Genomic DNA, 54963 nt, shown 5'->3' with positions numbered 1-54963 from the left:
CAGCTGCCTGGCCCTGGGCAGCGCGGGATTGGGCGGCCTGTTTCTCGGCCTGGCCGGTTTCTACCTGGTGCGCGGCCGCATGAGCGAGGATGCGCGCAGCGGCGCCGGCTCGGTGCTGGCCGCCACGCAGGTGAGCAACGCGGCCTTCCTGTTCGGGCGCTGGCTGGGCGCGGCCGCCTACCTGTGCGGGCTGCTCGTCATTTTCCTGGCGACCATGCTGGTGCTGCACGCGGTGCGCGGCGAGGGGCCGATACAGCTGCTCGTCTATCTGCAAGCCTTCGCGCTGACATTGCTGCCGCTGGTGTTCTTTACGGCCGCCATGGCGGTGCTGTGCGACGCCTGGGCGCCGTTGATGGGCAAGCGCGGCGACGTGCTGTACTTCGTCTTCTATGTGGCGCAGATGGCGGTGCCCATCGTGGCGACGGCGGAGGGCGCCGGTTGGTCGCCGTTGTTATTGATCGACTTTTCAGGCCTGGGCGCGACAATGATGTCGGTGCGCTCGGTGATTCATAGCGATGGCCTGGTGCTGGGCGGCGGCGACTTCGATCCGGCGCTGCCCGCGCTGATGCTGCCGCAGTGGCTGTGGAGCGTGCGGCTGGGCGTCACGCGGCTGGGATGCGCGGTCTTCGCCATGCTGCCGCTGCTGCCCGCGCTGCTGCTGTTCCATCGCTTCGACCCGGAGCGCGTCAAGGCGCGCAGCGGCGGAGCGGGGCGCTGGTCGCGGCTGATGCCGATGCATCGTCTGTTCCGGCCGCTGGCAGGCCTGGTGCGGCCGCTGTTTCCGCTCGCCGCGCGTACGCCGGGTGTCGCCGGCTACGCGCTGGCCGTGCTGGCGCTGACGCTCGCCTCGAATCCGGCCGCCATCGTGGTGGCGCTGGGCCTGCTGTTGGCCGGTTGCCTGGTGCCGGCCGCCGCGCTGGGCGGGCTGGCGACGGGCGCCATCGCCATCTGGGGCATCCTGGCCAGCGACATCAGCGTGCGCGACCGCCAGCACGACGTGGACGCCATGAGCGCGGCCGCGCCCGGCGGCGGCGAACGGCGCTATGCGGCGCAGCTGCTGGCCTCCTGCCTGCTGGCGTTGCTGTTCACCGCGCCGGTGCTGCTGCGCTGGCTGCTGGTCGAGCCGGTCCGGGGCGCGGCGCTGCTGAGCGGCGTGCTGGCGCTGTCGGCAGCCGCCAGCCTGCTGGGCAGGCTGAGCCGGACCTCGCGCGTCTTCCTGGCGCTGTTCCTGTTCGGACTGTATGTGGCGACGCAGGTGGTCAAGGCGCCATCGTTGGATGTGGTCGGCTTCAACGGCGTGGCCGACGCGCAATCGGTGGCGATGCAGTCGCTGGTCGGAGCAATCCTGTTGGCGATAGGAGCATGGCACGAGAAATGTCGGGGTACAGGGAACTGAGGAAGAAAAGGTCTAGGAATAATCCGGTTTGAAAAGTTCCGTTTATTCGGAGTGCACACGTTTGATACAGATCAGACGTGCCCAGTCGGGCTAACGTAGCCTTGTCACTCGCGCTGCAGACGCGTCGTCGAAACCGGTTCGACACCACCCCCCCCAGGCCATCTTTCATTCTTTATTCGAGGAATTTTATGTACCCTTTTTCCCAAATCGTTACCCCAGCCGCCAAAACCCATCTGGAAGCGCAATTGTCGTTCTATAACGACGTGTCGAAATCCCTGTTCCGTACCGTGCAGCAGTACAGCGATCTGAACATCCAACTGGCGCAAACCCTGCTGGAAGAATCCACGTCGGCGGGGCAGCACGTCATCACGGCGCATCGGCCTACCGAAGCGATCGCCGCCGCCGCGTCGCATGCCCAGCCGACCGCGGAGAAACTGCGCGCTTACCAGCAGCACCTGTCGCGCATCGCCGCCGACACCCAGGTTGACCTGTCCAAAGTTGCCGAAGAGCACGTACAGGAAACCAGCCGCACCGCCAAGGCGCTGGCCGAAGAGGTGGCGCGCGTGACCTCCGAAGAAACGGAAAAAACCCTGCGCAGCCATCAGGACGCTGTGGAGAAGTTTACCGACCCATTCTTCTCCCAGGACGGCGCGCGCCAGTCGCGCGGCGAATTCCGCAGCGGCAGCCAGTCGCTGCAAAGCGGCCAGAATGGCGCTGAAGGCCGTGAAAGCGGCAACCTGCAAGGCGGGCAAGCCTCCCAGGCCCAAACCGCCGCTCAAGCCGCACAACAAAGCAGCGGCAAACAGACTGGCGCTCGTAAAGAGACCTGATTTCAACCAGAGTAGTCAGCCTTGATTTGGCCGCACACGCGATCTCCCTTCGCGTGGCGCGGCATTTTTTGCGTCCTTGCTTTATCATGGTCGGCTTGTTGCTGTCTGGAGATAAAGATGACGAATTCCGCCGCCGCGCAGCCCGAGTCGCTGCATATAGTCTGTCCGCATTGCGATGCGGTCAATCGCGTGCCTGCCGCCAAACTGGCGGAGCAACCGGTGTGCGGCAAGTGCCAGAAGGCGCTGTTCACCGGCCAGCCGCTGGACTTGTCGAGCGCGCGCTTCCTCAAGCATATCGAACGCAGCGATATTCCGGTGCTGGTCGATTTCTGGGCGCCGTGGTGCGGTCCCTGCAGGACCATGGCACCGTTTTACGCGCAGGCCACGCAGCGGCTGGAGCCGCGGTTCCGCGTGGTGAAGGTCAATACCGAGGAATCGCAGGATCTGGGCGCGCGCTTTGCGATCCGCAGCATTCCGACGCTGGCCCTGTTCAAGGGAGGGCGTGAAGTGGCGCGCCAGCCGGGGGCGATGGATGCGTCCAATATCGTCGCGTGGGCGACGCAGAACAATCGCTGATCAGTCTTCGGCGGCGCGCGCCAGCCATTTGCGGATGCCGTCCAGCGTGCGGAAGTCGGCCACCGAGCGGGTGTTGATGTGCGGATGGCGGCTTTGCAGCATGCGCGAGAGCGCGTTGCCGGGACCGAGTTCCAGCGCGTAGGTGATGCCCGCCTCGGCGGCGGCGTCCATGCAGGCCAGCCAGCGGATTTTTTCGGCCAGCTGGCGCGATAGCAGTTCGACCGCCTGCGCCTTGTCGCTGACGGCGGCCGCGCTGATGCCGGCCAGGACCGGCGCGTTCATGGCGCTGAAATCCGCCTGGCGCAGCGCTTCGGCAAACGGCGCGACCGCGCTTTCCATATAGTGTGTATGCGATGCGACTTCCACCGGCAGGCGGCGGCTGCGGCCTCCGGCCGCCACCACCGCTTGTTCCAGCGCTGGCGCGGCGGCGGCGGGGCCGCCGGCGACGCAGCTGTCGTCGCCGGTTTCTATGCTGATCCGGTAGCCGTGGCTGGCGGCGAGCGTTGCGGCGGCTTGCAGCGTCAGGCCGGTGATGGTCACCAGTGCCTGGCCGGGATGGCGGGCCAGGCTGTCGTCCATCAGTTGCGCGCGGCGGGCGGCGAGGGCTAGGGCGGCTTCGGCCCTTAGCGCGCCGGCGACGCCGTAGCCCGCCAGCTCGCCGATGCTGTAGCCGGCCACCAGCGCGGGCTGTGGCGTGAATTCGCGGATGGCTTCCCACATGCCGAGCGTGGCGGCGACGATCAGCGACTGCGCGCGGTGGTTGGCGAAGATGTCGCCCGTATCCGCGCCCGGGGCGGTGGACGGCGCCAGGCGGTCGAGCAGGGCGGCGGCGGCGGGGCTGGTGCGGGCCAGGTCGAACATGCCGGGATGCTGGCCACCCTGGCCGGGGCACAGCAGGAGCAGTCGGGCGCGGCTCATTTCAGTGCGGCGATGGCGTGCACCAGGCAACTGGCGGCCAGCAGGTCGGCGGCGCCGCCCGGCGACAGGCGTTGATCAACGAAGACGCGATGGCTTTCCAGCGCTTCGGCGCGCCAGCCGGCGTTGGCGGTGCCGCCAAGGTCGATGAAGCGCTGGGCGTGCGAGCGCACGGTCTGCGCGCCTTGCGGGCCGGCGCGGTGGTAGACGTTGCTGTCGCTGATATGGGCCATCAGGGCGAACAGCGTGTCGATGCGGGCATGCGTCATGCTGGCGCCGCGCGTGCGCGAGGCTAGCAGGGCGGGGACGCCGATTTCAAACACGGAGGGCAGGCCAAGCGCGCCTTCCTCACGCGCGCCGCTCGCCGCGTATTGCGCCGCGACGCGTAGCCCGTTGCTGAGCGGTGGCGCGTCCGGCATGGCCGTTGCGGCGGTCGGTGGGGCGGTGGTGGGGACGGCATGCATGGCGAGTTCCTCGCCCCAGCGTATCAACATCGCGGCACGCAGGGCGGCCGGCGTCATCGGCGTGCCTTGCGCGCGGGCGCGGCCGGCGGTGGCGCACAGCATGCCGAGGCTGAAGATCGCGCCGCGATGCGTGTTGATGCCGCGCGTCGCCTTCAGCATCGCCGCCTCCGCCGCGATGCCCAACAGCTTCAGTTGCGCGAACGGCGCATCGTCCCATCCCGCCAAACAGATTTTCTTGAAATAGTGCCGCAGCGAGAACAGGCTGCGCATGAAGGTGGCGGCGTCCATGTCGTCATGGCTGCCGTTATCGACCGGCGACACCAGACCGGGCTTGGGATACAGGCACAGCTCCTCGTGCAGGCTGCGCACGGCCAGCCGCGCCATGTCGCGGGCGAACGCGAGCCGCGCGGCGCGGGTGGCCCGCACCGGCGCGGTGGTGTGCTGAGCCGGCCGCGGCGAGGTGCGCGCGGCCGCAAGCGCGGCAGCCTGAGAGGCGCGCATCACACGTCCTCCAGCGTCGCCAGCAGCGACGCGATATCGGCCAGCCGCACCGACAACAGCTCCTTGACGATCACCTTGGCCGGATGCGCCATCGCCATGCGCCACTCCTTCCACGATACCGCCTGCCCGCCAGGGAAGACGATCTCGCCGTCGAGCGGCAGTTGCGCGGCATGCCGCGACAGCAGGGCGACGCCGTCATCGAGCTGCTTGCGGCTGGTCGGATGGAACAGCACATCCACGTCCGACGACGGCGACACGTACAGCAAGCCGGTCAGCGCCTGCATCGCCAGCGAACCATACACGCGCAGACCCATGCCGGCCGCGTCCTGCTCCAGCGCCGTCAAACGCTCGCGCCACGGCCCCGAAGACCGCAGCGCCGCACGCAGGTCGACCGCCGGAGCGGCCTTGCTGATATGCCCCACATGCGCGCGCAGCGAGATGCGCACCTTTTCGCCGCTATCCTCGTCCGGCGGCAGCGGCAGGCCGAGACAGATTTCGTCGTCCTGGGTGCCGATATCCATGCGCCGCACCACGGCCGGCCAATCCTGGCCTTCCCACAGCTTCAACGCCGGCCTGTGCTCCTTCCGGGCCGCGTGCTGCACCGCGCGCCAGCCGTCTTCTTCCAGCCAGACCAGCATGTGCCGCTCAAAGCCAGGCGCGCGCGACGCGGATTCGGATTTATGCGGTATGTACATGGCCGTCCGTCATGACCGCGTCGATCACCGGTTGCGCCAGGCGCCGTCCGCCGCGCTGCAGTCCGAGTGCGCTGCGCTGGTCGCCGTCGCTTTGCCGCGCCAGCGCCGCTTGCAGATGCGCGGCCAGGTCGCCTTCCCAGATCGACTCCAGCCCACCCATGCGCAGGTAGTTCTCAGGCCCAGGCGCAAACACCGGGTTGGCCTTGGCCAGTTCGGTCAGCAGTTCTTCCGGCACCTTGGTGATGCGCGCCATCGCCGGCAAGCCCATGACACGGATGGTCGCATCGGGCAGGGCGTAGCAGGCATCCGCCATCAGGCCGCTGGTGATGAAGCCTCCCGACAGCGCCTGGTCGTACACCAGGCCGATGATCTTGTGGCCATTGCGGCGCGCCAGGTCCACGCACTTGCCCAAGTGGGCCATGTAGCTGTTGATGCCCAACATTTCGTCGCGATGGCGCAGGCGCTGGCCTTGCGTATCGATCAGCATCAGGATCGGCATGCCGGGATAATCGCGCACCGTGCGCAAGATCGCCTTGGCCTGCGCCAGCGCGATCTCCACGCCGATCGGCGTATGGCCGGTGGTGCCGATCACCGCGACGGCCTGGCCGCCGACCTGCGCGCTGCCGCATAAAAAATCATCCTGCTCGACGATCGCATGCCCCTCGGGGAACAGCATGTCAGCCAGTTTTTTGCTATCCATCTCAGACTCCCTGGCGGTGCGTTGCGGCCGCCGCGATAAAACTGTCCACGTCCAGCATCGGAATGTTGGCCGCCTCCGGCATCCGCATCGCGCTCCAGATATCGATCGGATCGGACAGGGCGCCGAAGCGCGTCAGGCGCTCGTCCAGCATCCGCTGCTCGGCTTCCAGCGCCTCCAGCGTCAATGCGGCCGGCCGGCGCGCGTATTCAGCCACGGCTTCCTGCGCGGCGGCGCGGAAGGCCTGCATGTCGTCGGCGACGATGCGCTGGCAGTCGCCCATCAGGTAGCGGTGCTTGCCGCCGGTGCTGCGCCAGACCAGCGCTCGGTCGCGCGAATCGAATTCCTCGACGCCGTTGGCGGTCTCGATCACTTCCGGTCCGGACATCGCCAGCCGGCCTTCCTCCGACATCACGACCACGTTGGCGCAGCGCGTGACGATGCCCATGCCGCCGAACGCGCCGTTGGAGCCGCCCACCAGCGCGATCACCGGGATGCCGGCGGCGCGCGCGTCAAGCAGGGCGCGCATCACCTCGGACACCGCGATCAGGCCGGCATTGGCTTCATGCAGGCGTACGCCGCCCGATTCCACCAGCAGCACCACCGCCGCGATCTTGTCGACGACGGCGCGGCGCAGCAGGCCGACCAGCTTGGCGCCGTGGACCTCGCCCACCGCGCCACCCATGAAGCCGCCTTCCTGCGCGGCCGAATAGACGGCGACGCCGCCCAGCATGGCGCGGCCGATGGCGACGCCGTCGTCGAACGCCACCGGCGCGTTCAGCTGCGCCAGGTGCGGGCTGATGACGCGCGCCGACGGCGGGAGGATTTCTTCAAAACTGCCCGGATCGAACAGCTGCTGCAAACGCTCGCGCGCGTTCGCTTCCTGGTAACTGACGACGTGTTTCATCATGCGTCTCCCAGCATGGTCTGCACGGCCTGGTCGAGGCGCAGGCTGACCACGGCGGGCGTGGCGCCCATGTCGTTGATCGAGATGCGGGTGTCGGCCAGCAGCCAGCGCTGGTGGAAGTCGCGCATCACCGCAGCCCAGATCGGGCCGAAGCCGACGGCGGCGGTGGTGATCTCGATGGTGCAGGCGCCATCCAGCGCCGCCGGTTCGATCAGCACTTCCAGGTTGCCGGAGCCGACCACGCCCACCACTTCCGGTGGCGCCGTCAGGCGGCGCGTGCCTTGTTCAAATCTGTATTTCAGGGTTTCCATGCTCAGATTCCTTTACTTTGGCCTGTCATTCCCGCGCAGGCGGGAATCCATACTCAGCATGGATCCCCGCTTGCGCGAGGATGACGGCGCGGGGTTACCAGTTGCGGAAACGCTTGGGCGGCTGATACAGGCCGCCCGATGCGCGCACCAGGTCTTTCATGTTGCGCGCGGCCAGCAGGTCGCGCGTGGCCAGGCGCTTGTCGATGCCCAGGTCCTCGGCGCGCTGGATGATGCCGCGGTCGCGCAGGTTTTCCACCATGCGCGCGTCGCGTCCCAGGCCGACCGGCGTATAACCCGCCACGCCGCGTATGGCCTGCTCGCGCTCCTCGTCGCTGCGGCACAGCAGCAGGTTGGCGATGCCTTCCTCGGTCAGGATATGGGTGACGTCGTCGCCGTAGATCATCACCGGCGGAATCGCCATCTTGGCTTGTTCCATCAGCTCCCAGGCGTCGAGCTTCTCGACGAAGGCGGGCTGCATGTGCTCGCGGAAGGTCTCGACGATCTGCACCACCAGCTTCTGGCCGCGCGGGATGGTGTTGCGGCCTTCGCGGGCCTGCTGGCCGGCTTTCAGCCACGCCGGGCTGGCGTGGCGGCGGCCGCGCGCATCGGCGCCCATGTTGGAGGCGCCGCCGAAGCCGGCGATGCGGCCCGCCGTCGCGGTTGACGAATTGCCCTGCAAGTCGATCTGCAGGGTCGAGCCGATGAACATGTCGCAGGCATAGTGGCCGGCGGCCTGGCACAGGGCGCGGTTGCTGCGCATGGTGCCGTCCGGGCCGATGGCGAAGACGTCGGGCCGCGCGTGGATATACTCCTCCATGCCCAGCTCCGAGCCGAAGGAGTGCACCGACTGCACGAAGCCCGCCTCGATCGCCGGGATCAGCGCCGGGTGCGGGTTGAGCGCCCAGTGCTTGCCGATCTTGCCGCGCAGGCCGAGCGATTCCGCATAGGTCGGCAGCAGCAGTTCGATGGCGGCGGTGTCGAAGCCGATGCCGTGGTTCAGGCGTTGCACGCCGTATTCCGCGTAGATGCCCTTGATGGCCATCATGGCCATCAAAACCTGGATTTCCGAAATCTGCGCCGGATCGCGCGTGAACAGCGGTTCGATGTAGTACGGGCGCGGCGACTGCACGACGAAATCCACCCAGTCGCCCGGTATGTCGACGCGCGGCACCTTGTCGACGATCTGGTTGACCTGCACGATGACGATGCCCTGCTTGAAGGCGGTGGCTTCGACGATGGCCGGCGTGTCTTCCGTATTCGGGCCGGTGTACAGGTTGCCGTGGCGGTCGGCCGCTTCCGCCGCGACCAGGCAGACGCGCGGCGGCAGGTCGATGAAGTAGCGGCTGAACAGCTCCAGGTAGGTGTGGATGGCGCCGATATTCAGCTTGCCGGCCGACGCCAGCCGCGCCACCCGCGCCGCCTGCGGGCCGGAGAACGAAAAGTCCAGCCGCGAGGCGACGCCGCGCTCGAAGACATCCAGATGCTCCGGCAGCGCCAGCACCGACTGCAGCATGTGCAGCTGGTTGACGTGCGCCGGATCCAGGTTGGCCAGCGCGTGGCCGAGGAAGTCGGCCTGCTTCTGGTTGTTGCCTTCGAGGCAAACGCGGTCGCCGCATTCGATGACCGCGTGCAGCAGATCGGCGATGCGCGCCGCCGGCAGGCTCTTGCCGTCCAGCTGATTGCCCAGCGCCGCCTGGGCGCGCTGCAATCGCGCAGCGCGATTTTGCTGCAAGGTATTCCAGGACATTATTTTGCTCCCATGATCATGTCAGGCAGGCCGGTGGCGATGGACGGGATGAAGCACAGCAGCACGACCGCCACGAACATCAGCACCAGGAACGGGAACACCCCCCAGATCACATCCTTGAGCGGAATGTCCGGGGCGATGTTCTTTATCACGAATATGTTCAGTCCCACCGGCGGATGGATCAGGCCCATTTCCATCACCACGGTCATCACGATGCCGAACCAGATCAGGTCGAAACCCGCGTCCTTCAGCGGCGGCAGGATGATCGGCGCCGTCATCAGGATAATCGAAACCGGCGGCAGGAAGAAGCCGAAAACCACCACCATCAGCAAAATCACCGTCAGCAGCAGCCATTTCGACAGGTGCAGGCTGACCACCCAGGCGGCGGCGGACTGGCTGATGTGCAGGTAGCTCATCACGTAGGAATACAGCAGCGACATGCCGATGATCAGCAGCAGCATGGTCGATTCCTTGATCGAGGAGCTGAGGATGGGCGACAGGTCCTTCGGCTTCCAGACGCCGTAGATCGACGCCAGCAGCACCAGCGCCAGCAGCGCGCCCAGTCCGGCCGTTTCCGACGGCGTGGCGAAACCGCCATACAGCGCCACCATCACGCCGATCAGCAGCACGATGAAGGGCAGCACGCGCGGCAGCATTTCCACTTTTTGCTTCAGCGTGAAATGTTCGTCTTCCAGGTAGGCCGACTTCTCGCCGCCTTTTTCATAGATGACCAGCGCGGCCTTGTATTCCTTGTGCGCGCGGTAGACGGCATAGCCGGCGAACAGCACCACCAGCAGGACGCCGGGTCCGATCCCGGCCAGGAACAGGCGGCCCAGCGACTGCTCGGCGGCGACCGCGTACAGGATCATGGTGATCGACGGCGGCAGCAGGATGCCCAGCGTGCCGCCGGCGGCGATGATGCCGGCCGCGAAGCCCGGCGAGTAGCCGCGCTTGCGCATTTCCGGAATACCGGCCGAACCGATGGCCGAGCAGGTGGCCGGCGAGGAGCCGGCCATGGCCGCGAACAGCGCGCAGGCGAACACGTTGGCGATACCCAGGCCGCCCGGCACCTTGTGCAGCCAGGTGTGGATGGCCGAATACAGGTCCTTGCCGGCGGGCGACTTGCCGATGGCCGCGCCCTTCAGGATGAACAGCGGTATCGACAGCAGCGTGATCGACGCCATTTCCTCGTACACGTTCTGGGTGATCGTGTCGAGCGAGGAGGGCGGCATGCAGAAGTACATGAAGCCGGTGGCGACGACGCCGAGCGCGAAGGCGATCGGCATCCCGGAAAACATCACCACCAGGGTGACGGCGCCGTACAGGGCGCCAAGAGTGAGGTCGCTCATGCCGCGCGCTCCGATTCAGGTTTGTTGGTCATGCGCGCCAGCGTTTGCAGCACGATCTGCAGCGTCAGCAGCGTCATCCCGGCGGCCATCATGGAATACGGAATCCACAGCGGCGGCGCGAAGGTCGACGAGGTGGTCTGGCCATCGACCCAGGCTTCGTGGAACAGCAGCCAGGACTTCCATGTGAAGAAGGCGCAGAACAGGGCCGAGACCAGGTCGACCACGAACAGCCGCACAGCGTTGACGCGGCGCGGCAGCAGGCCCGCCACCGCTTCGATGCCGATATGGCCGCGATAGTACTGGACGTAGGCGGTGCTGAAGAAGGTCACGCCGACCAGCATGAACACCGACGCTTCATCCTGCCAGTCGGTGGGTGCATGGAAGAAGTAGCGCGACACCACCGAGTAGGTCAGCACGAAGGCGGTCAGCACCAGCGCGATCATGGACAGGAACAGCAGTCCGCGATTGATCCGGTCCAGCAGCGCGGTCGCGGCGGCGATAATGGCGTTGTCCGGCGGCGCGGGGCCGCGCGGCGGCGCCAGCTCTACGCCGTGGCTCATAGCGTTTTCTCCGCCAGCGCCAACAGCTTGGCGCAGTTGGCGTTCTTCTCGCCATAGTCTTTCCAGGCCGTGGTGCGGGCGATGGCCTGCCATTTTTTCAGCGCGGCCGGATTCAGGTCGGCCACCTTGGCGCCGACCTTCTGGTAGACGGCGGCCACGGCCTGGTCGTCTTCCTTGGCGGATTTGATCGCGAACGCTTCCATCTCGGCGCCGACGGCCATGATGGTGGCTTGCTGTTCCTTGTTCAGGCGGTCGAAGGCGGCCTTGGACATCATCAGCGGCTCGAACATGAACCAGTAGGCGCCGGCGCGGCCGGTGGTCAGCGCTTTCGACACTTCCTCAAGGCGGAACGAGATCAGCGAGGTGGAGGAGGTCAGCGCCGCTTCCATCGCGCCGGTCTGCATGGCGGCGTAGATCTCGTTGGACGGCAGCGACACCACGGCGGCGCCGGCGGCCTTGAGGATCAGGTCCATCTCGCGCGAGCCGCCGCGGATCTTCATGCCCTTGGCGTCTTCCGGATCGATGACCGGCTTGGTGCGCGATGCCACGCCGCCGGCCTGCCAGATCCAGCTCACCAGCACGATGCCTTTTTCAAGCAGGATGCGATTGAGTTCCTTGCCCACTTCCGCGTTCTTCCAGCCGTAGGCTTGTTCGTAGGAGGTCACCAGGCCGGGCATCAGGCCGATGTTCACCTCCGGCACCTCGCCGCCGGCGTACGACAGCGGCACCAGCGACATATCCAGCGCGCCCTTGCGCATGGAGGAGAACTGGGCATTGGTCTTCATCAGCGAAGAGCCGGGATAGATCTCGAACTTGAGCGATCCCTTGGAGCGTTTTTCCACCTCGGCGGCGAACATGCGGGTCAGGCGGTCGCGGAAGTCGCCATCCTTGACGGTGCCGCCGGGGAACTGGTGGGAGATCTTGAGCGTCGTATTTTGCGCCCAGGCTGGCAGCGACAGCAGCGGACTGGCGGCCAGCGCGGCCAAGGTGGTAACTACGGACCTGCGGGTGATAGCGGTCATACGTCCTCCAAGGGTTGATGTACAGAAATATTATCTTTGTTGCACTCGATATGCAATATTCTTTTTTGTGTATACAAGAATATCCCGCTTGAATACATTGTCAAGTGAAATATAATGAAGCCAGACAGACAGAAAGCACAAAACCGCTATGACGACCCATTCCGCCACCCTGCGCGAAGAAATAGAAGAAATGATTGCCGTCGGCAAACTCAAGCCTGGCCAGCATCTGGACGAGACCGAGCTGGCGGCGCGCTTCGGCGTCTCGCGCACGCCGGTCCGCGAAACGCTGATACAGCTGGCGTCCATGGGGCTGGTGGTGATACGGCCGCGGCGCGGCGCCATCGTCGCCGAGCTGGGGCCGCAGCAGCTGGTGGAGATGTTCGAGGTGATGTCGGAACTGGAGGCGACCTGCGGCCGGCTGGCGGCGCGGCGCATGACGACGGAAGAGCAGCAGTCCTTGCTGGCGGCGCACCAGGCCTGCCAGGAAGCGCTGGATGCGCAGGAGCCGGACGCCTACTACTACAAGAACGAAGTGTTCCATGAGGCGATCTACGCCGGCAGCCACAATCAGTTCCTGATCGAGCAGACCCGCAACCTGTACCGGCGCCTGCGGCCTTACCGCCGTCTGCAGCTACGCGTGCGCAACCGGCTGGCCAATTCGTACAACGAGCATGACGGGGTGGTGCAGGCGATCGTCGCCGGCGATGGCGAACTGGCGGCGCGCCTGCTGCGCGAGCACGTGATGATACAGGGGCAGCGCTTCTCGGATCTGATGGCGTCCCTGCCGCAGCTGACGCAGGACGCGGCCTAGGTTCTAGTTCTGCGCCGCGCTCTTGGCGGCGTTGCGCATGATGCGCACCGGCTTGCTGTCGGATGCGGCGCCGGCCGGCAGCATGTCTTCCAGCGTCTGCTGATCCAGCACGGCCAGGAAGGCGCGGGTGGCATCGTTCAGCGTGTGTTTGAGTTTGCAGTTGGGCGTCAGCGGACAGGTATCGCTGCTGCGGTCGAAGCACTCGGCCATGAAGAAATCCGTCTCGGTCAGGCGCACCAGCGCACCGATATTGATGTCCTTGGGCTCCTTGGCCAGGCGCAGGCCGCCATTGCGGCCGCGGACCGTCTCCACCATGCCGGACAGTCCGAGCTGGTACACCACCTTCATCAGGTGGTTCTTGGAAATCACATGCAGATCGGCGATGTCCTGGATGGTAACCAGTCGATCCCGATTGGCCGCCAGGTAGAGCAGCGTGCGCAACGAGTAGTCGGTAAATGAGGTGAGGCGCATTGGAGCGGATCTTTAGAGCGGTTTAATTCGTCATTCTACATGTTATGTTGCGTACCGACGATGCCACCGTTTTGCCGCAGAGTGGCGTCATATTGAGGAGGAAACATGGACAACGAAGACACGCGCCGCCAATTCATCAGCGAACTATGGCAGCGCTTCGAGCAGCTGCAGGCCTGGGCGGTGGAGAACTGGCCGGACCGGGAGCACCCGCTGTCGAGCGCCGATTTTGTCGAATCGCGCAAGGAGATACTGGGCTTGCGCAATCCGGCGCAATCGCCGGGCAAGCCGGCCGCGGACGGCCAGCCGGAGCCGGAGCAGGGCGGGCCGCAGTATGAAAACCTGAACCCGACACCCTGGCCCTGATTACCCGGAGATTAGTGTGTGACCGGCTTGCCGGTCTGAGCCAGCAGCCAGGCGATCACGCTCAGCACCAGGCTGGCCAGCACGCCCCAGGCCAGGTTCAGGGCGCTGTCGAACAGCAGCGGCGCCACCAGGCCGGACACCAGCGCGAACAGCAGCATCTGGATAAACGACTGCATCGACGCCGCCAGTCCGCTGTTGTTCGGGAAGTATTCCAGCGCGATCAGCGACAGCGGCGTCATGGCCAGCGCCAGGCCGAACGAGTAGATAAACAGCGGCATCACGGCCCAAGGCACGGCGGCCGCGAAGGCGTAGTTATAGGCGACGTTGATGGCACCGGCCGCGATCATGATCGCAAAGCCCATCCACACCTGCGCCGGGCGCGAGAACTTGTGCGCGAACTTGCCCGACAACGCCGAGCCGATCACCATGCCGCTGATCAGCGGCACGAACATCCACGCGAACGCGGTTTCCGGCAGGTGCAGGATGTTCATCACGAAGTAGGCGGCCGAGCCGATATACAGCGCCACGCCCGCGAAACACATGCCGACCGCGATCGACAGCAGCAGGAACTGGTGGTGGCCGAGCACCTTCCAGTAGTTCTTCGCGATGACGCCGAGGTGGAACGGATGGCGGTCCTTGACGGCCAGGCTTTCCGGCAGCGCGCGCTGCACGGCGACGAACATCAGGACGCCGAAGGCGCTGAGGAACCAGAAGATCGAGCGCCAGCCGAAGCTCACCTGCAGCCAGCCGCCCAGCACCGGTGCGATCGCCGGCGCCAGGCCGAACACCATCATGATATGCGACAGGATCTTCTGCGCGGCGGCGCCGGAGAAGCGGTCCTGCACGATCGCGCGTCCCACCACCGACCCGGCGCCGGCGGCCAGGCCCTGCACGATGCGGCAGGCCAGCAGCACGCCAATCGACGGCGCCATCGCGGCGACGACGGAGGCGGCGATGTACAGCACCAGCGACACCAGGATCACGGGGCGGCGGCCGAAGGAGTCGGACAGCGTCCCGTAGAACAGCATCATGAAGGCAAAGCAGAACAGGAACATGCTCAGGGTCTGCTGGATCAGCAGCGGGCTGGCGTCGAAGGTCTTGGCGATGGCCGGAAAGGACGGCAGATAGGTATCGATGGCCAGCGGACCGACCATCGACAGGCCGGCCAGGAGCAGTGTCAGCAAAATATTCATGAAAGGGGTATTGTTCGTTAGACCCGGCATTTTACGCGATATGCGGATTGCGCATATCGAAGGCCGAAATCATTCTTTCGTTTTGACGGAGCCGGTGATTAAGCTTCAGGATGGGCGATAACGCCCGCGTTTTTATTCGAGACACTATGACGATAGACACATTTGATGGAACCGGCGTCAAGCCGTCCCACTGGAACCTGGCCAGCGTGATCGAGCAGCTGCGGGTATCGCGCGAAGCGACGCACAACATCCGCCATCACGGCAAGGTGCGCGAGCTGCCGTCGCGCGAGGCGTTGACGATCATCGTCAACGGCCTGTCGGCGGCGCTGTTCCCGACCCATTACGGCCGGCCCAACCTGACCGACGAGAGCATCGACTACTTTGTCGGCGACACCTTGAACACCACCCTGAACCGGCTCACGGAGCAGGTGCGGCGCGGCCTGCAGTTCTCGGCCAAGGACGCCATCGTCGACGAAGAGGCGCTGACGCAGCAGGCGCACGCGATCACGCGCGAATTCGCGGCGGGCCTGCCGTCGATACGGGCCTTGCTGGTCTCGGACGTGCAGGCCGCGTTCTCGGGCGACCCGGCGGCGACCTCGGTGGCCGAGATCATGCTGTGCTATCCGGGCACCATCGCGATCCTGTACTACCGGCTGGCGCACCGGCTGCACCGGCTTGGATCGCCGTTCCTGGCGCGGCTGATCTCGGACATCGGCCACTCGCTGACGGGGATCGACATCCACCCGGGCGCGCAGATCGGCGGCAGCTTCTTCATCGACCACGGCACCGGCGTGGTGATCGGCGAGACCGCCATCATCGGCCAGGGCGTGCGGCTGTACCAGCACGTCACGCTGGGCGCCAAGCGCTTCCCGGCGGACGAAAAGGGGACGCTGATCAAGGGCGTGCCGCGCCATCCGGTGGTGGAGGACGACGTCGTCATCTACGCCGGCGCGACGATCCTGGGCCGCATCACCATCGGCGCCGGCTCCACCATCGGCGGCAACGTCTGGCTCACGCAAAGCGTCCCGCCCGGCAGCAACGTCTCGCAGGCGCAGATGCGCAACGACTGAAATCCGGGGTCCGGAATCCGACACGAGCTCATGTCGGATTCCGGACCTGACCCTGGATTTTGGCATAAGCATATCTATTTGATATGATGGGGTGTTCGCAAGGCTTTGACCAACCCCCCACTTTCAAAGGAGCATGCCATGTCACTCCGCATTAACGACCTCGCCCCCAACTTCACCGCCCAGACCACCCAGGGCAGCATCGATTTCCATAGCTGGATCGGCGACCAGTGGGCGATTTTGTTCTCGCACCCGAAAGACTTCACCCCGGTCTGCACCACCGAACTTGGCTACATGGCCAAGATCGAGCCGGAGTTCACCCGCCGCAACGCCAAGCTGATCGGCCTGTCGGTCGACCCCGTCGAAAACCATGAAAAATGGGCGGCCGACATCGAAGAGACCCAAGGCGCCGCAGTCAAGTACCCGATGATCGGCGATACCGACCTGGCGGTGGCCAAGCTGTACAATATGCTGCCGGCCGACGAAGCCGGCACGTCCGAAGGCCGCACGGCCGCGACCAACGCCACGGTGCGCTCGGTGTTCATCATCGGCCCGGACAAGCGCATCAAGCTGATGCTGACCTATCCGATGACGACCGGCCGCAACTTCGACGAGATCCTGCGCGTGCTGGACTCGATGCAGCTGACCGCCAAGCACAAGGTCGCCACGCCGGTGAACTGGAAGCCGGGCGACGACGTGATCATCACGCCGGCTGTCAGCAATGAGGAGGCTGAGGTATCCTTCCCGGGCTTCAAGATCATCAAACCCTATTTGCGTACAACCAAGCAGCCAGCATAATCATGATTTTTCGCCAGCTTTTCGACCCCACCTCATCCACCTACACCTATTTGTTGGGGGACGGCGGCGAAGCCCTGTTGATCGACCCTGTCTATGAACAGGTGCCGCGCGACATGGCCTTGCTGCAGGAGCTGGGCCTGCGCCTGAGCGCCACGCTGGACACCCATGTGCACGCCGACCACGTGACCGGCGCCTGGCGGCTGCAGCAGGGGTGCGGCAGCCGCATCGCGCTGGCCCGGGTGGTGGGCGCCGGGCTGGCGGACCGTCCCTTGCAGCACGGCGACCGCATCGACTTCGGCGGCCGCCATCTGACCGTGCGGGCGACGCCCGGCCACACCAACGGCTGCCTGACCTACGTGCTGGACGACCAGAGCATGGCGTTCACCGGCGACAGCCTGCTGATACGCGGCTGCGGCCGCACCGACTTCCAGGGTGGCAGTCCGCAGCAGCTGTTCGCCTCGGTGCGCGAGCAGATCCTGACGTTGCCCGACAGCTGCCTGCTGTACCCGGCGCACGACTATCGCGGCATCACGGTAACCAGCGTGGCCGAGGAGCGCCGCTTCAATCCGCGCCTTGGCGGCGACGTCGACGAGGGCGACTTCACCGGGCACATGAACAATCTCCATCTGCCGCATCCGAAGCTGATGGCGGTCGCGGTGCCGGCCAACCTGCGCTGCGGCAAGCCGGAAGGCGATGCGCCGCCGCCCGAAGTCCCATCCTGGGCGCCGCTGACGTTGCGTTTCAGCGGCGTATGGGAAATCGAACCGATGGCGTTGCTGGAACACGCCGCCAAGGTACAGATCGTCGATGTGCGCGAAGCGCCCGAATTCATCGACCGCCTGGGCCATTTGCCGGGCGCCAGGCTGGTGCCGTTGTCGCAGCTGATGGAGCGCATCGGCGAACTGGATCGCGAGCGGCCGGTCGTGGCCGTATGCCGCTCCGGCGTGCGCTCCGCCCAGGCCAGCGTGCTGCTGACAAAGGCCGGCTTCCCCCGCGTCGCCAACCTGGCCGGCGGCATGCTGCGCTGGAAGCTCGAATCGCTTCCCGTCGCCGCCGACTAAATCCGGGGTCAGGTCCGAAAACCGGACACGGGCGCTACCGTAGCGGCCGCTACGGTAGCGCCCGTGTCCGGTTTTCGGACCTGACCCCGGAGTTTTGACCCCGGAGTTTGTGGCCGAAGAGTTGTTCTCGCAGCGTGCCGGCGCTGTATTCCTTGCGGTAGCGGCCGCGCCGCTGCAGCTCGGGGACGATCAGTTGTACCACGTCGCGCATGCTTTCGTGAGCGACCGCGAACGCTAAGTTGAAGCCGTCGATGCCGGTTTCATCTTGCCAGGCTTCCAGTTGGTCCGCTACCTGGGACGGATCGCCCACCAATACCGGGCCGCGCCCTCCAAGGCCGATGAATTCGGCGGCTTCGCGTACCGTCCATTTGCGGTTCGGGTCGGCCTGGCTGAAGGAGGCCAGCGCGGAACGGCCGGCGTCGGAGTCGATATATTCGATCGTGGCGTCCAGCGCGAATTTGCTGAAATCGACGCCGGTCCAGCCGGAGAGCAAGGCCAGCGCCGCTTCGATGTCGATGTGGCGGCGGTATTCTTCGTGCTTGGCGCGCGCTTCGGCTTCCGTCGGCGCAGTGATGATCAGCGCCTGGGCGTAGATTTTCAGCTGCCCGCTGCCGGCCGCGCGCAGGTCGTCGACGTACTTCTTGACGACCTTTTTGCTTGGGCCGCTGACGAAGGTGCATTCCGCGTGCTTGGCCGCGAACGCCGTGCCGCGCGGCGAGGTGCCGGCCTGGTACAGCACCGGCGTGCGCTGCGGCGACGGTTCGCACAGGTGGAAACCAGGTACCTTGTAGTAGCGGCCTTCGTGATTGATCGGATGTACCTTGGCCGGATCGGCGTAGACGCCACGCTCCTTGTCGTTGACCACCGCGTCGTCTTCCCAGCTTTTCTCCCACAGCTTGTAGACTACTTCCATGTATTCGTCGGCGAGGTCGTAGCGTTCATCGTGGCTCAACTGCCGGTCCAGGCCGAGGTTGCGCGCGGCGCTGTCCAGGTATCCGGTGACGATGTTCCAGCCGATGCGCCCGCGCGTCAGATGGTCCAGCGTCGAGATGCGGCGCGCGAAGGTGTACGGATGCTCGTACGTCAGCGCGCACGTGACGCCGAAGCCCAGGTGCCTGGTGACCTGCGCCATCAACGGCACCAGCGCCAGCGGGTCGTTCAGCGGCGCTTGCACGGCGTGGCGCAGGGCCGCGTCGGCGCTGCCTTCGTAGACGTCGTAGGCGCCCAGCACGTCGGCCAGGAAGATGGCGTCGAAGCGGCCCGCCTCCAGCAGTTGCGCCAGCTCGGTCCAGTGATCAGGATCGGTGTAGCGGTGGCCGTTGTCGCGCGGGTGCGTCCACAATCCCGGCGACTGGTGGCTCACCGTGTTCATCTGGAAGGCGTTGAAGCGGATGATCTTGCTCATTATTTGGCGGCTGCCACTTTGCCGCCGGCTTCCAGCGCGAGCTGTTCGTCGGTCTTGGCGTAGTCGGCGAAGTGCTTGTTGGTCACGTCCAGGAATTCGCGCGAGCGGTAGGCGGCGGCGATGTCCTTGGCGAATGGCTTGTCCTTGTCGGCCGTGCGTACCGCTACCAGGTTGACGTAGTTGGGCGAGATTTTCTCGCGGATCAGCGCATCCTTGAGTTTCAGGCCCGAGGCCAGCGCATAGTTACCGTTGACGAAGGAGTAGTCGGTGTCCTGCAGGGAGCGCGGCAACTGCGCGGCTTCCAGCGGGATCAGCTTGATTTTCTTGACGTTGGCGGCGACATCTTTTTCCGACGCGCGCAGCGGGTCGACTTTGTCCTTCAGCTTGATCCAGCCCAGTTGATCGAGCAGCACCAGCGCGCGCGCCTGGTTGGTCGGGTCGTTCGGCAGCGCGACGGTGGTGCCTTCCTTGACGTCGTTGAGCGTCTTGTGCTTCTGGCTGTAGATGGCGATCGGCGCGGTTGGGATTTTCACCAGGTCGGTCAGCGCGAGCTTGTGGTCGGCCGAGAATTTTTTCAGGTAGATGATGTGCTGGAAGACGTTGGCGTCCAGCGAACCTTCGGCCAGCGCGAAGTTGGGCTGGATGTAGTCGTTGAATTCGACCAGCTTGACCTTGTAGCCCTGTTTTTCCAGGATAGGCTTGATGCCCAGTTTGATCTGGTCGGCGTACGGGCCGGCGCTGGTGCCGATCACCAGTTCCTTTGGATCCTTGGCGTGGGCGACGCCCAGGGCGAGGGTTAAAGCTGCGAGCAGCAGGTTGCGGCGTACGTTCATGATTTTTCCTTGTTAGCGTTTGTCTATGCGTTTGGCGATGCGGTTGCCGGTGAACTGGATCAGCTGCACCATGACGATCAGGACGGCGACCGTGGCGACCATGATGTCGGTTTCGAAGCGGTAGTAGCCGTAGCGGATGGCGAGGTCGCCGATACCGCCGCCGCCCACCACGCCGGCGACGGCCGAGTAGGACAGGAAGCTGATCGACAGCACCGTCAGCGCGAGCACGAGGCCGGAGCGCGCTTCCACCAGCAGCACGCGCAGCACGATCTGCAGTTCCGATGCGCCCATCGCGTGCGCCGCTTCGATGACGCCGCGCGGTACTTCACGCAGGTTCTGTTCGACCATGCGGGCGAAGTAGGGGATGGCGGCGAACGATAACGGCACGGCGGCGGCCAGCGGCCCGATCGAAGTGCCGGCGATGATGCGGGTGAACGGCACCAGCGCCACCAGCAAAATGATGAAGGGGAAGGAGCGTACGGTGTTGACGAACCAGCCCAGCACCAGCGAGGCGGGACGGTTTTGCAGCGATTGTCCGTCTGCGACCAGGAACAGCAGGATGCCGAGCGGGCCGCCGATCACTACCGCCGCGGTCAGGCCGATGCCGAGCATGGTCAGCGTCTGGCCCAGCGCGATCCACATTTCCGGCAGCATGGCACCGATGTTGGTGGCCGAAACAGCCAGCGAGGAGATGAGTTCAGACATGGCTGGCCTCCGGGGCGGCGGTGGCGGAAGTCGCCGAAGCGGCGCCGGCGCCGGCAGCGGCGGCCGGCGGAACGGACGGTGGAATGGCGGCAGCCATGCCAAGCGCCGCCGCGCCGTGCTGCGCCAGTTCGCGGCCCAGCGCGGTCTTGCGCGGCGCGGCCAGGCTGGCGCTGTCGTCGAGCGCGAATTGTTCGGCGATGGTGCCGTTTTCGATGACGGCGACATGGTCGCAGATCTCGCCGATCACCGAGAGCTCATGGCTGACGATGACGATGGTGACGCCCAGCCGGCGGTTGATGTCGCGCAGCGTGGCGAGCAGGGCGCGGGTGGTTTCCGCGTCGAGCGCCGATGTCGGCTCGTCGCACAGCAGCACGGCCGGGCGGCTGGCCAGCGCGCGGGCGATGGCGACGCGCTGTTTCTGGCCGCCGGACAGCTGCGCCGGGTAGCTGGCGCTCCTGCCGCCCAACTCCACCAGCTCCAGGCATTGGTTGACGCGCGCGGCGATCTGCTCCTTGCTCAAGCCGCCGTGTATGCGCAGCGGGAAGGCGACGTTGTCGAACACGCTGGCGTTCTGCAGCAGATTGAACTGCTGGAAGATCATGCCGATATTGCTGCGCGCATCGCGCAGGTCGCGTTTGGACAGCGACGTCAGTTCGCGGCCGTCGACGGTGACGGCGCCGCTGTCCGGCCGCTCCAGCAGGTTAATCAATCGCAGCAGCGTGGATTTTCCGGCGCCGCTCTTGCCGATCAGGCCGAAGATGTCGCCTTGGTTCACTTGCAGCGACACTGCACGCACCGCGTGAAAATCGCCGAAGGACTTGCTGGCGTTGTCGATTTTAATCAGGGGATTCGTCATCAGGAATATCAGGAGTAAGCGGTCGGTTCCGGCAAGGTGCCGTCGAGCGCGTAGCGGCCCAGGTCGCGGATCTTGTAGTCCACCGGATCGTGCAGCGTATGCACGCGCACATTGCGCCAGAAGCGGTCATAGCCGAATTTGGCGGAGGTCGAGCGGGCGCCGGTCAGTTCGAACATCTCGTTGCTGATGTCGACACCGGCCGTATGCGCCAACACCTTGGCCTCGGCCACGGCGACGGCCAGTTCGCCGCGCTGCTGCGCGGTGACGGCGGCGCCCAGGCGGAACAAGCGCTCCAGTTCCCCGGCCGCGTGGTCGGCCAGCACCACGGCGGGCCGCAGCTTGAGCCAGAGCTTGCCGAAGCGGTGCTGCACCAGCGGATCGGCGCCGGCCGACGCGGCGCCTGAGGCGAACCACGGCCGCGCCTCTTTGGCGACATACTCGCGTGCCGCCTCGAAGGCGCCTTCGCCGATGCCGAGATACAGATTGGCCATGATCAGCTGCGCGACCTGCGAGCGCAGCGTGGCCTGCGCCGTGGGCTGGTGCCCCGGCGCCTGCAGCACCTGCGTCGACGGCAGCGACACCTGGGTGAAGTGCACATTGCCGCTGTCGGTCTGGCGCTGGCCGAAGGCGTCCCAGTCGGCCTGCACCGCCACGCCGTGCTGGCGCGTCGGCACCACGCCGATCAGGGCGCTCTGCGTCTCCGCGTGCCAGGCCGAGATGGTCAGCCAGTCGGAGCCAACGGAGCCGGAGGAAAAACTCTTCACACCATCCAGCAGGAAGCCGTAGTCGGCATCGGCTGCCGTGGTGCGCTTGTCCAGCGGATTGAGCGCATTGCCCCAGAACAGATTCTGCTCGACGGTCTGCGTCAGGAAGCGGCGCTGCTGCTGCGTGGTGCCGTACAGCTGTATGCCCGCCAGTTGCAGGTGATGGAAGCCGAAGACATGCGCCAGCGCGCTGTCGGCGCGGGCCAGTATGCGGATGACTTGATAGACGGTCGGCCAGTCGGCGCCCTGGCCGCCATAGGCTTCCGGAATCGACAGGGAAAGCAGGCCGGATTCGCGTATCCATTCGCGTTCCTGCGCCGCATGGCCGCCGGCCTGGTCGCGCGCATTGGCGGTGGCCGCGAGCCGCTGCGCCAGTTCCGCGGCGACGATGAGAGGATCGGGCGCGCTGTTGTGCGCCGTTTTGAGTAGTGCTGTAGACATGGTATGTCCGTTGTAAGGGTTCGGTGCTTGCAGTATTGCACCCAGCCCCAAATACCGTACACGAAGAAATCCGCGTTTCCATATGCGGAAAAATCATGGAATGGAATTCGCATATCAATGCGTAAAACTATTCGTTTTGTTTTCAATGGTGCGGATTTATTCTGGCTGCCACCATGAAAACAGGGGACAGACCATGACCATTCTTCTGCTAGGCGGCAGCCCCGCAACACCTTCAAGTACCGGCCGTTTGCTGGATCACGTCGGCGACAAGCTGGCCTTGCTGGGCCATCGCCACAGCAAGCTGCAAGTGCGCGACCTGCCGGCCAAGGCCCTGCTGCATGCGGATTTCACCGACCTGTCCATCAAGCGCGCGCTGGCCGCCGTGGCCGACGCCGACGCCATCGTTATCGCCACCCCTATATATAAGGCTGCCTACACCGGCATCCTGAAAGCCTTCCTCGACCTGCTGCCGCAGGACGGCCTGGCGGGCAAGCTGGTGCTGCCGCTGGCCACCGGCGGCAGCCAGTCGCACATGCTGGCGCTGGACTATGCGCTGCGCCCGGTGCTGCACGCGCTGGATGCGCGCCAGGTGCTGACCAGCATCTACGCCACTTCCCAGCAGCTGCTCTGGAACGATGCCACCGGCCTGACGCTGGATCCGGCCATCGTCTGGCGCGTGCAGGCTGGCGTGGACGATTTGTCGGCCGGCCTGAACGCCTTGAACAACCGCATCGATGATGCGTCGTATGTGGCGCCGGCGCAGCCGGTCCGCCTGGCTCGATAAAATAAGGAGAACAGATGAGCATTGATCAGAAACGCGCTTCGCGCCGCCACACCCTGGGATTGCTGTTCGCCGCCGGCGTGATGGCGGCCACCGCGTCCAGCCCCGCGCAGGCGCAGGCCAGGCAGGAAGTCCGCATCGGCTACCAGAAGTACGGCACGCTGACTTTGCTGAAAGGCCGCGGCACGCTGGAGCAGCGCCTGGCAGCCAAGAACATCGTCGTCAAGTGGACCGAGTTCCCGGCCGGCCCGCAACTGCTGGAAGGCCTGAATGTCGGCAGTATCGACTTCGGCACCGTCGGCGAAGCGCCGCCGATCTTTGCGCAGGCCGCCGGCGCCAACCTGGTTTATGTCGGCAACGAGCCGCCGTCGCCGGGCAGCGAGGCGATCGTGGTGCCGAAGACGTCCGCCATCCGCAGCCTGGCGGAGCTGAAGGGCAAGCGCGTGGCGCTGAACAAGGGCTCCAACGTCCACTACCTGCTGGTCAAGGCGCTGGAGAAGGCTGGCCTGAGCTACGCCGACATCCAGCCCATCTTCCTGCCGCCGGCCGATGCGCGCGCGGCGTTCGAGCGCGGCAGCATCGATGCGTGGGCGATCTGGGATCCGTTCCTGGCCGCCGCCGAGAAGCAACTGGGCGCGCGCGTGCTGGCCGACGGCAAGGGCCTGGTGGCGAACCACCAGTTCTACCTGGCCGCCCGCCCATACGCGGAAAAGAACCGCGAGATCGTCAACATCCTGCTGGAGGAAATCGCCAAGGTCGACGCATGGGGCGAGAAGAATCCGAAGGAAGTCGCCACCATCCTGTCGGCGCAGACCGGGCTGGAAGTGGACGTGGTGGCGCTGGCCGCTTCGCGCTACTCCTACGGCGTCAAGCCGATCACCGCACAGGTACTGGACCAGCAGCAGAAGCTGGCCGATACCTTCTCCAGTTTGAAACTGATCCCGAAAAATATCGTGGTCAAGTCAGCGCAATAAAGGAAGTCATCATGTCCCTGAATATTTTCTGGTTTATCCCTACCCACGGCGACAGCCGCTATCTCGGCACCTCCAAGGGCGCGCGCCCGGTCGATGCCGACTACCTGAAGCAGGTGGCCGTGGCCGCCGACACCCTGGGCTACGACGGCGTGCTGCTGCCGACCGGCCGTTCCTGCGAGGATGCGTGGGTGGTGGCGTCGTCGCTGATCAGCGTCACGCAGAAGCTCAAGTTCCTGGTGGCGATCCGCCCGGGCCTGACCACGCCTGGACTGGCGGTGCGCATGGCTTCCACCTTCGACCGTTTGTCCAACGGCCGTTTGCTGATCAACGTCGTCACCGGCGGCGACCAGGGCGAGCTGGAAGCGGACGGCCTGTTCGCCGACCACGCCAAGCGCTACGAGATCTCGGATGAATTCATCCGTGTCTGGCGCGCATCGCTGGCGGGCGAGGGCGGCGATGCCGGTTTCGATTTCGAGGGCAAGCATATCCAGGTCAAGGGTTCCAAGACGCTGTACCCGCCGGTGCAGAAGCCGTATCCGCCGCTGTACTTCGGCGGCTCGTCCGAGCCGGCGCACGAACTGGCGGCCGAGCAGATGGACGTCTACCTGACCTGGGGCGAGCCGCCGGCCGCCGTGGCCGAGAAGCTGGCCGATATCCGCGCGCGCGCCGCCAGGCATGGCCGCACCGTGAAGTTCGGCATCCGCCTGCACGTGATCGTCCGCGAGACCAATGAAGCCGCTTGGCGCGCCGCCGATGAACTGATCTCGCACCTGGATGATGACGTCATCGCCAAGGCGCAGAAGGCCTTCGCCAAGATGGATTCGGTGGGCCAGCAGCGCATGGCCGCGCTGCACGGCGGGAACCGCGACAAGCTGGAAGTCTCGCCCAACCTGTGGGCCGGCGTGGGCCTGGTGCGCGGCGGCGCGGGCACGGCGCTGGTCGGCGACCCGGAGACCGTGGTGGCGCGCATCAAGGAATACGCGGACCTGGGCATCGAGACCTTCATCTTCTCCGGCTACCCGCACCTGGAGGAGTCGTACCGCTTCGCCGAGCTGGTGTTCCCGCTGCTGGGCAAGGGCAAGGCGGCCGGCGAGCAGTCGCTGAGCGGGCCTTTCGGTGAGATCATGGCCAGCGACATCGTTCCGAAGAAGGCGGCTTAAGATGCGTAAATCCAATGTGCGCCCGAGCGCATGGACGCCATGGATACTGCCGGTGCTGCTGATCGCTGGCTGGCAGGCGGCGTCGCAGCTTGGCCTGCTGTCCAGCCGCATCCTGCCCGAGCCCTGGGCCGTGGCCAAGGCCTTCTGGACGCTGGCCGCATCGGGCGAGCTGTGGGTGCACCTGCGCACCAGCCTGTGGCGCGCGATCAGCGGCTTCGCCATCGGCGCCGGCCTGGGCCTGCTGCTCGGTCTCTTGACCGGCAGCTTCCGCCGCGCCGAGACGCTGCTCGACACCACGCTGCAGATGATCCGCAATATCCCGGCGCTGGCGCTGATTCCGCTGGTGATCCTGTGGTTCGGCATCGATGAAACGGCCAAGTTGTTCCTGCTGGCGGTGGGCGTGTTCTTCCCGGTGTACCTGAATACCTTCCACGGCATCCGCTCGGCGGACCAGGGCCTGATCGAGATGGCGCGCAGCTATGGCCTGTCCGGCTGGCCGCTGTACCGCGACGTGATCCTGCCGGCGGCGCTGCCGTCGATCCTGGTCGGCGTGCGTTTCTCGCTGGGCCTCGTATGGGTGCTGCTGATCGTGGCCGAAACCATTTCGGCGCAGGCGGGCATCGGCTACATGACGATGAACGCCCGCGAGTTCCTGCAGACCGACGTGGTGCTGGTCGGAATCCTGCTGTACGCCTTGCTGGGCAAACTGGCCGACCTGCTGTCGCGCGGAATGGAGAAGCACTTCCTGCGCTGGAATCCCGCTTACCGTTAAGGAGCACTCATGCACATATCGACGACTTTATTTGATACCGGCGCCTTGCCGCGCGAAGGCGGCACCTGGACCACGGCGCCGGCGCCCAAGCCGGCCAAGCGCCAGGGCGTGTCCGTCGTGCTGGAGGGGTTGAGCAAATCCTTCGGCGCCCGCACCGTGCTGCACGACGTCAAGCTGGAACTGAGCCCCGGCGAGTTTGTCGCCGTGGTCGGCCGCAGCGGCTGCGGCAAGAGCACGCTGCTGCGCGCGATCGCGGGCCTGGAGACGGCGGAGCAGGGCAGCATCGCCATCGGCGCGGGCCTGGGCAAGAACGCCATCGCCGCCAGCATCCGCATCATGTTCCAGGAGGCGCGCCTGCTGCCGTGGAAGTCGGTGCTGGAGAACGTGGCGATCGGCATGCCGCGCTCCCTGAACGCGGCGGCGGCCACGCTGTCCACGGTGGGCCTGGCCGAACGCGCCGACGATTGGCCGGCCGAACTGTCCGGCGGCCAGCGGCAGCGCGTGGCGCTGGCGCGCGCGCTGCTGCACGAGCCGCAGTTGCTGCTGCTGGACGAGCCGCTCGGCGCGCTCGATGCGCTGACCCGTATCGAGATGCAGCAGCTGATCGAGTCGCTGTGGCTGGCGCGCGGTTTCACCGCCGTGCTGGTGACGCACGACGTGCAGGAAGCCATCGCGCTGGCCGACCGGGTGGTGCTGATCGAGGACGGCCGCATCACGCTGGACCTGAAGGTCGACCTGCCGCGTCCGCGCGCGCGCGGCAGCGTGGCGTTTGCCGCGCTGGAGCAGCGTTTGCTGGGCCGTATCCTCAACCACACGCCGCTGGACGCTCCCGCGCCGGCCATCGCCGCCGCTGCCTGATCCTTCCATTTTGCAAGCCGGATTACCCTGCGGGGTAGTCCCGTCACCCGCCTTTAGACAGATTCCCTTTTCTCGCCGCCGCCGTTATGATCGATTTTATCGATAGTAAGGCGGTAAATTTTTCGTTTTACAACTTTAGATGTCGCGAGCATAATCGGTCCCACTTCGAACACATTGTTCCCAACATTAGGAGTTCCAATATGAAAAAAATCTTTGCCCTGCTGGTCGCCGCTGGTATCTCGATGTCCGCGTTCGCCGCACCTGACAATTTCGCGTCCGACGCCAATCACACGTTCTCCAGCTTCAGCTATAGCCATTTTGGCTTCTCGAACCAGACCAGCCGCTTCAACAACACCACCGCCAAGGTGACGCTGGACCGCGCCGCCAAGACCGGTTCGGTGGAAGCCACCATCGACACCAAGTCGGTCGATACCGGTTCGAAGCTGTTCGACCAGCACATCCAGGGCGAGGATTTCCTGGACACCGCCAAGTTCCCGACCATCACCTACAAGTCGACCAAGATCAACTTCAAGGGCGATGTGCCCGCGACCATCGACGGCAACCTGACCGTCAAGGGCGTGACCAAGCCGGTGACCCTGACCGTGACCCACTTCCAGTGCCAGGATCACCCGATGATGAAGAAACTGGCTTGCGGCGCCAACGCCACCGCCAAGATCAAGCGTACTGAATTCAACGCCGGCAAATACGCACCGAACGTCGGCGACGACGTGACCCTGACTTTCGCAATCGAAGCCATCAAAGAGTAATCGGACCGAGCCTGCCTCAATTCGTTTGCCTTTGATACGGGCCGGCGCGGCACCCCTGCCGCGCCGGCCCTCATTTTTTAGGAGTAGTGAAATGAAATTGAAGCAGCTCGCCGCAGTGGTGGCACTGGCTTGCGCCGCCCAAGGCCAGGCCCTGGCCACCGACCTGATCATCACCAACGGCAAGATCGCCACGATGACCAGGGAGGGCGCCTTCGTCCAGGCGCTGGCCATCAAGGATGGCAAGATCGAGGCGATCGGCAGCAATGCCCAGATCCTCAAGCGCAAATCCGCCGCTACCCAGCTGATCGACGCCGGCGGCAAGACCGTCATCCCCGGCCTCAACGACTCCCACCTGCACATCATCCGTGAAGGCTTGAACTACAACGCCGAGCTGCGCTGGGATGGCGTGACCTCGCTGAAGAAGGCGCTGCAGATGCTCAAGGAGCAGGCCGCGCGCACGCCGGACGGCGCCTGGGTCAAGGTGGTCGGCGGCTGGAACGAATACCAGTTTGAAGAAAAACGCTTGCCGACGCTGGCGGAAATCAACGAGGCGGTGCCGGACAAGCCGGTGTTCCTGCTATACCTGTACGGCCTGGGCTTCCTCAACCAGAAGGGCATCGATACCCTGGGCTATAACGCCGACACCAAGTTCAAGGACGGCGTGGTCGAGCTGGGGCCGGACAACAAGCCGACCGGCCTGCTGATCGCCAAGCCGAACGCGATGATCCTGTACACCACGCTGGGCAAGACCAATGTGCTGCCGCGCGAACAGCAGCTCAATTCGACGCAGCAGTATTACACCGAGTTGAACCGCCTCGGCCTGACCAGCGCGATCGACGCGGGCGGCGGCGGCCAGGCGTATCCGGACGATTACGCGGTCAGCCTGGAGCTGGCCAGGAGCGGCAAGCTGACGGTGCGCACTTCCTACTACCTGTTCGCGCAGAAGCCGGGCAAGGAGCTGGAGGATTACCAGCGCTGGCTGACCATCACCAAGCCGGACAAGAACGACCACCTGTTCTACGCCAACGGCTACAACACCGAGGGCGGTGGCGAGAACCTGGTGTGGAGCGCGGCCGATTTCGAGAACTTCCTGGAGCCGCGCCCGGACATGCCGCCGCAGATGGAGAGCGAGCTGGAACCGGTGCTGCGTCTGCTGATCAAGAACCGCTGGCCGTTCCGCATCCATGCGACCTACGACGAGAGCATCGACCGCGACCTGGCGGTGATCGAGAAGGTCAACCAGGATACGCCGCTGAACGGCCTGCGCTGGTTCTTCGACCATGCCGAGACCATCAGCGACAGGCAGCTGGCGCGCGTGAAGGCGCTGGGCGGCGGCATCGCCGTGCAGAACCGCATGTATTTCCAGGGCGAGTTGTACTGGAAGCGCTATGGCGCGCAAACCCGCCAGATGCCGCCGATCAGGAAGATGCTGGAGATGAAGATCCCGGTGGGCCTGGGCACGGACGGCACGCGCGTCAGCAGCTATGGGCCGTGGGCCTCGATTTATTGGGCGGTGACGGGCAAGACGGCGGGCGGGCTGAGCGTGTGGCAGCGCCAGGATGTGCTGAGCCGCTACCAGGCCTTGAAGCTGATGACGCAGGGCAGCGCGTGGATGAGCGGCGAGGAAAAGCTCAAGGGCACGCTGGCTGTGGGCCAGTATGCGGATGTGGTGGTGCTGCCGCAGGATTACTTCGCGATGGACGTGGAGAAGATCAAGAACCTGGAGTCCAGCCTGACCATCGTCAACGGCAAGGTGGTCTATGCCGCGCCGGAGTTCAAGCAGTTGGCGCCGGCCTTGCCGGAGGTGCAGCCGGACTGGAGCCCCGTCAAATACTACGGCGGCTACCAGAACAGGTAGTCACACCAGGCCGAACCAGCCCAGGGCCGCGCCTGCCGCCAGCAGCCACAGCAGGTGCAACCTGGTGCGCCAGATGACGATGCCCGCCGCTACCGACAGGGTCCACAAGGGCCAGTCGGTGGCCCAGGTGTGGTTGGCGCTGCCGAGGATGATGCCGACCGACACCAGCAGCCCGACCACCACCGGCGCCATGCCTTGCTTGAAGGCGCGCACGCCCAGCAGTTCGCGGTTCTTGTAGCCCCAGCGCGCCGCCAGGTAGGTCAGCGTGGTGCTGGGGATCATGATCCCCAGCATGGTCACCGCCACGCCGGCGAACGCGGCCGTGTAGCTGCCGGCGTTGAGGCCGACATTCCAGCCCATCAGCGCGACGAACAGCACGTTCGGTCCCGGCGCCGCCTGGGCGATGGCGATGGCGTCGTTGAACTGCGATTGCGTCAGCCAGTGCTGCTCCACCACCAGGAAGCGGTGCATCTCCGACGAGGTCGAAATCGCGCCGCCGACCGACAACAGCGACAGCAGCATGTAGTGGCCGAACAGGTTCAGCCAGTCGGCAAGGCTGAGTACAATATGCAGCGGAGCGTCGGTCATGGCTGCTTTCCTTTCAGCTTGCGGTAGGTGAGCGTCACCGTGACGCCGCCCAGGATCAGCAGCGTGTACGCCAGCGGCAGCTTGAGCACCACGACAAAGGCCACGCACAGCAGGATCGCCAGCGCCGATACCCACAGCGGCAGCGGATGCCTGACCAGCGCGCCCGCCATCTTGATGCCGGTCGCGGCCAGCATGCCGGCCGATACCGCGGCCATGCCGCGCAAGGCGCCGGCGACGCCGGGATGATGCGAATAATGGGAGTGCAGCACGGCCAGCACCAGCACCAGCAGCAGGGGGACGCACAGCATGCCGGCCAGCGCCGCCATCGCGCCGCGCAAGCCGAAGTAGCGGTCGCCTATCATCAGCGACAGGTTGACCACGTTGGGGCCGGGCATGATTTGGGCGACGGCGAAGTCTTCGACGAATTCCTCCTGCGTCAGCCAGCGCTTGCGTTCGACCAGTTCGCGCTGGATCACGGCCAGTACGCCGCCAAAGCCTTGCAAGGCCAGAATGGTGAACGAGAGGAACAAATCAAGCAGCGAGGAGGGGCGGGGGCGGGGCGTTTCGGTCGTCATACCACTATTATCCTCCCGGAGAGTTCGCCGGGGCAATATTTTAATTGCACACTAATAGGAAGCTGACATTGACTTTGCTCTAAGGTCGACCATACTCCTTCTGCACGTCGTAGATAGGGCGCCGGCCCTTAACCTTTTGCCAAGGATCATGATGAACGTTTCGCTTTTGCAGCAACGCCATGACGAGGAATGCAGTGGGGTGGTCGACCGCGGTATCCTGGTGCAGACCAGTTTTAATACCGTGTGCGCGATCGAATACCTGAAGTCGCATAACGTCGATCCGCAGGTGATCGAGCGGGTTCTGCTGCACCCCGACCAGCGCCGCAAAACCCAGCACTGATCTGAGGTTAACGCGTTTAGTTATGCACAAATCATGTTGACAAGAATTTTTTTGAAAAAAATTCTTGTTACAGCAGGCGGCTATGTAAGTCATTGATTTGCAATGGTTTTGCTTTTGCCTGTTGGACGGGCATTTTGTAGTAAGCCGCGCCGTTACAGGCTCTCTGCCTTGTCAATGGGCGCTTATCCACACAGATATCCACAATAGCTGTGGATATCCGTAAAAGCGCTTATCAATCCGTAACTTACAGTGGCTTTTTGAGTGCCTGCAGGACGCTGCCGACGACGATGTAGTGCGGATGAGGCTGTGAGTTGTCGACGGTGACGGTGACGCGCAGCCGCACCTCCTGGCCATCACGGCGCCATGCGCTGACGACATCGGTCCAGGCTTCGCCATCCTTGAGCGCTTGCAGCGCGTCGGCCAGCTGGTCTTGCGGATAGGGCGGGGCATGCAGCAGGCGCGGATCGGCCCCCAGCAATTCCTCCCGGCTGTACTGGAACACGGTGCAGAACTTGTCGTTGACCGAGATGATGCGGGCGCGGTCGTCCAGCGTCAGCACGACCGCGTGCTGGTCGACCGCCGCCAGCAGCCGGCGCGCATGGTCCAGCTCGGACTGCAGCGCGGCCGTGTGGCGGTGCGCTTCCTCCAGCCCTGCATAGGCGCGCAGCGACGAGATCACCGTGGTGAACAGCTTGCGCGTGGTGAGGTCGGTCTTGCACCAGAAATCGTTGATGTCGTAGTCGAGAATGATGCTGTGCTCCAGCGCCTGGCCCGGCTGGCCGGTGCGCAGCACAATGCGCACCAGCTTGTTGTGCAGGCTGTCGCGGATCTGGCGCGCCACGTGCAGGCCGGCATCGCTGGTTTCCATGATGACGTCCAGCAGCACCAGGGCGATGTCGGGCGTGTTGCGCAGCGTGTTGAGCGCTTCCTCGCCACTGTAGGCGTGCAGGAAGCTGAGCCGCCGGCCCTGGAAGCAGGCGTTGCTGAGCGAGAATTTGGTGACCACGTGGACATCGACATCGTCGTCGACGATCAGCACGCGCCAAGGCGGCGGCGCCGGTGTCGCGCTGGCGCTGCCGGACTGCGGCTGGCTGGCCGGCGGCGCCTCATCTTCTATCATCCAATCAGTATCGTCGTCGTTCTGATTCATGCATCAATCCCACGGTGAGTCAAAAAGGGAATTGCGGATCTTCAGAGTGACACTATTCCTCGCCAGCACTTTTGTCAAAGGATTCCCTGCGTGGCGCGGCGACGGTGTCTCCTACCCTAGTTATGCACAAAAATATATTTTTCAAGCGGCGCGAAAAATCCGGGGCGGCGATTTTTCTGCTTCGCTAAGTCATTGATTTTATTGGTGATAAATTCTGCCTGTGGATTAGGCATTTTGTTGAAACCCGCGCCAGTAAAGGCGTTCTCGGCTGTCAAGAGGCAGTTATTAACAACCTTATCCACAGTTGATGTGGATATGTGGAAAAACTGCTTTAAATACTGCGGCTTACCCCGGTTTTGTGAGAAAAGGGTTGCGCTATATCATATGCAAGGTGTTTGCTCATCAAAATCAGGAACACCAGCAACGCATGCAGCGCCAGGCCGAAGGTGACGGCGGTGTTGGCCTGCGCGCCGGCCAGCACGGCGTAGGCCAGCAAGGCCAGCGCGGGCGGCAGGCCGTAGCGGTCCGAGCTGACCAGGTGCCTGGCGTCGAGCTTGGCCCAGGCCAGCACGCCGAGGCCGAACATCAGCCATCCGGCGCCATTGTAATCGAGTGCGCCCAGGGCGAGGGCGGCGAGCAGCGCGATGGCGCTGAGCGGCAGTGGCAGGGCGCGGAGGCGGGCTTGGATGTTCATGGTGTTCTCTCTCTAAAGCTGCAGGACTGGTTGCCAGCATAAAGGAGGGTCGATCATTGGTAAATTTTATTGTTTCTATCTTGTTGATAGGTTTTTCAATATTTGTGTTTTAGTCTATGATTGCAAGTTGGAAAAACAGATGCGAAGCGCCTATGAACTTTATTTTGCTCCTGTTGGTGCTGGCCTTCAGCGCACCAGCCGCGCTGGCGCTCGATAGCAAAATACCGCTGGGCGAGTACCACCACGACATCTGGACCGGCAAGGATGGCGCGCCGGGCGAGGTGGCGGCCATGGCGCAGACTGCCGACGGCTGGCTGTGGATAGCCGGCAGCAACGGGCTGTACCGCTTCGATGGCGTGCGCTTCCGCCGCTTCGAGGCGCTGGCCGGCGAGGTCGCGCTCAAGCGGCCGATCACCTCGCTGACCGCGCTGCGCAACGGCGACCTGCTGATCGGCTATATCTACGGTGGGCTGAGCTTGCTGCGCAATGGCCATATCAGCCACCTGCCTTCGACCATCGGCAAGGGGCCGGTGGGACCCGTGTTGAGCGCGTTGACCGATGACGACGGCGTGCTGTGGGCCGCGACCACCAGCGGCCTGCTGCAGCTGCGCGACGGCGCGTGGCACAGGATCGGCGCCGAGATGGGTTTGCCGCCCGGCGGCGTCTCCAATCTGATCATCGACCAGTATGCACAGATGTGGCTGGCCGCCGGCGACCAGCTGGTGCTGCTGGAACGCGGCGCCAAGCGCTTCCGTTCCGTGCTCGGCGGCGTACATGCCGTTAATCTCAGCGCATCGCCGGACGGCCGCCTGTGGCTGGATACGCACGCGCAGCTGATTCCCGTGCCGCCGCAGCACCGGGGGACGGCCAGGCCGCGCCCGTCCTGGCTGGCGCAGGCGCGCGGGCAGGAGAACGGCCTGTTCGACCGCGACGGCAATTACTGGGCGCTGGCGTGTCCGGTGGGCGTATGCCGCACCGATGGCGTCGGCTCGCGGCTGAGCGAGACGATGACGCCGGCGGCCGCGCCGAGCAGCAAGCTGGACCAGGCGTGGCAGGTCAGCAACCTGACCGGCAATGTCCTGTTTGAAGACCGCGACGGCAATATATGGGTCGGTACGCAAGCCGGTGTCGAGCGCTTCCGCAACAACCGGCTGGCCGCCATCAAGCTGAGCGGCGGCGAGCGCATGTTCAGCTTTGCCAGGGATGAATCCGGCCACGTGCTGGCGATGGCGCGGCCGACCGGCGAGCTGTGGCGGCTGCGCGATGGCGCGGTGGCGGTGCAGGAGCGCTTCGCGCCCAGCCCGTTCGGCATGATCGCCAATGCCGCCGACGGCGCGCTGCTGATCGCCACCACCGGGCGCATCGAACGCCGCTGGCAGGGCAGGGTCGAGCGGATCCCTTATCCGGACAATCCCGAGGGCGGCGAAACCAGGGTGACGCGCATCTTGCATGACGGCGGCGCGCTGTGGATCAGCATCGCGCGGCGCGGCAGCTTCCGCTGGCACGAGGGGAAATGGACGCCGCAGGCCGAGCTTGGCATTCCGTCCGGCGTGACCTTTGTCGGCGCCGGGGCCAAGGGCGCGATGTGGTTCGGCTATACCGATGGCGCGGTGCTGCATTTCGATAACGGCCGAATCACCAGCTACCCGCCCGGGGGCGACGACGATCTGGGCGCCATCACCTTCCTGCAAGGCGGCGCCGACGTGGTGGCCGGCGGCAGCGCGGGCCTGGCGGTGCTGCGGAATGGACGCTTCCACCGCCTGCACGCGGCCGACCCGGACGTGCTGTCGTCGGTGTCCGGCATGGTGATGGCGGCCAATGGCGACCGCTGGTTCAACGGCGGCAAGGGCGTGGTCCACGTCAAGGCGGCCGACTGGATGGCCGCGCTGGCGGCGCCGCATCCGCCGCTGAAGTATGTGCTGTATGGCGTGCTGGACGGCTATCCCGGCTTTGCCGCCACCGCGATTCGCCTGCCGAGTGCGCTGGCCGACGTCGATGGCCACATCTGGTTTGCCGGCGTCGGCGGCATTGCCCAGTTCGACAGCAACAAGGCGGCGCCGGCGCTGCTGCCGCCGCAAGCCCAGGTCGAGACGCTGGTGGCGCAGGGCAAGCGCTATCTCGACTTCGGCGCGCCGGTGGAACTGGCGGCGGGCACGACTTCGTTCCGCATCGAGTACACGGCGCTGAGCTACACCATGCCCGAGGCGCTGCATTTCCGCTACCAGCTGGACGGCGTCGACGACGGCTGGCAGGAGGCCGGCCAGCGCCGCGCGGTGTCGTACACCAAGCTGGGGCCGGGCGAGTACCGCTTCCGGGTCGCCGCCGTCAACCAGCTGGGCCAGTGGAGCGAGCGGGAGGCGGCGATCGCCTTGCGCATACTGCCGACCTTCACGCAGACGCCGCTGTTCTATGCGCTGTGCGCGCTCGCGGTGGCGGGGCTGCTGTACCTGTTGTACTTGCTGTGGCTGAAGCAGACAACCTCGCGCATCGCCACCCGCATGGCCGAACGCGAGCGCATCGCCCGCGCGCTGCACGACAGCTTCCTGCAGAGCGTGCACGGGCTGATACTGAGCTTCCAGTCGGCGATGGGGGCGCTGCCCAAGGATTCGGCCGGCCGCCAGAAAATCGAGCGCGTGCTGCTGATGGCGGACAAGGTGATGGAGGAAGGCCGCAACGAGGTGCAGGACTTACGCTCAGGCACCATGCGCGACGGCGACCTGGGGCATGCGCTGACCCTGGTCGGCGAGGTCTTGCAGGAGAGCCTGCGCAGCGTGTACAGCCTGCGCACGGTGGGCCAGCCGCGCGACCTGGACGAGCAGGCCGGCTGCGAGATCTACAGCATCGGCCGCGAGGCGCTGATGAATGCCTTCCGCCACGCGGACGCGGCATCGATACAGGTCGAGCTGAACTATGCGCCGGAGCAGTTTTCGCTGCAGGTGACCGATGACGGCAAGGGCATTCCGCCGGAGATCCTCGAACAGGGCCGCCGCGGGCACTGGGGGCTGACCGGCTTGTTCGAGCGCGCCGGGCGCATCGGCGGGCAACTGGTCATCGCCAACCGCGAGCAGGGCGGCACGCGCGTGCTGCTGACCCTGCCCGCGGTCTGCGCCTACGCCGGACAGGCGCGCTGGAAGCGCTATCTGCCGGGGTGGCTGCGCTAGCGGTTGTCAGCCGATCGCGGCCAGTTGCTTGCGCACCGCGCCGTGGGCCATGACGATTTCCGGCGCATCGTGCAGCAGCGCATTGTATTTGGCGCGGAATTCCTGGTCGGCCTCCTCGGACGGGCCGATCAGCATTTCGATGGCGCGGCGGAAGGCCAGCGCTTCGGCGGCCGGTATGGCTTCGGGTTCGTCGATGCGCTCGTCCATCTGCGCCATCAGGCCGGACAGCTTTTGCAGCCAGGCGAAGTGCGGATGGTTGGTGACCAGCTGCAAAAGCTCCAACGGGCTGCCGACGGCGCCGAAATATTGGGTCTCGATGTGTATCAATTGCTTGTGCAGGTCGCGCAGGGCGCGCGACAGCGCGGTCAGTTGGGCGCGTTGCGCGGCGTCGTCCGGAGTTGTCATTGCTGCTTCCATTCTGGTGTCGTGGATAGCGCAGCTTAGCAGAGTTGGGGTTAGGCCGGAGCATGCATTTAGATAGTGGTATTCGCCCGTGCGGGCACCTAAGATGAGAGTTCCCTTACACATATTGGAACACCATCATGACCAATCCGAAATTAGAAGTCCTGACCCCTCACAACTGCCAGCTGATCTTCATCGACCAGCAACCGCAAATGGCTTTCGGCGTGCAATCGATGGACCGCCAGGCGCTGAAAAACAATACCGTCGGGCTGGCCAAGGCCGCCAAGGTATTCAACATCCCGACCACCATCACCACCGTCGAGACCGAAGCTTTCTCGGGCCACACCTATCCTGAACTGCTGGACGTGTTTCCGGGCAAGGAAATCCTGGAACGTTCGTCGATGAATTCGTGGGACGACCAGAAAGTGCGCGACGCGCTGGCCAAGAACGGCAAGAAGAAAGTCATCGTCTCCGGCCTGTGGACCGAAGTCTGCAACACCACCTTCGCGCTGTGCGCGATGCTGGAAGGCGACTACGAAATCTACATGGTGGCCGATGCCTCGGGCGGCACCTCGAAGGAAGCCCACGACTTCGCCATGCAGCGCATGATCCAGGCCGGCGTGGTGCCGGTGACCTGGCAGCAAGTCCTGCTGGAATGGCAGCGCGACTGGGCGCACCGCGAAACCTACGACGCCGTCATGGCCGTGGTGCGCGAGCACTCGGGCGCCTACGGCATGGGCGTGGACTACGCCTACACCATGGTGCACAAGGCGCCGCAACGCACCACCACCAGCCATGAAACGCTGGCGCCGGTGCCGGCGAAGTAATCGCTTAAAACGCGCTGAGCAAGCCGCGCCGGGCCGCCACTGTGGCGGCTTCGGTGCGGCTTGCCACGTTGAGCTTGGCCAAAATATTGTTGACGTGAAATTTGACGGTGCCGACTTCGATCTCGGCGCTGCGGGCGATCAGCTTGTTGCTCTTGCCGGTGGCAAGGTGGGCGAGGATTTCCAGTTCGCGCTTGGACAGGCGGGCGGCCATCTGGCGTTCGGCCAGCTTGCGCGCCACTTCCGGCGGCAGGAATTTTTGCCCGGCGGCCACCGCGCGGATGCAGGCGGTCAGCTGGTCGAACTGGCAGTCCTTTAAGAGGTAGGCCTTGGCGCCCGCGTGCAGGCCGCGGTAGACGTCTTCCTCGCCCTTGCAGGCGGTCAGGATGACGATGTTGGCGTTGGCGTCGACTTGCCGCAGGCGTTCGATGGTGTCGACGCACAGGTCCATGATGACGACATCGGGACGCCAGCGTTGATACAGCCCGGCCGCCTCCAGCCCGGTGGCCGCGTGGGCCACGCACTGGAAGTCCGGCGTGGAACGGATGAGGGAGTCGAGGCCCGCCACGATCAGCGGGTGATCGTCGGCGATCAGGATGGAGATGGCTTCCATGGCGTTGTGTCCTAACGGGGTTATGCTCAGCATGCCCGTATGGTGCGCGCTATCGCGCTTTGGCGGTAGACAGGGAAGTGGGGGTGGCGACTAACCAAATAGGGTTAGTCGCGCAAGGGGGCTGGATCAGGACTTCAGGAAGGCCAGCAGGTCGGCGTTCAGCTTGTCCTTGTGGGTGGTCGGCAAGCCGTGCGGCGCGCCTTCGTAGATCTTCAGCGTGGCGTTCTTGACCAGCTTGACGGCGGCCTTGGCGGAGGCGTCGATCGGCACGATCTGGTCGTCGTCGCCGTGCACGAACAGGGTCGGCACGTCGATTTTCTTCAGGTCTTCGGTGAAGTCGGTTTCCGAGAACTGCTTGATGCAGTCATAAGCGTTTTTGATGCCGCACTGCATGCCTTGTGCCCAGAAGGTATCGCGCACGCCCTGCGAAGGCTCGGCGCCGTCGCGGTTGTAGCCGTAGAACGGCGTGGTCAAGTCCTTGAAGAATTGCGAGCGGTCGGCCAGCACCGCGCTGCGGATGCCGTCGAACACCGACATCGGCAGGCCGTTCGGGTTGGTCGCCGAGACCACCATCTGCGGTGGCACCGCGCCGACCAGCACGGCCCTGGACACGCGCAGCGTGCCGTGGCGGCCGATGTAGCGCGCCACTTCGCCGCCGCCGGTGGAATGGCCGACCAGCATCGCGTCCTTGATGTCGAGCGCGTTGAGCAGCGTGGCCAGGTCGTCGGCGTAGGTGTCCATGTCGTTGCCGTTCCATGGCTGGCTGGACAGGCCGTGGCCGCGGCGATCGTGGGCGATGACGCGGTAGCCGTTACTGGCCAGGAACATCATCTGGTCTTCCCAGGCATCGCCCTGCAAAGGCCAGCCGTGGCTGAAGACCACGGCCGGGCCGCTGCCCCAATCCTTGAAATGAATGCGGGTGCCGTCTTCGGTGGTGACGCTGTCGACCGTCAGTTTGCTGTTTGACATAGGGTGCTCCTTGAGGTGTGGGTGAATACTGCCATTGATACTGCTTGTGCAGTGTAAGCAGCGCACGATAGGAACACTCCTGCCAAAAGGCTAGTTCCGACTTAGGGCTGAGGGAGCGGTGCCCCGTCATAGTTAAGCGGCAGCCATTCGTATTCGCCGTTGCGGCGGCGGATGTGGCCGAGGCCGGGGAAGGCGATGTGCGCGGCGCCGACGACCAGGTGCCGGCTGGCGGCCATCCGCAGCAGGCTGGCGCGCGTGGCCTGCGCCTCGGCTGCGCTGCTGTCGTACTTGACGGTGGCGGCCGGGTGCGGCAGCTGGATCGCCGAGACGTGCACGATGTCGCCCCAGATCAGCAACTGCTGTCCACGGCTGGTCACCAGGTAGCTGGCGTGGCCGGGCGTGTGGCCGGGCGCGGGCAGCGCCTCGATGCCCGGTTCCAGCGGGCCGAAGCTTGCATAGGGCTGGAAGCGGCCGCCGGCCTGGTAGGGCGCGACGGCGGCCTGGGCGGCGTCGAAAAAGCTCGACAGGAATGCCGGCGCCCTGGCCTTGTTGGCGGGTGTGAGCCAGTAGTCGGCCTCGGCCTGCGACAGCCGCAGCACGGCGTTGGGGAAGGCGCCGACGCCGCCGGCGTGGTCCTTGTGCAGATGGGTGATGAGGATTTCATCGACCTGTTCCGGCTGGTAGCCGGCGGCGCGCAGGTTGGCCGCCAGCTTGCCGCAGCAGTCGCCGTACAGCGCGCCGGCGCCGGTGTCGACCAGGATCAGCTTGTTGCCGGTGTTGATCAGGAAGGCGTTGATCGAGCCTTGCACGGGCGGCTGCAGGTCGGCGTCCGCCAGGTCCTTGCCGATCTGGGCCGGGGTGATGTTGGTCATCACGGTGTCGATGGGGAAGGCGTGGGTGCCGTCGGACAGGGCGGTGATTTCAACATCGCCCAGCATCATGCGGTAGTAGCCGGGCGCCTGGGTCCTGACCAGCGGCGCGGCAGCGTGGCAGGCAAGCGGCGCCAGCACCGCGCCGGCCAGCAGCAGGCTGGCCAGCAATGGCGCGATGAGTTTTTTGTGCTGAGTCATGGAGGTATCCTTCTATGGCAACGATGAGGGGTCGATGCTAATGGAAGGCGGGGCGCGGCGCACCTGTCCTGAATGCAGGGCTGATCAGTTCAGGTTGACCAGTCCCCGCCTGGCGGCCACCATCGCCGCCTCGGTGCGGGTGCAGACGTTGAGCTTGGCCATGATGCTCTTGACGTGGAACTTGACGGTGCCGACGCCGATGCCGGCGGCGCGCGCGATCACCTTGTTGCTCATGCCGGTGGCCAGGTGGCCGAGGATGTCGCGCTCGCGCGGCGTCAACTGGTTGCCCTGGATGCGGCTGGCCAGCTTGACGGCCAGTTCCGGCATCATGAACTTGCGGCCCGACATGACGGTGCGCAGGCCGGTCATCAGGATATCGAGCGATGCGCTTTTCAGCATGTAGGCGTGGGCGCCGGCGCGCATGCTGCGGTCGAGGTCGTCCTCGCCATCGTGGCCGCTGAGGACGACGACCTTGGCCGAGGGCTGCTGCGCGCGGATGCGGTTGATCGCTTCGATGCCGTCGCAGCCGGGCAGGTTCAGGTCCATCAGCACCAGGTCGGGGCGCAGGCGGCCGCACATCTCCAGCGCCTGCTCGCCGCTGCTGGCCTGGCCGAGCAAGGTGAACTTGTCGTCGGCTTCGATCATGGAGGCCATGCCGGCCCGGATCAGCGGATGGACGTCGGCGATGACGACAGAGGCGGTATTCATGGTCGGGCTCCCGGTTGAGTTGATGAGTCATTCTCGTCAACCTTGCCTGTCCCGTATAGCTATACGAAGGTATGGTATGCGTTCAGCTGGTGAGCCAGTAGTCCGGCCGCGCGTAGATCTCCTTCAGCATGTCGATGAAGAAGCGCACCTTGGCCGGCAAATGCCGCTGCTGCGGATAGACGGCCAGGATGTCGTACTGCGGCAGCGCGTAGTCGTCCAGCACCGTGATCAGTTCCCCCGACGCCAGCTGCGACTGGATCTCCCATGAAGAACGCCACGCCAGCCCGAGTCCCTCGGTGGCCCAGCGGTGCAGCAGTTCGCCGTCGTTGCAGTTCAAATTGCCGTTGGCGCGCACCGTCACCTGCCTTCCCTGGTCCTGGAAATACCAGCCGCGCTGCTGGCCGCCCTGCAGGTTGAAGGCCAGGCAGTTGTGCCTGGCCAGGTCGTCCAGCGTGCGCGGGATGCCGTTGCGGTCGAAATAATCCGGCGTGCCGCACACCACGCGCCGGTTGCTCGCCAGCTTGACCGCCACAAAGCTTGGATCGATCACGCCGCCGATGCGGATGCCGACGTCGTAGCCGTCCCGGACCAGGTCGACCACGCGGTCGGTCAGGTTGAACGAAATCTGCACGTCGGGATGGGTGCGCACAAAGCCCGACGCATGGGGCGCGACGTGCTTGCGTCCGAACGCCGCCGGCGCCGACACGGTCAGGTGGCCGGTGGCGCGGTGGCGTCCCTCGGACACCATGCGGTCCGCATGCCCCATGTCCGCCAGCAGCTTGCGGCAGTGGTCCAGGTACAGCGTGCCCTGTTCGGTCAGCGTCAGGTGGCGGGTGGTGCGGTGCATCAGCTTCACGCCCAGGCGCTTCTCCAGGGCGTCGATGCGCCGTCCCAGCATCACGGGCGTGATGTTCTGGCCCAGCGCCGCCCGCGTCAGGCTGCCTTGTTCGGCCACGTCAACGAAGGCCTCGATTTGCGTGAGTTTGTCCATGATCAGATTATTCCACACTTATTCAATACTTTGGGTATCGAATAATACGAGATTTTGTCTTCTTATCACGGCCCTGCTTTGCCGTTACGATAACTCCATCACATTCAATATTCATCAACAGGGGAATCAGCATGGCACGGATGACAGCAGCACAGGCGGCGGCAATCGTTTTGGAAAAAGAGGGCGTGAACCAGGTGTTCGGCGTTCCGGGCGCCGCGATCAACCCATTCTATGCGGCATTGAAGAAGCAGGGCAGCGCCAAGCATACCCTGGCGCGCCACGTCGAAGGCGCCTCGCACATGGCCGAGGGCTATACCCGCGCCAAGGCCGGCAACATCGGCGTCTGCATCGGCACTTCCGGCCCCGCCGGCACCGACATGATTACGGGCTTGTATTCGGCGCAGGCCGACTCCATACCTATCCTCTGCATTACCGGCCAGGCGCCGCGCGCCCGCCTGTACAAGGAAGACTTCCAGGCAGTCGACATCGAATCGATCGCCAAGCCGGTCACCAAGTGGGCGGTGACGGTGCGCGAGCCGGCGCTGGTGCCGATGGTGTTCCAGCAGGCTTTCCACATCATGCGTTCCGGCCGTCCCGGTCCGGTGCTGGTCGACCTGCCGTTCGACGTGCAGATGGCTGAAATCGAATTCGATCCGGACACCTACCAGCCGCTGGAACCCTACAAGCCGAAGGCCACCCGCGCGCAGATCGAGAAAGCGCTGCAGATGCTGAACGACGCCGAGCACCCGCTGATCACGGCGGGCGGCGGCGTGATCAACGCCGATGCGTCCGACCTGCTGGTGCAGTTCGCCGAGCTGACCGGCGTGCCGGTGGTGCCGACGCTGATGGCGTGGGGCGCGATCCCGGACGACCACAAGCTGATGGTCGGCATGGTCGGCCTGCAGACCAGCCACCGCTACGGCAACGCCACGCTGCTGGCGTCGGACTTCGTGTTCGGCATCGGCAACCGGTGGGCCAACCGCCATACCGGCACCATCGAGGTGTACACCAAGGACCGCAAATTCGTCCACATCGATATCGAGCCGACCCAGATCGGCCGCGTGTTCGGCCCTGACTTCGGCATCGTTTCCGACGCCGGCGCCGCGCTGAAGCTGATGATCGAAGTGGCCACCGAATGGAAGGCCGCCGGCAAGCTGAAAGACCGTTCGGCCTGGGTGGCGCAGTGCCAGGAGCGCAAGCGCACCATGCAGCGCAAGACCCACTTCGAGCAGGTGCCGGTCAAGCCGCAGCGCGTGTACGAAGAGATGAACAAGGCGTTCGGCCGCGACACCTGCTACGTCAGCACCATCGGCCTGTCGCAGATCGCCGCCGCGCAGTTCCTGCACGTGTACAAGGAGCGCAACTGGATCAACTGCGGCCAGGCCGGTCCGCTGGGCTGGACCATCTCCGCCGCGCTGGGCGTGGCCACCGCCGATCCGAAGCGCAAGGTGGTGGCGATTTCGGGCGACTACGACTTCCAGTTCATGATCGAGGAGCTGGCCGTCGGCGCGCAATTCAAGGTGCCTTACCTGCATGTGGTGGTCAACAACTCCTACCTCGGCCTGATTCGCCAGGCGCAGCGCGGCTTCGACATGGACTTCTGCGTGCAGCTGTCGTTCGAGAACATCAATGCGCCTGAGCTGAACGGCTATGGCGTCGATCACGTGGCCGTGGTGGAAGGCCTGGGCTGCAAGGCCATCCGCGTTCTCAATGCGGACGACCTGCCGGCCGCCTTCGAGCAGGCCGCGAAGTGGATGGAGGAGTACCGCGTGCCGGTGGTGGTGGAAGTGATCCTGGAGCGCGTGACCAACATCGCCATGGGTACCGACATCGACAAGATCAATGAGTTCGAAGAGCTGGCGCTGCGTGGATCCGACGCGCCGACCTCGATCGTCTTGATGGACTGAGAGGAAACGACATGACCAAACTTGCAGCCAACCTGACCATGCTGTTCACCGAGGTGCCGTTCGTCGAGCGCTTCGAAGCGGCCGCCCGCGCCGGCTTCCAGGCGGTGGAGTTCCTGTTCCCTTATGCGTACAGCGCGCGCGACCTGTCCGAGCGCCTCAAGGCCAATAAGCTGGAACTGGTGCTGCACAACCTGCCGGCCGGCCAATGGGAAGCCGGCGAGCGCGGCATCGCCTGCCACCCGGACCGGGTCACCGAGTTCCGCGACGGTGTGTGGACCGCGATCGCCTACGCCAAGGAGCTCGGCGTCAAGCAGCTGAACTGCCTGGTCGGCATCGTGCCGCAGGGCGTGACCCGGCAGGACGCGCAGGTCACGCTGGTGGACAACCTGCGCTTTGCGGCCGATGCGCTGAAGGACGAGGGCATACGCCTGTTGATCGAACCGATCAACACCTACGATATTCCCGGCTTCTTCCTGACCAATACCAGGCAGGCGGCGGCGCTGATCGAGGCCACCGGTTCGGACAACCTGTTCATCCAGTACGACATTTACCACATGCAGCGCATGGAGGGCGAACTGGCGAACACCATCAAGGCGTACCTGCCGCTGATCCGCCACGTGCAACTGGCGGACAACCCGGGCCGCAATGAACCCGGCACCGGCGAGATCAACTACCGCTACCTGTTCGGCCAGCTGGTAGCGCTGGGCTACGACGGCTGGATAGGCTGTGAATACAAGCCGCGCACCACGACCGAGGCAGGCCTGGGCTGGCGCGCCGCCCACGGCGTGTAACTACCACCGCAGTGTCGTTCCCGCCCGCGCGGGAGCGACGAGCTAACTTATCTATCAAAGGAAAAATATCATGTCCCGCATTGGATTTATCGGTCTTGGCATCATGGGCGCGCCGATGGCGCAGCATCTGCAAAACGGCGGCCACAAGCTGTACCTGCACGACATCAAGAACCCGCCGTTCGCGCTGGTCGAAGGCGGTGCCACGGTTTGCACCTCGGCCGCCGAAGTGGCGGCGCGCGCCGATGTCATCATCGTCATGGTGCCGGACACCCCGCACGTGGAAGACGCGCTGTTCGGCGCCGAAGGTGTGGCCAAGGGCCTGCGTCCGAACACCATCGTGGTCGATATGAGCTCGATCTCGCCGATCGAAACCAAGAAGTTCGCCGCGAAGATCAACGCGCTGGGCGCCCAGTACCTCGATGCGCCGGTGTCCGGCGGCGAAGTGGGCGCCAAGGCGGCCTCGCTGACCATCATGGTCGGCGGCCCGGAAGCGGCGTTCGAGATCGTCAAGCCGCTGTTTGAACTGATGGGCAAGAACATCACGCTGGTCGGCGGAAACGGCGACGGCCAGACCACCAAAGTCGCGAACCAGATCATCGTCGCGCTGAACATCCAGGCCGTGGCCGAAGCGCTGCTGTTCGCCTCCAAGGCCGGTGCCGATCCCGCCAAGGTGCGTACCGCGCTGATGGGCGGCTTCGCCAACTCGCGCATCCTGGAGGTGCACGGCGAGCGCATGGTCAAGCGCACCTTTACGCCGGGCTTCCGCATCGCGCTGCACCAGAAGGACCTGAACCTGGCGCTGCAAGGCGCCAAGGCCATGGGCATCTCGCTGCCGAACACCGCGATGGCGCAGGAACTGATGAACGCCTGCGCCGCCAACGGCTTGAGCGGTATGGATCACTCGGCGCTGTGCCGCGCGATCGAGATCATGTCGAACCACCAGATCGCGGAAGCGTAATGGCCACCTTCAATCCACGTCAATTCCTGCTCGATCTGTACGGCAGCGCGGTGGACGCCGTCAGTGCGGAGAAGTGCCTGCCGTCGTTCCTGCCGGAGCCGCCGAAAAACGGCCGCACGCTGGTGATCGGCGCGGGCAAGGGCGCGGCCGCCATGGCGCGCGCGGTCGAGCGGCACTGGAAGGGCGACATCTCCGGCCTGGTGGTCACGCGCTATGAGCATGGCGTGGACTGCGAGCGCATCGAGGTGATCGAGGCGGCGCACCCGGTGCCGGACGAGGCGGGGCTTGCCGCCGCCGGCCGCATGATGGAGATGGTGCGGGGACTGAGCGAGAACGACCTGGTGCTGTGCCTGATCTCCGGCGGCGGATCGTCGCTGCTGGCGCTGCCGGCGCCCGGCATCACGCTGAAGCAGAAGCAGACGCTGAACCGCGCGCTGCTCAAGAGCGGCGCCGCCATCTCCGAGATGAACTGCGTGCGCAAGCACCTGTCGGCGATCAAGGGCGGCCGCCTGGCGCTGGCCTGCGCGCCGGCGCGCGTGGTCACGCTGCTGATTTCCGACGTGCCGGGCGACGACCCAGGCGTCATCGCCAGCGGCCCGACCTTGCCCGATCCGACCACCTGCGCCGATGCGCTGGCGGTGCTGCGCAAGTACGAGATCGCGATTCCCGACAGCGTGCGCGAGCACCTGGAGTCCGGCGCCGGCGAAACGCCCAAGCCGGGCGACCCGCGCTTTGCCCGCAACAGCCACCACGTGATCGCGATTGCGCAGGATGCGCTGGAAGCGGCCGCGGCGCATGCCAGCGCGGCCGGCATCACGCCCTACATCCTGTCCGACGGCATCGAGGGCGAGTCGCGCGACGTCGCCATCGTGCATGCGGCCATGGCCAGGCAGGTGGCGGCGCGCGGCCAGCCGTTCCAGAAGCCTTGCGTCATCATCTCCGGCGGCGAAACCACGGTGACGGTGCGCGGATCGGGACGCGGCGGACGCAACGCCGAATTCCTGCTCAGCCTCGCGGTGGCGCTGGACGGCCATCCCGGCATCCACGCCGTGGCCTGCGACACCGATGGCATCGACGGCTCGGAGGACAACGCCGGCGCCCTGTACGGACCGGATTCGCTGGAACGCGGCCTGTCGCAGAAGCTGCGCGCCAAGACACTGCTGGAAAACAATGACGGCTACGGCTACTTCAGCGCGTTGAACGACCTGGTGGTCAGCGGCCCGACGCGCACCAACGTCAACGATTTCCGCGCCGTTTTAATTCTGTAAATGAGGAACACATAATGCGACGTCAACGCCAGGCCAAAATAGTGGCCACGCTGGGACCATCCAGCAGCAGCAAGGAGGCCATACAGGCCTTGTTCGAGGCCGGAGTCGATGTATTCCGCTTCAATTTCAGCCACGGCACCCACCAGGATCACCAGGCGCGCTGCAATATCGTGCGCGAGATCGAGCGCAAGGTCGGCCGTCCCATCGCCATCATGGCGGACCTGCAGGGACCGAAGCTGCGCATCGGTACTTTCGCGGTCGGCAAGATCACGCTGTCCGCCGGCCAGGAGTTCACGCTGGACCGCGATACCATGGCCGGCACCCAGGACCGCGTTTGCCTGCCGCATCCCGAGCTGTTCGAAGTGATCGCGGCGGGGCAGTCGCTGCTGCTCGACGACGGCAAGGTAAAGCTGGCGGTGTTGGCCAACGACGGCCGCAGCATCCGTACACGGGTGCTGAACAACGGCACGCTGTCGGACCGCAAGGGTGTCAACGTGCCCGATGTGGTGCTGCCGATTCCATCGCTGACCGAGAAGGACCTGCGTGACCTGGATTTCGCGCTGGAGATGGGCGCGGACTGGGTTGCCTTGTCCTTCGTGCAGCGGCCGGAGGATGTGCTGCAGGCGCGCGCCATCGTCGGCACCCGCGCGGCGCTGATGTCCAAGCTGGAGAAACCGGCGGCGATGGATACGCTGGACGCCATCGTCGAGGTCTCGGATGCGGTGATGGTGGCGCGCGGCGACCTGGGCGTGGAACTGCCGCCGGAGCAGGTGCCGGGCGCGCAGAAGCGTATCGTGCGCGCCTGCCGCCAGCAGGGCAAGCCGGTGGTGATCGCGACCCAGATGCTGGAATCGATGATCACCTCGCCGGTGCCGACCCGCGCCGAGGCGTCGGACGTCGCCAGCGCGATCTATGACGGCGCCGATGCGGTGATGCTGTCGGCCGAATCGGCCAGCGGTGCCTATCCGGTCGAAGCGGTCGCCATCATGAGCCGCATCATCGTCGAGGTGGAGAAGGATCCGCTGTACCGCCAGATCATCGACGCGCAGAACCAGGCGCCGCTGCCCACCAGCGGCGACGCCATCTGCTCGGCCTTGCGCGATGTCTCCAGCATCGTCGGCGCGGTGGCGACGGTGACCTACACCAGTTCCGGCCACACCAGCCTGCGCGCCGCGCGCGAACGGCCGATGGCGCCCATCCTCAGCATCACGCCGAACCTGTCCACCGCGCGGCGCCTGGCCGTGGTGTGGGGCGTGCATTCGACCGTGAGCCAGGATGTGCGCAATATCGACCGCATGGTCAGCTCGGCGTGCCAGGCCGCGCTGCGTGAAGGCTTCGGCCAGCCGGGCGACCAGATCGCCATCACGGCCGGCGTGCCGTTCGGCCAGCCGGGCAGCACCAACCTGCTGCGCATCGCGCAAATCTGGCCGGACGACGAACCTGTCGCGGCGTGATCCTATCGTCGTCGCGCGGCGCTGCGGTTCCCCTGGTACTGCAGCGCCAGTTGGTTGGAATAGGGCAGATCTACTTTCAAGCCACACCCGTATTCGGCGCGGTGCTGCTGTTTTGCCTGTACCTGAGCGGGCCGATACTGGCTGCGGGGGCGGTGCTGGGTGTTTCTGTCGCGTCGCTGGTGGCTTGGGCGCTTGAATATGCGAAAGCGGACCGTGACAAGGGCCTGTTCAGTTTCAACGGTGCGCTGAGCGGGATTGGACTATGCGCCTGCTATGAGGCTGGATGGCCGCTGTGCGTCGCGATCGTGCTGGCCGGTGCGCTGACCGCGATTTTTTCCCGTTGCGCGCAGCTTTGCAAACTGCCTGTATTGACCTCCGGTTTTGTGCTCGTCATGTGGCTGGCGATCGTCATGGCGCCGGTGCCTGGGTTGACGCCGCGCTCCTATGCGGGTTGTCGCCTTGCGGACGAAACCCTGCTGTTCTGCGCGTGGGCGCAAGCCAGTTTTGTTCCTTCCGCCTGGTTGGGATGCCTGCTGTTGGCGAGTACAGCCTGGTTGAGCCGGCGCGCCTCGTTGTGGGTTCTTGGTGCGGGAATCGCCGTGTGGGCGGTGGCCTCGACCGGCATCGGCATACGCGGTCAAGTGGCCGATATTGCAATGAACTGCATGCTGACGGCGCTGGGGCTCAGCGTTTATCGCTTTCCGCATGGCTTGCGCGTTGCCGGAATTGTGCTGGGCGGTTTGCTGGCGTGGATCATGGGGCAATTGGGTATGCCATGCCTTACGCTGCCGTTCATCCTGGCGACATGGTCGGTATTTATGGTACGGGTGACTATTCGATAGACTTTTCCATTGGGAAATAAGTATGATGCGTTCCATAATTTTTACCCTACTGGAAACGCATGCTTGCTCCACCTCCACCACCACCTCCTCCTCCTCCAGCACCGGCGCCATCGCCGGTGCCCATCACCCTCGACGATCAGAAAAAGATCGCTGAAATTGCCAAACTGAACACCGAAAAACTGAAAACGCTGGCTGGATTGTCGGTCGGCGTCGCCAGCACGGTCGGATTGGTCACGGTCTTTATCTACTGCTTCTTCGTGGCGCGCTTCTTTCCCTCGGGTTTGAAGGCGGGCGACACGGTGTTCTTCGTGTTCGCGATGCTGGGCCTGGCGCTCACGGGATTGATCATTGCTGGATTCGGCATGCTGGTCTTTGCTCCCTGGATTACCAGGCGTGCCGGCGCGCATACCGGCTGGATATTTGGACTGGCCTTGTCCGCGCTGGTTTGCGCGCTAGCGGTACGGGGTATGCTCGCCAACTCTGGCGCTGCTGGCAGCTTGGCATTTATTGCTGCTTCCGCGATCGCCGTCGTCGCACTGGCGGTCAATATCGGCAGCGCCTGGGAGCTTCACAAGGATTTTTCCGACTTCTTGAGTTTTTCCCCGCTTGGACTGATATTTGCTGCGGCGATCGGGTATATCTCCCTTCATTTAGTCGATGGCTTTGAGGCGTTCAAACTGATCGCCGGCGTCCTGCTGAGTGGCATGTGCGTTACGATGGGGATCGATCTGCTCGATGTCCCGACCGCGACGACGGTGGAGGCGATGGAAAAAAATAAACGCAAGCTGCGTGGTTCGGCGATACTCATCCTGGTGGGTTGCCTGTTGCCGTATATTGCCTGCGGCCGTGAAGAACAAATGCTGCGCTATGTGATGACGGGCATGGGGGTTTATACGAAAGAGGCGACGATCATTGTCAATAAAGCCGCTTTCGGGAAGCTGCAGGCCGCTGCGGACTCCAAGGGCATCTTGCTGTACAGCTGCAGGATGGATGACGAGAACATCGCGGTCAGCAAAGTTCGGGTCTGGTGGCACGGCGTCGGCGACCGCAGCTACGTGGGACTCGGACAACAGGACGAGGCGACCCGGATCGAGCTCGATAGCGCGGGCGTGCGCAAGTCGGAAAGCAAGGAGCAGACTTCCTGCATTGAACTTCGCCGCGGTATCTATTTTGATTCGAATATGTCGGACCTGAAGCAGTCTCAGTGGGACGTTGCGCAACCAGTCATCTCCAAGTTCCTGAGCGCCAAGGCCAAGGACGACAACTTGTTCATTATCGGCTACGCGGATCCGATGCCGCGCAACCGGGACGACAATATTTCATTGGCACGTGACCGCGCCTGCGTGGTCTATCGCAAGCTCGATGAGGCCAAGCTCATTCCAGATACGCCGGTACAAATCGATATCCGCGGCGATATGCACGGTATGGAAGCGTGCGATGTCAAAAATGATCCCAATCGCGAACGAGCCTGCGAAGCGCGAAACCGCCGCGTTGAACTACGGCTGGTTGGCGCCAAAGGTGGAGATGTCGTCATGTCCGCCGCTGCAGGCGCAGCGGCGGTATGCGAAAAGCTAAAGGATGGGAAGCCAGCGAAACTTAATTAAGGCCATATTTTGCCAGGATGCGCTGCGAGGTGCCGTCGTCGTCCATCGCCGCTTTGGCGCGCTGGAATCGCTGGACGGTGTCGTCGTCGACATCCAGCGAGCCGGCCAGCCATGCGGTGGTGCTGCGGACCGGCTGGCTGACGTGGAAGTCTTTCTCGCCATCGCGGGCCTTGAGCGAGCTCTGGATGATGAATTTTTCGCCGAACGCGGCATCGGTCATGCCTTCCAGCAGAAAGCGATGAATTTCATCGACCGAGCTGGCTTCGATCAGGTTGTGGTAGCCGAGCTCCTGCAGCATGATGGCTTGCGCGGCGCCGCGCAGCGTGGCAATGCGGCTGGCCTTCATCGATTCCGGATGCCGGATATCGAATTTGCTGCCGCGCCGCGCGAGGAACAGGTAGCGCTCCTCGTACATCGGCGCCAGCCAGCGGAATTTGGCTTCGCGCTCCGGCAGGCGGGTGAGCGGGAAGATCGCGGTGACGGGCATCGTCGTCGCCAGGAACAGCGCGCGCTTCCAGGGCACAAACTCCACCTTCGGGGATAACCGCATGCGCTTGCAGAGTTCCTCCAGCAGCTCGTTCAGGGCGCCTGGATTCTTGCCGCCGCCCTCGATGACGAGCGGCGGCAGGTTGGTGGTGACGCCCGCAACTGCCCGGCTCCCGCCGCGAGGAGCGAACCGGGAGCGCAGCCGAGCATCAAGGCGAGGTTGAGTAATATGCGCCGCTTCATGCGCATATCGTAACCGATTCTCTTCAGTCCCGGCGCAGATGCACGGCCTGACCTGCCGCGTAGGTGGCGCAGATGGCGCGGTCGTCGCCCAGCATGGCGATGGCGAACAGCAGTTCTTCGATCGAATCGGTGCGCTCGGTGCGGCGCGCCAGCAGCGGCGTGGCTTTCGGATCGAGGATGATGAAGTCCGCTTCGGCGCCGGCGACGAAATTGCCGATCGTGCCTTCCAGCTGCATGGCGCGGGCGCCGCCCAGCGTGGCAAGGTAGAACATGCGCATCGCCTGCAGGTAGGTGCCGGCCATGCGCGCCACCTTATACGCCTCGTTCATCGTTTGCAGCATGGAGAACGAGGTGCCGCCGCCGACGTCGGTCGCCAGCGACAGCGGCACCTTCTGCGCATCGGCGCGCTCGAAGTCGAACAGGCCGCTGCCCAGGAACAGGTTGGAAGTCGGGCAGACCGAGATCGCCGATTGCGTCTCGCCCATGCGGGCGCGGTCGGCGTCGTCCAGCCAGATGCAGTGGGCGTACATCGAGCGCGGACGCATCATGCCGAAATGGTCGTAGACGTCCATGTAGCTGCGGGCGTTGGGGAACAGCGACCTGACCCACGCCACTTCGTCGGTGTTTTCCGCCACGTGGGTTTGCAGGAAGGTGTCCGGATAGGCGCGCGCCAGCTCGCCGGCCAGTTCCAGCTGGCCTTCGGTGGAGGTCGGGGCGAAGCGCGGCGTGATCGCGTACAGCTGGCGGCCGCGCTTGTGCCATCGCTTGATCAGCTCTTCCGTTTCGCGGGCGCCGGATTCGGCGGTGTCCTGCAGGAAGTCGGGGCAGTTGCGGTCCATCAGCACCTTGCCGGCGACCATGCGCAGGTTGCGCCTCTCGCTTTCGGCGAAGAAGGCGTCCACCGATTGCGGGTGCACGGTGCAGTAGACCATGGCGGTGGTGGTGCCGCAGCGGGTCAGTTCATCGAGGAAGAAGCTGGCCACGCTGGCGGCGTGTTCCGGGTCCGAGAAGCGGCGCTCGGTCGGGAAGGTGTATTTTTCCAGCCATGGCAGCAGGCCCGGCGCCGGCGAGGCGATCATGTCGGTTTGCGGATAGTGGACGTGGGTGTCGATAAAACCCGGCATGATGATCTTGCCGCGATGGTCATGCAGCGGCGTACCCTCGGGCAGGAAGCCGATCAGCTGCTTGAAGTCGCCGGCCATGTGCACCTTGCCGTCGTTGACGATCAACAGGCCGTCCTCGTGCCACATGCAGGCGTTGTTGTGATAGGCCGGGTCGTCGCTGAAGTGCAGCAGGCTGGCGCGGTAGGCCTGGAAGGCGCCGCTGTTGATGATGATGCTGGTCATGCTGTTTCCTTGATTCCTGATATTGTGGTGCTGCGGGCGATGGAGGGCGCGGCCGCCGCAGCCTCCCATACCTGCACTAGTTGTGCGGCGACGGACAGGGCGATGACGGCCGGCGCCTTGTCGTGTATGCCGGGCAGGCCGATGGGGCAGGTCATGTCGGCCATGCGGGCAGCCGGGATGCCGCGCTCCTGCAGGCGGCGCTCGAACGACACGCGCTTGGTCTTGGAGCCGATCAGGCCGAACCAGGTGAAGTCGGTGCGGCGCAGGATATGCTCTGACAGCGTCTGGTCCAGCGTGTGACTATGGGTCAGCACCAGGAAGGTGGCGCCTGGCGGTGCTTCCTCCACCACCGCTTCCGGCGTATCGGTCGCCTCGACGCGCACGTTGGCCGGCACGATGGTCGGGAACATGTCGTCGCGTTCGTCGACCCACACCACCTGGCAAGGCAGTTCGGCCAGCGTGCGCACGATGGCCGCGCCGACGTGGCCGGCGCCGAACAGGTACAGGCGCGGACGATACGGCAGGCAGGCGTCGATCAGCCAGCGATGGCCGAAATCGTCGATGCGTACCTTGCAGTCGATGCCTGGGCCGGGAGCGGCCAGCCGCGCCGGGCCGGGGCCCGATACGTGCGCGCCGGCCGCGTCATAGATGCTGGCGGGTTCCGCGCAGTCCAGCGGCACCAGGCGCCAGCTGTCGACGCCGTCGCGCCAGCGGCGCATCAGCGCGCCGAAATGCTCGCCGGCTTCCGGCATGATGCGTTCAAACGCCAGGTGCACCACGCCGCCGCAGCATTGGCCCAGACTGGGGCCGAGCGGGAAGCGTTCAAGCCGGCGTTCGGCATGGAGATCGCCGGCCGGCATGGCCAGCATCTCGCGGGCGATGCCGGTGGCCACCTGTTCGAGATGGCCGCCGCCGATGGTGTCGAAGGCGTGATACTGGGTGATCAGCATCTTGGCGCCAGGTTCGCGCGGCGCCGAGCCGGCGACCTGCGCCACGGTGACCAGCACGCGCGGCACGGCCTTGCTGGCCGCCGCCGTCAGCGCGTTGAGGGGGAAGGGCATGCTATTCGACATATCAGCACCGCTCCTGGACCGCGCTGATGGCGTTCAAGATGGATTCGCTGGTGGCAGGCGCGCGCAGCGGTGGATTATACTTGTGATCGGCCACGCTGGAGCAGGCGTCGCGGATCGCCAGGAACACCGAGAACGGCAGCAGCAGCGGCGGTTCGCCGACCGCCTTGGAGCGGTGGATGCTGTCGGCGACGTTGCGGTTCTTGAACAGGCGGACATCGAAATTCTCGGGACAGTCCGATATGCCGGGAATCTTGTAGGTCGACGGCGCGTGCGTCATCAGCTTGCCGGCAGGGTTCCACCACAGTTCCTCGGTGGTCAGCCAGCCCATGCCCTGTATGAAGGCGCCTTCGACCTGGCCGACGTCGATGGCCGGATTCAGCGAGTTGCCGGCGTCGTACAGCGCTTCGGCCTTGAGCAGCTTCCACTCGCCGGTCAATGTATCGACCACCACTTCCGACACCGAGGCGCCGTAGGCATAGTACGAGAACGGATTGCCGCTCATGGTCTTCGGATCCCAGTGCAGGCCGGGCGTGGCGTAGAAACCGTCCGACCACAGCTGGATACGGGCCATGTAGGCCTTCTGCACCAGCTCCGGGAACGGGATCACATGATCACCGACATGGACGAAGTTGGCCTCGAAGCGCACGCTGTCGGCATCGCCGTCGTGCCGCTTGGCGGCGAATTCGGCCAGCCGCTTGCGGATGGTGTTGGCCGCGTCCTGCGCCGCCTTGCCGTTCAAGTCGGCGCCGGTGGAGGCCGCGGTGGCCGAGGTGTTGGCGACCTTGCTGGTATCGGTGGCGCTGGCGCGCACCAGCGCCAGGTCGATGCCCAGTTCATGCGCCACCACCTGGCATACCTTGGTGTTGATACCCTGGCCCATTTCGGTGCCGCCGTGGTTGACCAGCACCGAGCCGTCCGTGTAGACGTGTACCAGCGCGCCGGCCTGGTTGAAGTGGGTGACGTTGAAGGCGATGCCGAACTTCACCGGCGTCAGCGCC

Annotated in this window: 56 protein-coding genes (2 of these 56 cut by a window edge); 25 read left to right on the top strand and 31 right to left on the bottom strand. The window is 65.0% G+C overall.

What is annotated here, in order from left to right:
- The 3 genes from ACEN9F_RS06085 to trxC form a co-directional block, all read left to right on the top strand.
- Window positions 1-1396, top strand: partial view of an ABC transporter permease gene (locus tag ACEN9F_RS06085; RefSeq protein ID WP_413418838.1) — the 3' portion only. The gene continues 176 nt to the left of window position 1, outside the view; 1396 of the gene's 1572 nt are visible here — the last part of the coding sequence; the start codon falls outside the window, past its left edge; the stop codon is at window positions 1394-1396.
- A 188-nt stretch (window positions 1397-1584) separates the two neighbouring features.
- Complete coding sequence (gene phaP, locus ACEN9F_RS06080) at window positions 1585-2226, top strand: TIGR01841 family phasin (RefSeq protein ID WP_413418836.1); 642 nt, start codon at window positions 1585-1587, stop codon at window positions 2224-2226.
- 117 nt (window positions 2227-2343) lie between these two features.
- The gene (trxC, locus tag ACEN9F_RS06075; RefSeq protein ID WP_413418834.1) at window positions 2344-2802 is read left to right on the top strand and encodes a thioredoxin TrxC; all 459 of its coding nucleotides are present in this window, start codon (window positions 2344-2346) and stop codon (window positions 2800-2802) included.
- Here the strand turns inward: trxC and ACEN9F_RS06070 are convergent, their stop codons facing one another.
- From ACEN9F_RS06070 to dctP, 10 genes are all read right to left on the bottom strand, one after another.
- Complete coding sequence (locus tag ACEN9F_RS06070; RefSeq protein WP_413418832.1) at window positions 2803-3720, bottom strand: acyltransferase domain-containing protein; 918 nt, start codon at window positions 3718-3720, stop codon at window positions 2803-2805.
- The gene (mdcB, locus tag ACEN9F_RS06065; RefSeq protein WP_413426984.1) at window positions 3717-4682 is read right to left on the bottom strand and encodes a triphosphoribosyl-dephospho-CoA synthase MdcB; all 966 of its coding nucleotides are present in this window, start codon (window positions 4680-4682) and stop codon (window positions 3717-3719) included. Before mdcB ends, ACEN9F_RS06070 begins: the two co-directional genes overlap by 4 nt.
- Window positions 4682-5377: a malonate decarboxylase holo-[acyl-carrier-protein] synthase gene (gene mdcG, locus ACEN9F_RS06060; protein ID WP_413418830.1), complete on the bottom strand. Its 696-nt coding sequence runs from the start codon at window positions 5375-5377 to the stop codon at window positions 4682-4684. The genes mdcB and mdcG overlap by 1 nt, the downstream gene beginning before the upstream one ends.
- Window positions 5361-6077 (bottom strand): biotin-independent malonate decarboxylase subunit gamma, encoded by a 717-nt coding sequence (mdcE, locus tag ACEN9F_RS06055; RefSeq protein WP_413418828.1) that lies wholly within the window; start codon window positions 6075-6077, stop codon window positions 5361-5363. The genes mdcG and mdcE overlap by 17 nt, the downstream gene beginning before the upstream one ends.
- A 1-nt stretch (window position 6078) precedes the next feature.
- Window positions 6079-6981 carry a biotin-independent malonate decarboxylase subunit beta gene (locus ACEN9F_RS06050; protein ID WP_413426982.1) on the bottom strand — a complete coding sequence of 301 codons (903 nt, stop codon included), beginning with the start codon at window positions 6979-6981 and terminating at the stop codon, window positions 6079-6081.
- Window positions 6981-7292, bottom strand: a complete 312-nt coding sequence (gene mdcC, locus ACEN9F_RS06045) for a malonate decarboxylase acyl carrier protein (RefSeq protein WP_413418827.1) — start codon at window positions 7290-7292, stop codon at window positions 6981-6983. Before mdcC ends, ACEN9F_RS06050 begins: the two co-directional genes overlap by 1 nt.
- A 94-nt stretch (window positions 7293-7386) precedes the next feature.
- A complete protein-coding gene (gene mdcA / locus ACEN9F_RS06040) occupies window positions 7387-9039 on the bottom strand; it encodes a malonate decarboxylase subunit alpha (RefSeq protein WP_413418825.1) in 1653 nt (550 codons plus the stop codon).
- On the bottom strand, window positions 9039-10388 hold the full coding sequence (locus ACEN9F_RS06035) for a TRAP transporter large permease (protein WP_413418823.1): 1350 nt from the start codon (window positions 10386-10388) through the stop codon (window positions 9039-9041). Before ACEN9F_RS06035 ends, mdcA begins: the two co-directional genes overlap by 1 nt.
- Window positions 10385-10948, bottom strand: coding sequence for a TRAP transporter small permease (locus ACEN9F_RS06030; protein WP_413418821.1), 564 nt, complete (start codon window positions 10946-10948; stop codon window positions 10385-10387). The genes ACEN9F_RS06035 and ACEN9F_RS06030 overlap by 4 nt, the downstream gene beginning before the upstream one ends.
- Window positions 10945-11970 carry a TRAP transporter substrate-binding protein DctP gene (dctP, locus tag ACEN9F_RS06025; protein ID WP_413418819.1) on the bottom strand — a complete coding sequence of 342 codons (1026 nt, stop codon included), beginning with the start codon at window positions 11968-11970 and terminating at the stop codon, window positions 10945-10947. Before dctP ends, ACEN9F_RS06030 begins: the two co-directional genes overlap by 4 nt.
- Before the next feature lie 148 nt (window positions 11971-12118).
- Here dctP and ACEN9F_RS06020 point away from each other — a divergent pair, with 148 nt between their 5' ends.
- Window positions 12119-12781 (top strand): GntR family transcriptional regulator, encoded by a 663-nt coding sequence (locus ACEN9F_RS06020; protein WP_413418817.1) that lies wholly within the window; start codon window positions 12119-12121, stop codon window positions 12779-12781.
- A gap of 3 nt (window positions 12782-12784) precedes the next feature.
- Here ACEN9F_RS06020 and ACEN9F_RS06015 read toward each other — a convergent pair whose 3' ends face one another.
- Window positions 12785-13252, bottom strand: coding sequence for an RrF2 family transcriptional regulator (locus tag ACEN9F_RS06015; RefSeq protein ID WP_413418815.1), 468 nt, complete (start codon window positions 13250-13252; stop codon window positions 12785-12787).
- 105 nt (window positions 13253-13357) lie between these two features.
- Here ACEN9F_RS06015 and ACEN9F_RS06010 point away from each other — a divergent pair, with 105 nt between their 5' ends.
- Window positions 13358-13615: a hypothetical protein gene (locus tag ACEN9F_RS06010; RefSeq protein WP_413418813.1), complete on the top strand. Its 258-nt coding sequence runs from the start codon at window positions 13358-13360 to the stop codon at window positions 13613-13615.
- Window positions 13616-13626: 11 nt separating this feature from the next.
- Here ACEN9F_RS06010 and ACEN9F_RS06005 read toward each other — a convergent pair whose 3' ends face one another.
- Entirely contained in the window at window positions 13627-14808 is a 1182-nt protein-coding gene (locus tag ACEN9F_RS06005; protein ID WP_413418811.1) for a multidrug effflux MFS transporter, read from the bottom strand.
- A 146-nt stretch (window positions 14809-14954) separates the two neighbouring features.
- On the opposite strand from ACEN9F_RS06005, the gene epsC reads away from it, so the two are divergent.
- The 3 genes from epsC to ACEN9F_RS05990 all read left to right on the top strand — a co-directional run bounded on the left by epsC (window position 14955) and on the right by ACEN9F_RS05990 (window position 17734).
- Entirely contained in the window at window positions 14955-15878 is a 924-nt protein-coding gene (epsC, locus tag ACEN9F_RS06000) for a serine O-acetyltransferase EpsC (RefSeq protein WP_413418809.1), read from the top strand.
- A 138-nt stretch (window positions 15879-16016) separates the two neighbouring features.
- Window positions 16017-16673 (top strand): peroxiredoxin, encoded by a 657-nt coding sequence (locus ACEN9F_RS05995; protein WP_413418807.1) that lies wholly within the window; start codon window positions 16017-16019, stop codon window positions 16671-16673.
- Between the two features lie 2 nt (window positions 16674-16675).
- Window positions 16676-17734, top strand: coding sequence for an MBL fold metallo-hydrolase (locus ACEN9F_RS05990; RefSeq protein WP_413418805.1), 1059 nt, complete (start codon window positions 16676-16678; stop codon window positions 17732-17734).
- A gap of 49 nt (window positions 17735-17783) precedes the next feature.
- Here ACEN9F_RS05990 and ACEN9F_RS05985 read toward each other — a convergent pair whose 3' ends face one another.
- From ACEN9F_RS05985 to ACEN9F_RS05965, 5 genes are read right to left on the bottom strand one after another with little or no spacing between them, the layout of a single operon-like run.
- Window positions 17784-19139, bottom strand: a complete 1356-nt coding sequence (locus ACEN9F_RS05985) for an LLM class flavin-dependent oxidoreductase (RefSeq protein ID WP_413418803.1) — start codon at window positions 19137-19139, stop codon at window positions 17784-17786.
- Window positions 19139-19972 (bottom strand): MetQ/NlpA family ABC transporter substrate-binding protein, encoded by an 834-nt coding sequence (locus ACEN9F_RS05980; protein WP_413418801.1) that lies wholly within the window; start codon window positions 19970-19972, stop codon window positions 19139-19141. Before ACEN9F_RS05980 ends, ACEN9F_RS05985 begins: the two co-directional genes overlap by 1 nt.
- Before the next feature lie 12 nt (window positions 19973-19984).
- Window positions 19985-20677: a methionine ABC transporter permease gene (locus ACEN9F_RS05975; RefSeq protein WP_413418799.1), complete on the bottom strand. Its 693-nt coding sequence runs from the start codon at window positions 20675-20677 to the stop codon at window positions 19985-19987.
- Entirely contained in the window at window positions 20670-21533 is an 864-nt protein-coding gene (locus tag ACEN9F_RS05970; RefSeq protein WP_413418797.1) for a methionine ABC transporter ATP-binding protein, read from the bottom strand. Before ACEN9F_RS05970 ends, ACEN9F_RS05975 begins: the two co-directional genes overlap by 8 nt.
- Window positions 21534-21541: 8 nt before the next feature.
- The gene (locus tag ACEN9F_RS05965; protein ID WP_413418795.1) at window positions 21542-22738 is read right to left on the bottom strand and encodes an acyl-CoA dehydrogenase family protein; all 1197 of its coding nucleotides are present in this window, start codon (window positions 22736-22738) and stop codon (window positions 21542-21544) included.
- 193 nt (window positions 22739-22931) lie between these two features.
- Between ACEN9F_RS05965 and ssuE the strand changes: the two genes are divergently transcribed.
- From ssuE to ACEN9F_RS05930, 7 genes are all read left to right on the top strand, one after another.
- The gene (ssuE, locus tag ACEN9F_RS05960) at window positions 22932-23522 is read left to right on the top strand and encodes an NADPH-dependent FMN reductase (RefSeq protein ID WP_413418793.1); all 591 of its coding nucleotides are present in this window, start codon (window positions 22932-22934) and stop codon (window positions 23520-23522) included.
- Window positions 23523-23536: 14 nt separating this feature from the next.
- Window positions 23537-24493: a sulfonate ABC transporter substrate-binding protein gene (locus ACEN9F_RS05955; protein WP_413418791.1), complete on the top strand. Its 957-nt coding sequence runs from the start codon at window positions 23537-23539 to the stop codon at window positions 24491-24493.
- Window positions 24494-24510: 17 nt separating this feature from the next.
- Window positions 24511-25653 carry an FMNH2-dependent alkanesulfonate monooxygenase gene (gene ssuD / locus ACEN9F_RS05950; RefSeq protein ID WP_413426980.1) on the top strand — a complete coding sequence of 381 codons (1143 nt, stop codon included), beginning with the start codon at window positions 24511-24513 and terminating at the stop codon, window positions 25651-25653.
- A gap of 1 nt (window position 25654) precedes the next feature.
- Window positions 25655-26425, top strand: coding sequence for an aliphatic sulfonate ABC transporter permease SsuC (gene ssuC, locus ACEN9F_RS05945; RefSeq protein WP_413418789.1), 771 nt, complete (start codon window positions 25655-25657; stop codon window positions 26423-26425).
- Window positions 26426-26434: 9 nt separating this feature from the next.
- Entirely contained in the window at window positions 26435-27283 is an 849-nt protein-coding gene (locus ACEN9F_RS05940) for an ATP-binding cassette domain-containing protein (protein WP_413418787.1), read from the top strand.
- Between the two features lie 200 nt (window positions 27284-27483).
- Window positions 27484-28050, top strand: coding sequence for a YceI family protein (locus ACEN9F_RS05935; protein ID WP_413418785.1), 567 nt, complete (start codon window positions 27484-27486; stop codon window positions 28048-28050).
- A gap of 91 nt (window positions 28051-28141) precedes the next feature.
- Window positions 28142-29908: an amidohydrolase gene (locus ACEN9F_RS05930; protein WP_413418783.1), complete on the top strand. Its 1767-nt coding sequence runs from the start codon at window positions 28142-28144 to the stop codon at window positions 29906-29908.
- Here ACEN9F_RS05930 and ACEN9F_RS05925 read toward each other — a convergent pair whose 3' ends face one another.
- Window positions 29909-30496, bottom strand: coding sequence for a chromate transporter (locus tag ACEN9F_RS05925; protein ID WP_413418781.1), 588 nt, complete (start codon window positions 30494-30496; stop codon window positions 29909-29911).
- Window positions 30493-31071, bottom strand: a complete 579-nt coding sequence (locus ACEN9F_RS05920) for a chromate transporter (RefSeq protein WP_413418779.1) — start codon at window positions 31069-31071, stop codon at window positions 30493-30495. The genes ACEN9F_RS05925 and ACEN9F_RS05920 overlap by 4 nt, the downstream gene beginning before the upstream one ends.
- 151 nt (window positions 31072-31222) lie before the next feature.
- On the opposite strand from ACEN9F_RS05920, the gene ACEN9F_RS05915 reads away from it, so the two are divergent.
- On the top strand, window positions 31223-31411 hold the full coding sequence (locus tag ACEN9F_RS05915; RefSeq protein WP_413418777.1) for a hypothetical protein: 189 nt from the start codon (window positions 31223-31225) through the stop codon (window positions 31409-31411).
- Window positions 31412-31655: 244 nt separating this feature from the next.
- Here ACEN9F_RS05915 and ACEN9F_RS05910 read toward each other — a convergent pair whose 3' ends face one another.
- Window positions 31656-32561: a PAS domain-containing protein gene (locus tag ACEN9F_RS05910; RefSeq protein ID WP_413418775.1), complete on the bottom strand. Its 906-nt coding sequence runs from the start codon at window positions 32559-32561 to the stop codon at window positions 31656-31658.
- Between the two features lie 331 nt (window positions 32562-32892).
- Entirely contained in the window at window positions 32893-33255 is a 363-nt protein-coding gene (locus ACEN9F_RS05905; RefSeq protein WP_413418773.1) for a hypothetical protein, read from the bottom strand.
- A 152-nt stretch (window positions 33256-33407) separates the two neighbouring features.
- Between ACEN9F_RS05905 and ACEN9F_RS05900 the strand changes: the two genes are divergently transcribed.
- Window positions 33408-36416: a triple tyrosine motif-containing protein gene (locus ACEN9F_RS05900; RefSeq protein ID WP_413418771.1), complete on the top strand. Its 3009-nt coding sequence runs from the start codon at window positions 33408-33410 to the stop codon at window positions 36414-36416.
- A 6-nt stretch (window positions 36417-36422) separates the two neighbouring features.
- On the opposite strand, the gene ACEN9F_RS05895 is transcribed toward ACEN9F_RS05900, so the two are convergent.
- On the bottom strand, window positions 36423-36821 hold the full coding sequence (locus ACEN9F_RS05895) for a hypothetical protein (RefSeq protein ID WP_413418769.1): 399 nt from the start codon (window positions 36819-36821) through the stop codon (window positions 36423-36425).
- A 137-nt stretch (window positions 36822-36958) separates the two neighbouring features.
- Here ACEN9F_RS05895 and ACEN9F_RS05890 point away from each other — a divergent pair, with 137 nt between their 5' ends.
- The gene (locus ACEN9F_RS05890; RefSeq protein ID WP_413418767.1) at window positions 36959-37645 is read left to right on the top strand and encodes a hydrolase; all 687 of its coding nucleotides are present in this window, start codon (window positions 36959-36961) and stop codon (window positions 37643-37645) included.
- Window positions 37646-37649: 4 nt separating this feature from the next.
- Here the strand turns inward: ACEN9F_RS05890 and ACEN9F_RS05885 are convergent, their stop codons facing one another.
- The 5 genes from ACEN9F_RS05885 to ACEN9F_RS05865 all read right to left on the bottom strand — a co-directional run bounded on the left by ACEN9F_RS05885 (window position 37650) and on the right by ACEN9F_RS05865 (window position 41993).
- Complete coding sequence (locus tag ACEN9F_RS05885; RefSeq protein WP_413418765.1) at window positions 37650-38255, bottom strand: LuxR C-terminal-related transcriptional regulator; 606 nt, start codon at window positions 38253-38255, stop codon at window positions 37650-37652.
- Window positions 38256-38381: 126 nt separating this feature from the next.
- The gene (locus tag ACEN9F_RS05880; RefSeq protein WP_413418763.1) at window positions 38382-39224 is read right to left on the bottom strand and encodes an alpha/beta fold hydrolase; all 843 of its coding nucleotides are present in this window, start codon (window positions 39222-39224) and stop codon (window positions 38382-38384) included.
- Between the two features lie 101 nt (window positions 39225-39325).
- Window positions 39326-40294, bottom strand: coding sequence for an MBL fold metallo-hydrolase (locus ACEN9F_RS05875; RefSeq protein ID WP_413418761.1), 969 nt, complete (start codon window positions 40292-40294; stop codon window positions 39326-39328).
- Window positions 40295-40378: 84 nt separating this feature from the next.
- A complete protein-coding gene (locus tag ACEN9F_RS05870; protein WP_413418759.1) occupies window positions 40379-41002 on the bottom strand; it encodes a response regulator in 624 nt (207 codons plus the stop codon).
- Window positions 41003-41084: 82 nt separating this feature from the next.
- A complete protein-coding gene (locus ACEN9F_RS05865) occupies window positions 41085-41993 on the bottom strand; it encodes a LysR family transcriptional regulator (RefSeq protein ID WP_413418757.1) in 909 nt (302 codons plus the stop codon).
- A 131-nt stretch (window positions 41994-42124) separates the two neighbouring features.
- On the opposite strand from ACEN9F_RS05865, the gene gcl reads away from it, so the two are divergent.
- From gcl to ACEN9F_RS05830, 7 genes are all read left to right on the top strand, one after another.
- Window positions 42125-43900 carry a glyoxylate carboligase gene (gene gcl, locus ACEN9F_RS05860; RefSeq protein WP_413418755.1) on the top strand — a complete coding sequence of 592 codons (1776 nt, stop codon included), beginning with the start codon at window positions 42125-42127 and terminating at the stop codon, window positions 43898-43900.
- Between the two features lie 11 nt (window positions 43901-43911).
- A complete protein-coding gene (gene hyi / locus ACEN9F_RS05855; RefSeq protein ID WP_413418753.1) occupies window positions 43912-44691 on the top strand; it encodes a hydroxypyruvate isomerase in 780 nt (259 codons plus the stop codon).
- Window positions 44692-44761: 70 nt separating this feature from the next.
- Window positions 44762-45649 carry a 2-hydroxy-3-oxopropionate reductase gene (locus ACEN9F_RS05850; protein WP_413418751.1) on the top strand — a complete coding sequence of 296 codons (888 nt, stop codon included), beginning with the start codon at window positions 44762-44764 and terminating at the stop codon, window positions 45647-45649.
- Complete coding sequence (locus ACEN9F_RS05845; RefSeq protein ID WP_413418749.1) at window positions 45649-46917, top strand: glycerate kinase; 1269 nt, start codon at window positions 45649-45651, stop codon at window positions 46915-46917. Before ACEN9F_RS05850 ends, ACEN9F_RS05845 begins: the two co-directional genes overlap by 1 nt.
- Before the next feature lie 14 nt (window positions 46918-46931).
- Entirely contained in the window at window positions 46932-48371 is a 1440-nt protein-coding gene (gene pyk / locus ACEN9F_RS05840) for a pyruvate kinase (RefSeq protein WP_413418747.1), read from the top strand.
- Window positions 48368-49213: an urea transporter gene (locus tag ACEN9F_RS05835; RefSeq protein WP_413418745.1), complete on the top strand. Its 846-nt coding sequence runs from the start codon at window positions 48368-48370 to the stop codon at window positions 49211-49213. Before pyk ends, ACEN9F_RS05835 begins: the two co-directional genes overlap by 4 nt.
- Before the next feature lie 116 nt (window positions 49214-49329).
- Window positions 49330-50817, top strand: coding sequence for a hypothetical protein (locus ACEN9F_RS05830; protein ID WP_413418743.1), 1488 nt, complete (start codon window positions 49330-49332; stop codon window positions 50815-50817).
- On the opposite strand, the gene ACEN9F_RS05825 is transcribed toward ACEN9F_RS05830, so the two are convergent.
- From ACEN9F_RS05825 to xdhB, 4 genes are all read right to left on the bottom strand, one after another.
- A complete protein-coding gene (locus tag ACEN9F_RS05825; RefSeq protein WP_413426978.1) occupies window positions 50810-51430 on the bottom strand; it encodes a substrate-binding periplasmic protein in 621 nt (206 codons plus the stop codon). The two genes, ACEN9F_RS05830 and ACEN9F_RS05825, sit on opposite strands and share 8 nt — an antisense overlap.
- A gap of 139 nt (window positions 51431-51569) precedes the next feature.
- A complete protein-coding gene (gene guaD, locus ACEN9F_RS05820; protein ID WP_413418741.1) occupies window positions 51570-52892 on the bottom strand; it encodes a guanine deaminase in 1323 nt (440 codons plus the stop codon).
- A complete protein-coding gene (gene xdhC / locus ACEN9F_RS05815) occupies window positions 52889-53965 on the bottom strand; it encodes a xanthine dehydrogenase accessory protein XdhC (protein WP_413418739.1) in 1077 nt (358 codons plus the stop codon). The genes guaD and xdhC overlap by 4 nt, the downstream gene beginning before the upstream one ends.
- Before the next feature lies 1 nt (window position 53966).
- Window positions 53967-54963, bottom strand: the 3' end of a protein-coding gene (gene xdhB, locus ACEN9F_RS05810) for a xanthine dehydrogenase molybdopterin binding subunit (RefSeq protein ID WP_413418737.1). 1349 nt of this gene lie beyond the right edge of the window; 997 of the gene's 2346 nt are visible here — the last part of the coding sequence; the start codon falls outside the window, past its right edge; it ends in the stop codon at window positions 53967-53969.

Origin of the sequence: Duganella sp. CT11-25 (assembly GCF_047302815.1) — a bacterium.
Lineage (GTDB): Bacteria > Pseudomonadota > Gammaproteobacteria > Burkholderiales > Burkholderiaceae_D > Rugamonas.
This window is presented reverse-complemented; position numbering and strand designations above follow the sequence as displayed.

Excerpts from the sequence above, each read along its gene's own strand:
- phaP (WP_413418836.1), top strand. The coding sequence starts at position 1,585 with ATGTACCCTTTTTCCCAAATCGTTACCCCAGCCGCCAAAACCCATCTG.
- trxC (WP_413418834.1), top strand. The coding sequence starts at position 2,344 with ATGACGAATTCCGCCGCCGCGCAGCCCGAGTCGCTGCATATAGTCTGT.
- ACEN9F_RS06070 (WP_413418832.1), bottom strand. The coding sequence starts at position 3,720 with ATGAGCCGCGCCCGACTGCTCCTGCTGTGCCCCGGCCAGGGTGGCCAG.
- mdcB (WP_413426984.1), bottom strand. The coding sequence starts at position 4,682 with ATGCGCGCCTCTCAGGCTGCCGCGCTTGCGGCCGCGCGCACCTCGCCG.
- mdcG (WP_413418830.1), bottom strand. The coding sequence starts at position 5,377 with ATGTACATACCGCATAAATCCGAATCCGCGTCGCGCGCGCCTGGCTTT.
- mdcE (WP_413418828.1), bottom strand. The coding sequence starts at position 6,077 with ATGGATAGCAAAAAACTGGCTGACATGCTGTTCCCCGAGGGGCATGCG.
- ACEN9F_RS06050 (WP_413426982.1), bottom strand. The coding sequence starts at position 6,981 with ATGAAACACGTCGTCAGTTACCAGGAAGCGAACGCGCGCGAGCGTTTG.
- mdcC (WP_413418827.1), bottom strand. The coding sequence starts at position 7,292 with ATGGAAACCCTGAAATACAGATTTGAACAAGGCACGCGCCGCCTGACG.
- mdcA (WP_413418825.1), bottom strand. The coding sequence starts at position 9,039 with ATGTCCTGGAATACCTTGCAGCAAAATCGCGCTGCGCGATTGCAGCGC.
- ACEN9F_RS06035 (WP_413418823.1), bottom strand. The coding sequence starts at position 10,388 with ATGAGCGACCTCACTCTTGGCGCCCTGTACGGCGCCGTCACCCTGGTG.
- ACEN9F_RS06030 (WP_413418821.1), bottom strand. The coding sequence starts at position 10,948 with ATGAGCCACGGCGTAGAGCTGGCGCCGCCGCGCGGCCCCGCGCCGCCG.
- dctP (WP_413418819.1), bottom strand. The coding sequence starts at position 11,970 with ATGACCGCTATCACCCGCAGGTCCGTAGTTACCACCTTGGCCGCGCTG.
- ACEN9F_RS06020 (WP_413418817.1), top strand. The coding sequence starts at position 12,119 with ATGACGACCCATTCCGCCACCCTGCGCGAAGAAATAGAAGAAATGATT.
- ACEN9F_RS06015 (WP_413418815.1), bottom strand. The coding sequence starts at position 13,252 with ATGCGCCTCACCTCATTTACCGACTACTCGTTGCGCACGCTGCTCTAC.
- ACEN9F_RS06010 (WP_413418813.1), top strand. The coding sequence starts at position 13,358 with ATGGACAACGAAGACACGCGCCGCCAATTCATCAGCGAACTATGGCAG.
- ACEN9F_RS06005 (WP_413418811.1), bottom strand. The coding sequence starts at position 14,808 with ATGAATATTTTGCTGACACTGCTCCTGGCCGGCCTGTCGATGGTCGGT.
- epsC (WP_413418809.1), top strand. The coding sequence starts at position 14,955 with ATGACGATAGACACATTTGATGGAACCGGCGTCAAGCCGTCCCACTGG.
- ACEN9F_RS05995 (WP_413418807.1), top strand. The coding sequence starts at position 16,017 with ATGTCACTCCGCATTAACGACCTCGCCCCCAACTTCACCGCCCAGACC.
- ACEN9F_RS05990 (WP_413418805.1), top strand. The coding sequence starts at position 16,676 with ATGATTTTTCGCCAGCTTTTCGACCCCACCTCATCCACCTACACCTAT.
- ACEN9F_RS05985 (WP_413418803.1), bottom strand. The coding sequence starts at position 19,139 with ATGAGCAAGATCATCCGCTTCAACGCCTTCCAGATGAACACGGTGAGC.
- ACEN9F_RS05980 (WP_413418801.1), bottom strand. The coding sequence starts at position 19,972 with ATGAACGTACGCCGCAACCTGCTGCTCGCAGCTTTAACCCTCGCCCTG.
- ACEN9F_RS05975 (WP_413418799.1), bottom strand. The coding sequence starts at position 20,677 with ATGTCTGAACTCATCTCCTCGCTGGCTGTTTCGGCCACCAACATCGGT.
- ACEN9F_RS05970 (WP_413418797.1), bottom strand. The coding sequence starts at position 21,533 with ATGACGAATCCCCTGATTAAAATCGACAACGCCAGCAAGTCCTTCGGC.
- ACEN9F_RS05965 (WP_413418795.1), bottom strand. The coding sequence starts at position 22,738 with ATGTCTACAGCACTACTCAAAACGGCGCACAACAGCGCGCCCGATCCT.
- ssuE (WP_413418793.1), top strand. The coding sequence starts at position 22,932 with ATGACCATTCTTCTGCTAGGCGGCAGCCCCGCAACACCTTCAAGTACC.
- ACEN9F_RS05955 (WP_413418791.1), top strand. The coding sequence starts at position 23,537 with ATGAGCATTGATCAGAAACGCGCTTCGCGCCGCCACACCCTGGGATTG.
- ssuC (WP_413418789.1), top strand. The coding sequence starts at position 25,655 with ATGCGTAAATCCAATGTGCGCCCGAGCGCATGGACGCCATGGATACTG.
- ACEN9F_RS05940 (WP_413418787.1), top strand. The coding sequence starts at position 26,435 with ATGCACATATCGACGACTTTATTTGATACCGGCGCCTTGCCGCGCGAA.
- ACEN9F_RS05935 (WP_413418785.1), top strand. The coding sequence starts at position 27,484 with ATGAAAAAAATCTTTGCCCTGCTGGTCGCCGCTGGTATCTCGATGTCC.
- ACEN9F_RS05930 (WP_413418783.1), top strand. The coding sequence starts at position 28,142 with ATGAAATTGAAGCAGCTCGCCGCAGTGGTGGCACTGGCTTGCGCCGCC.
- ACEN9F_RS05925 (WP_413418781.1), bottom strand. The coding sequence starts at position 30,496 with ATGACCGACGCTCCGCTGCATATTGTACTCAGCCTTGCCGACTGGCTG.
- ACEN9F_RS05920 (WP_413418779.1), bottom strand. The coding sequence starts at position 31,071 with ATGACGACCGAAACGCCCCGCCCCCGCCCCTCCTCGCTGCTTGATTTG.
- ACEN9F_RS05915 (WP_413418777.1), top strand. The coding sequence starts at position 31,223 with ATGAACGTTTCGCTTTTGCAGCAACGCCATGACGAGGAATGCAGTGGG.
- ACEN9F_RS05910 (WP_413418775.1), bottom strand. The coding sequence starts at position 32,561 with ATGAATCAGAACGACGACGATACTGATTGGATGATAGAAGATGAGGCG.
- ACEN9F_RS05905 (WP_413418773.1), bottom strand. The coding sequence starts at position 33,255 with ATGAACATCCAAGCCCGCCTCCGCGCCCTGCCACTGCCGCTCAGCGCC.
- ACEN9F_RS05900 (WP_413418771.1), top strand. The coding sequence starts at position 33,408 with ATGAACTTTATTTTGCTCCTGTTGGTGCTGGCCTTCAGCGCACCAGCC.
- ACEN9F_RS05895 (WP_413418769.1), bottom strand. The coding sequence starts at position 36,821 with ATGACAACTCCGGACGACGCCGCGCAACGCGCCCAACTGACCGCGCTG.
- ACEN9F_RS05890 (WP_413418767.1), top strand. The coding sequence starts at position 36,959 with ATGACCAATCCGAAATTAGAAGTCCTGACCCCTCACAACTGCCAGCTG.
- ACEN9F_RS05885 (WP_413418765.1), bottom strand. The coding sequence starts at position 38,255 with ATGGAAGCCATCTCCATCCTGATCGCCGACGATCACCCGCTGATCGTG.
- ACEN9F_RS05880 (WP_413418763.1), bottom strand. The coding sequence starts at position 39,224 with ATGTCAAACAGCAAACTGACGGTCGACAGCGTCACCACCGAAGACGGC.
- ACEN9F_RS05875 (WP_413418761.1), bottom strand. The coding sequence starts at position 40,294 with ATGACTCAGCACAAAAAACTCATCGCGCCATTGCTGGCCAGCCTGCTG.
- ACEN9F_RS05870 (WP_413418759.1), bottom strand. The coding sequence starts at position 41,002 with ATGAATACCGCCTCTGTCGTCATCGCCGACGTCCATCCGCTGATCCGG.
- ACEN9F_RS05865 (WP_413418757.1), bottom strand. The coding sequence starts at position 41,993 with ATGGACAAACTCACGCAAATCGAGGCCTTCGTTGACGTGGCCGAACAA.
- gcl (WP_413418755.1), top strand. The coding sequence starts at position 42,125 with ATGGCACGGATGACAGCAGCACAGGCGGCGGCAATCGTTTTGGAAAAA.
- hyi (WP_413418753.1), top strand. The coding sequence starts at position 43,912 with ATGACCAAACTTGCAGCCAACCTGACCATGCTGTTCACCGAGGTGCCG.
- ACEN9F_RS05850 (WP_413418751.1), top strand. The coding sequence starts at position 44,762 with ATGTCCCGCATTGGATTTATCGGTCTTGGCATCATGGGCGCGCCGATG.
- ACEN9F_RS05845 (WP_413418749.1), top strand. The coding sequence starts at position 45,649 with ATGGCCACCTTCAATCCACGTCAATTCCTGCTCGATCTGTACGGCAGC.
- pyk (WP_413418747.1), top strand. The coding sequence starts at position 46,932 with ATGCGACGTCAACGCCAGGCCAAAATAGTGGCCACGCTGGGACCATCC.
- guaD (WP_413418741.1), bottom strand. The coding sequence starts at position 52,892 with ATGACCAGCATCATCATCAACAGCGGCGCCTTCCAGGCCTACCGCGCC.
- xdhC (WP_413418739.1), bottom strand. The coding sequence starts at position 53,965 with ATGTCGAATAGCATGCCCTTCCCCCTCAACGCGCTGACGGCGGCGGCC.